Source organism: Pseudomonas cavernicola (genome assembly GCF_003596405.1).
Classification (GTDB): Bacteria; Pseudomonadota; Gammaproteobacteria; order Pseudomonadales; family Pseudomonadaceae; genus Aquipseudomonas; species Aquipseudomonas cavernicola.
In genome coordinates, this window is the sequence record NZ_QYUR01000006.1 from 229,783 (window position 1) to 286,542 (window position 56,760).

Here is a 56,760-nt window from a genome sequence, read left to right on the forward strand (position 1 = left end):
CCGAGCGCAACGTGGAGTTGATGTGGCTCACGGGGCGCCTGGCCCCGGACTTCAAAACCATTGCCGACTTTCGCAAGGACAACGGCAAGGCCATTCGTAACGTATGCCGTCAGTTTGTCGTGCTTTGCCGTAACCTCAATCTCTTCTCTCAGTCGATCATCGCCATCGACGGCAGCAAGTTCAAAGCCGTAAACAACCGCGACCGTAACTTCACCCAGGGCAAAGTGAAGGCACGCATGCAACAGATCGAACAAAGCATCGATCGCTATCTTGCGGCGATGGATTCGGCGGATCGGGCAACGCCGGAGGTAGCCGAAGCCAAGGCTGAGCGGCTGAAGGAAAAAGTAGAAACCCTGAAACAGCAGATGCAAAAACTCAAGGCCATCGAGGCGCAGTTGCGCGAAAGCCCAGACCAGCAAATCTCTCTCACCGATCCTGACTCGCGCTCAATGGCCACGAGCGGCCGAGGCACCGGCACGGTCGGCTACAACGTACAAACAGCGGTCGATGACAAGCATCACCTGATCATCGCCCATGAAGTCACCAACGTTGGGAATGATCGAGCGCAGCTCAGCAACATGGCGAATCAGGCGCGTGAGGAGGCCGGAGTCGAGACACTGATGGTTGTTGCCGACCGAGGCTATTACAAGGGCACGGAAATCGTCGCTTGCGAACAAGCCGGTATCGCCACCTTCGTTCCTAAACCGCTGACGTCCAGCAGCAAAGCTGAAGGTCGATTCGGCAAGCAGGACTTCATCTATGTTGCCGCTTCGGACGAGTATCGGTGCCCGGCGGGACAATCACTGATCAGGCGGTTTTCCTCGGTGGAAGATGGGATGTTGCTGCACTGTTATTGGTGCTCGGTCTGTCAGGCCTGCTCGATGAAAAAGCAATGCACGACGGGCAAAGAGCGTCGGGTAAAACGCTGGGAGCAGGAGTCGGTACTCGATGCGATGCAGCTTCGCCTGGAGCATGATCCCGGGAAAATGAAAGTCCGCCGGCAGACCGTCGAACATCCTTTTGGGACACTCAAATACTGGATGGGCGCCACCCATTTCCTGACCAAAACCCTGCCGAGGGTGAGCACTGAAATGAGCCTTCATGTGCTTGCCTATAACCTCAAGCGAATGATGAGTATCTTCGGCATCCAGGGATTACTTGAGGTGATTAAAGCGTGAAGCAAACCGCCGAATCATCAGCCTGCGGCTGACCAGAGCCCCTGAGTCGGCCCAGGCAGCCACATAGGGGGCTGAACGATCTGCGTAGACCAATCGGGTACTTCTTTTGCAAATTCCTCAGGTGAACTGCGCAAGCTTCAGTTTTTAACCTGCCCAGCGAGTTTTCACACAGCCTGGGTCAGGACTTGCCCTTGGTTACCTTGGCCTTGGCTTCGCCACCGTACGCTGGACCATTGAACCCAGGTCCAGTCCCATTGCGGTAAGCGTAGCTCTTCGCAGCTATCGTCGCGGCACTTAACGCTGTAATGCACAGGACGATTACCGACAGCGACCTGACCGTTGTCGTCCGCATAGGTGAACCGCTCAAAGCCTACCGAACCGTCAGTGGATCTGGCCCTCTCGAATGGGTTTTTGGGTTTCCCTTCGCAGGAGAGCACGTCTTAGGTCAGTTGATGTAAAAAAATACACCAAGTAGGGAAGGTCGCGACGAGCAGCCAGAAGCGCCGCCATGGCAAGCATAGCTGCGGGATTTTACTGAAGGGCTGTGTTCGGCCAGAAACGGGCACTCGACGACAACTGTTGAGCGCTGGTGTAACGCCTCTTGGGAGCCATAAAGTCGATAAGCGCTTTCACTGCATAACTGGCACACGTATCCGCAGCGAAAGGAATCGCAACCTGTACTCCTCCCAGCAACGAGTCGTCTCCCGCGCGTTGAGGCCAGGCTCGAAACCGCGACAGCCCGAGCCCGGGTCCTTCCTTCAGCGCCGTGGCAAGCGTCAGGCTCCGCTTTCCACCACCCGATAGCAGGGCACATAGGCCGCGCCGCCTGGCAGCTTCATGCGGTGCTGCTCGACGAACGCTTGTAGCAAGTGATCCAGCGGCTGCATCACGGCCGCATCGCCATGGATCTCGTAGCAGCCGTGCTGCTCGATCAGGCGGATGCCCTTGTCTTTCACATTGCCGGCGACGATGCCGGAAAAGGCGCGACGCAGATTGGCCGCTAGCTCGTGAGGAGGCAAGTCGTGGCTAAGCTGGAGGTTGGCCATGTTGGCATGGGTGGGGTCGAACGGGCGCTGAAAGCCTTCGTCTATTTTTAGCAGCCAGTTGAAATGAAAGGCGTCGTTGCGCTCTCGGCGGAACTGCTTGACCGCTTTTAATCCCAGGGCCATTTGCATTGCCACTTGAGCAGGATCATTGATGATGATCTGGTAAAAGCGCTGTGCGGCGTCCCCCAGAGTCGCGCCGACAAACGCGTGCAACTGCTGCAGGTAGCGCGCCGCACTCTTTGGCCCGGTCAGAATGACCGGGAACGGTAATTCTCGGTTATCCGGGTGCATCAGGATGCCAAGCAGGTAGAGGAACTCCTCGGCAGTGCCGGCACCACCGGGGAAAATGATGATGCCGTGGCCAACGCGTACGAAGGCCTCCAGGCGCTTCTCGATGTCCGGAAGGATCACCAACTCGTTAACGATCGGGTTAGGCGCCTCGGCAGCGATGATTCCAGGTTCCGTCAGCCCCAGGTAGCGGCCGCCGTTGATCCGTTGCTTGGCATGGCCGATGGTGGCGCCCTTCATCGGCCCTTTCATCACGCCAGGCCCGCAACCGGTGCAGACATCCAGTTTGCGCAGGCCCAGTTCGTGACCGACCTTCTTGGTGTACTTGTACTCTTCGGTGCTGATCGAATGGCCGCCCCAGCACACCACGATCTTTGGATCTACCCCGGGACGCAGGGTGCGGGCGTTACGCAGCAGATGGAAGACGTAGTCGGTGATGCCCTGGGAGCTGATCAAGTCGATGCGCTGGCTGTCCAGTTCGTTCTCGGTATAGACGATGTCACGCAGGGCGCTGAACAGCATCTCGCGGGTGCTGGCAATCATCTCGCCGTCGACGAAGGCATCCGCCGGCGCGTTGAGCAGTTCCAGGCGCACCCCTCGATCCTGCTGATGAATGCGAACCTCGAAGTCCCGGTAGGCATCAAGAATGGTCTTGGCGTTGTCAATGTGGGAGCCAGTGTTGAGGATCGCCAAGGCGCACTGGCGGAACAGCCTGTAGATGCTGCCCGATCCGGCTTCGCTCAGTTGCTGCACTTCGCGGTGGGACAGTGTTTCCAGGCTGCCCTTTGGGCTTACTTGAGCGTTGATTACTTGTCTTGGGGGCATTCTAGGTTCCATGAAAGCGATGCCAACGAACCAGGAAGGGGGCCATTGCATCAGGATAGTGGGCGCCGAACGCATTGGCGCGCCGCTTGTTACGACAGTAGTTCTCGTCTGGGCATGGCGATGTCACAAGCCGCGCTGTGGATCTTTGCTCCAGAGGATGTGGATCAGCGAAATAGCGAGATCCTTAGGGGCTGACAAGGAAATTCTGGAATCTGCTTTCAACGACTGAGTCGGACGCTGGCCACCATCTGATGTGCGCAAACATCCAGGCAACCATGGCGGGGTGACGCTGCAGATTTCTCCTGTCGATTGAGTATGACGGTTGCGGGCAGGACCGGTCACCCGGCAGAAGTAGAGCAGGTGCTGGATTCCGCCATCCAGCGATCTTGCCTTACGCAATGTCTACTTCTGGCCGATGTCAGCCTCTGCTCAACGGCCGCAATGGGTCCAGGCTCTGTGAAAACGTTTTGAGTGCCAAGCGCTGATCAATCAATGATCAAATTTGGTGCTCTCTCGCGGATTCTATGCAAGCTAGCTCGGATAACTTCTGCATATTTCGCGTAGCAACGCGAACCTCAGAATTGAGCGGGAGTTTTCACACAGCCTGGGTCGAAAGCAGCCGGTGCCGAGTTCTCGATTTCGCACGGGCTTACATCCGGATGTTGGTGGACAAAAAAAAGCATTCTCTATCCTATGGTCAGAAAAAGCTGTGGGCCTCAGGGTAACGAATGGTGGCCGCAGCAGTCCAACGCGTGGTTAGACAACGGGCGCGGCGATGCCCACAGTATCGCCTGCCGATCACCATTGCCTCTGGGAGAATCAATGCCAGCTGTTTTTTTGCGTCAATTCATCTGGTTAGCGGTACTGCTCTTTTCCTTCGGCACTTCGCTCCCTGTATCCGCCTGCCCTGCAGGGCAGTACAAAGTCTGCGTGGTCGCTTGTTTTTGTGCCCCAGGCTCCAAAGAGGAAATTGGGTCGATCTACGAAAACATGAGCCAAATGGCTGCCTCTGGATTACAGGAGTGGATAGTGCAATCCCGCAACAGCGCGGCAACTGGCGATACTCGGACAATCCCGCTGAATATCCGAGCCCAGCTCGAACCCTACTATGACATTCAAGTGCTCGATTCTGCTCGCTACAAAGTGGGCGATGATGTGGAGCTGAACGCCGCACACACCATGCTGCAGAATCCCGATGTGAATGCCGTCACCCTTGTGGACATCATCGTCTTCCGGAATTCGGATGACGCACTTAACAATGTCGCGCTCTGGGCGCATGAGTTGAAGCACGTGCAGCAGTACCTGCAATGGGGCGTTCGCGAGTTTGCCACTCGCTATACCCGTGACTACAACGCCGTCGAGGCGCCTGCCTACGAGATGCAAAGCCGGGTGGCTAGAACGCTGAGAAACAGCGTTGCCCAGTCCGAGCCTTCTCGGTAACCCTTGAGCTCAAAGGGTTAAACGTAGTCTGCCAATTGAAATAAGGGACACCCATTAGCCGGTCCCCTATTACTCTGCAAAACAACTACGCAACCCAACTACCGATGGGCGGCTAGCGTAGACCAGACATGTCATCGATCCCCTGAGCTGGTCTGGTCAAGCCCTGAGCGGAGAATTACGCCTCATAAGGCTGCGGTTCATCCTTGGTCAAACTCAACGCAAACAAGTGTTCAATTCTCGCAGCCACGCCCACAGGATGGGCTGGCGCAAATTCCGCCTGCCTACTGACAAATGAAGGGCGAAAAAAAGCCCGCAGTGTGAACGGGCTAAGGACTCTTCCAAAGGAGTCGAGGGCAATCGGGCTTGCTGCCTAACTACCGCGGTAGGTGGAGTAGCTGTAAGGCGAAATCAGCAGCGGTACGTGGTAGTGATCCTGCTCGGCGGAAATGCCGAAGCGCAGTACCACAACATCTAAAAAGGCTGGGTTGGGCAGCTCTACCCCTCGGGCACGGTAGTAGTCACCGGCGTGGAACTGCAGCTGGTAGACCCCGCTGACATAGTCATCGCCTTGCAGGATCGGCGCATCGCAGCGGCCATCGTGGTTGGTCTGCGCGGTTGCAATCAGCTCCAGCCGTTCGGCTTCGACCCGATACAACTCGACCTTGATCGCGCTGCCAGGGCAGCCGTGCGCGGCATCCAATACATGCGTCGTTAAACGTCCCATTGGTTCAGGGCATCTGCGCTCGCCGAGCGAACCTCGCAGACACCACGCCTCCTCTACTCAGTTGAATTCGGTACGCCGCACAGGCCCAAAGCCCCGGCGCGAGCCAAGCTTAACACGCCACTTAAAGAATATAAGACACTTTAATTGAAAATTGTACACAATAATTTCCGTCTACATCCTGCATGAATCCACGACCCAGCTTGTCTATGGCTGTTTAGTACGCTCAGCCATCTGGCCTTGAAGGCGGTAACGCCTGAGCACTCAGCTTATTGCTTTGCAAGCACACTGCAGCGAAAAACAGTGAAATTTTAGATTTACAAAACACCATTCACTTTGTATACAATCACCCCATCACGGTCGCCCACGCCCGAACCCTCAGGCACCCACAGCGATCGCAACATCTATAAGAAGGAAAACTGCAGTGAGCGCTGACTACCCTCGCGACCTGATCGGTTACGGCAACACCCCTCCCCATCCGCACTGGCCGGGCGACGCGCGCATCGCGATCTCCTTCGTGCTGAATTACGAGGAAGGCGGCGAGCGCAATATCCTCCACGGCGATAAAGAATCCGAAGCCTTCCTCTCCGAGATGGTTGCCGCCCAGCCGTTGCAAGGCGCGCGCAACATGAGCATGGAGTCGCTCTACGAATACGGTAGCCGTACCGGCGTCTGGCGCATCCTCAAACTGTTCAAGAAGTTCGATATCCCGCTGACCGTGTTCGCCGTGGCCATGGCTGCCCAGCGCCACCCGGATCTGATCCGCGCCATGGCCGCCGCCGGCCACGAGATCTGCAGCCACGGCTACCGCTGGATCGACTATCAGTACATGGACGAGGCCCAGGAACGCGAGCACATGCTCGAAGCCATCCGCATCCTCACCGAGATCACCGGCGAGCGTCCGCTGGGCTGGTACACCGGCCGCACCGGTCCGAATACCCGCCGCCTGGTGATGGAGGAAGGAGGCTTCCTCTATGACTCCGACACCTATGACGACGACCTGCCCTACTGGGAAACCAACAACCCGACCGGCAACGCGCACCTGGTGATTCCCTACACCCTGGACACCAATGACATGCGTTTCACCCAGGTGCAGGGTTTCAACTGCGGCGAGCAGTTCTTCCAGTACCTGAAAGACGCGTTCGACGTGCTGTACGAAGAAGGCGCCGAGGCGCCGAAGATGCTTTCCATCGGCCTGCACTGCCGCTTGATCGGCCGTCCGGCGCGCCTGGCGGCACTGCAACGCTTCATCGAATACGCCCAGGGCTTTGAGAAAGTCTGGTTCGCCCGTCGCGTCGATATCGCCCGCCACTGGCACGCAAACCATCCTTATCAAAAGCAGTCGTTCACACAGGAGAGCTCTAAATGAGCCGCTTCCAGACTCTGACGCCTTCGCAACTAACGCGCGAAGCATTCGTCGCGGCCTTCGCCGACATCTACGAACACTCGCCCTGGGTCGCCGAAAAGGCTTTTGATCTGGGCCTGGATACCAGCGTTGACGCTATCGACGGCCTGCACCAGCGCATGGCCGACATCCTGCTGAGCGCCGATAAAGCCGCCCAATTGGCCCTGATCAATGCTCACCCGGACCTTGCTGGCAAAGCTGCGGTGCGCGGTGAACTGACCCAGGCCAGCACATCGGAGCAATCCGGTGCAGGCATCCACGAATGCACGGCTGAAGAGTTTCAGCGCTTCACCGAGCTGAACGACGCCTACAAAGCGAAGTTCGCGTTTCCCTTCATCATGGCGGTTAAAGGCAGCAATCGGCACCAGATCCTGGCGGCATTCGAAGAGCGCATTCATAACTCGACGGACGCTGAGTTCACCCGGGCGCTCGCTGAGATCAACAAGATCGCGCTGTTCCGGCTGCAAACCCTGTAAGCCCAGGTGGCCTGTACGGCTAGTTGGTTAACTCAAGCTCGGATGCCTGAAGTTCCGAGACAAGGCGCCGAGATTGACTAATTTAACTAGCCACACAGGCCACTAACCGCCACCTCTCCCGCCCCTAAGTAAGGCAGACAACTAATGAAAGCTTACGCCGTACCCTTCGAGAAGTTCGTCAACCTGGCCGATGCTCGCCTCGGCACCAAAGCCATCTCCGTCACCGATGATTGGTTCGCCGACGTCAACCGCCTGTTCCAGCCGACCCCGGCAGTGTGGAAAGAAGGCGTGTTCGATGACAACGGTAAGTGGATGGATGGCTGGGAGTCGCGCCGCAAGCGCTTCGAAGGTTACGACAGCGCCGTGATCCGCCTGGGTGTGCCGGGCTCGATCAAGGGTGTGGATATCGACACCAGCTTCTTCACCGGTAACTTCCCGCCGTCCGCCTCCCTCGAAGCCTGCTTCGTGGTTGCAGGCGACCCGACCGAAGCGACCCAGTGGACTGAAGTGCTGAGCGCTGTCGAGCTGCAAGGCAACAGCCATCACTACCACGCGATCAGCAACGACCAGGCGTGGACTCACCTGCGCTTCAACATCTACCCGGACGGTGGTGTGGCCCGTCTGCGCGTATACGGCATCCCGTTCCGCGACTGGTCCTCGGTTGGCGACAATGAACAGCTCGACCTGGCCTCCGCCCTGAATGGCGGTCGCGCCCTGGCCTGCTCGGACGAACACTTCGGCCGCATGAGCAACATCCTCAACCCGGGCCGCGGCATCAACATGGGCGATGGCTGGGAAACCGCCCGCCGCCGTACGCCGGGTAACGATTGGGTGATCGTCGCCCTCGGTCACCCGGGCGAGATCGAGCGCATCGTGGTCGATACCCTGCACTTCAAAGGCAACTACCCGGACAGCTGCTCGATCCAGGCGGCCTTCGTCAAAGGCGGCACCGACAGCCAGATCGAGACCCAAAGCCTGTTCTGGCGCGAGCTGCTGCCGAACCAGAAGCTGCAGATGCACGCCGAGCATGAGTTCGCCGAGCAGATCAACGCCCTCGGCCCGGTGACGCATGTGCGCATCAACGTGTTCCCGGATGGTGGTATCAGCCGCCTGCGCCTGTTCGGCAAAGTGGCGAAGTAAGTTGTCTGTCCCCTCTCCCCTTTGGGGAGAGGGCTAGGGAGAGGGGTAACATTTCAACCCTCTCCCCCGGCCCCTCTCCCGCATGCGGGAGAGGGGAGTTAGAGCAAACCTGAACAAGCAGAACCAGTATGCGCAAACTAAAAATCGAGCCGTTGACCAAAGAAGCCTTCGCCCCATTCGGTGATGTCATCGAGACCGAAGGCAGCGATCACTTCATGATCAACAACGGCTCCACTCGCCGCTATCACAAACTGGCCACGGTCGAGACCGCGCAGCCGGAGGATAAGGCGATCATCAGCATCTTCAGCGCCCAAGCTCTGGAAATGCCGTTGACCATACGCATGCTGGAGCGTCATCCGCTGGGCAGCCAGGCGTTCATACCGCTGCTCGGCAACCCCTTTCTGATCGTGGTCGCGCCACTTGGCGATGCACCTGAATCAGAGTTAGTCCGAGCCTTCCGTAGTAATGGCAGGCAGGGCGTTAATTACCATCGCGGCGTCTGGCACCACCCGGTGCTGACGATCGAAAAGCGGGATGACTTCCTGGTGGTTGATCGCAGCGGTTCTGGCAACAACTGCGATGAGCATTTTTTTACCGAGGATGAGTGTTTGCTCCTCACCCCCCACCAATAAGAGAAGACCTGGAAGCCGACGTGTCGGTGACAGGTGAAAGAGGAAAAGACTGTGGAAGCACATCTGATTGAATGGCTGAATCTGAGCATTCGCTGGGTTCACATGATCACCGGCATCGCCTGGATCGGTGCCTCGTTCTATTTCGTCTGGTTGGAAAACAACCTGAATCGCGTCAACCCACGGGATGGGCTGGCCGGCGACCTGTGGGCGATCCACGGTGGCGGCATCTATCACCTGGAAAAGTACAAGCTGGCTCCGCCGAAAATGCCGGATAACCTGCATTGGTTCAAATGGGAAGCCTATTTCACCTGGATGTCCGGCGTCGCCCTGTTGATGGTCGTCTACTACCTCAACCCGGCGCTGTATCTGGTTGCACCGGGTAGCGACATGGCCCCCGGCGTCGCAGTCGCCATCGGTATCGCCTCGCTAATCGCCGGCTGGTTCATCTACGACGTCCTCTGTGACTCGCCGCTGGGCAAACAACCGGCCCTGCTCGGCCTGGTGCTGTTCGTGCTGCTGGTCGCCGCATCGTTTGGCCTGAGCCAAGTGTTCAGCGGTCGCGGTGCCTACATCCATGTCGGCGCCATCATCGGCACTATCATGGTCGGTAACGTCTTCCGTACCATCATGCCGGCCCAGCGCGCGCTGGTTAAAGCCATCGAAGAGAACCGCACGCCGGACCCGGCCCTGCCGGCCAAAGGTCTGCTGCGTTCGCGCCACAACAACTACTTCACCCTGCCGGTGCTGTTCATCATGATCAGCAACCACTTCCCGAGCACTTACGGTAGCCAGTACAACTGGCTGATCCTGGCTGGGATCTCGGTGCTGGCGGTGTTGGTGCGTCACTACTTCAACACCCGTCACGAAAGCAATAAGTTCGCCTGGACCCTGCCAGCCGGCGCGCTGGGCATGATCTGTCTGGCCTTCGTCACCGGCCCGAGCCTGAAGTCGACCAGCCCTACAGTCGCGAAAACCGAAGTCATCGAATACGCGCCAATTCCGGCAACTGCGATCAGCGGCGCCAAGCCCGCAGCGACAGCTCCTGCCGCACCGGCTAAGGAGCCTGCACCAGCCAGCGGCGCACCGACTCAAGCCGCCGCTGCTGGTTTCGACAAAGTGCATAGCGTGATTCAAGAGCGTTGCACCGTCTGTCACTCAGCCAAGCCGACCAGCCCGATGTTCAGCAGCGCACCTGCCGGAGTAATGTTCGATACTCCGCAACAGATCCAGCAGCTGGCGGCGAAGATTCAGGCCCAGGCTGTCGCCACGCAAACCATGCCGCTGGGCAATATCACCCAGATGACCCAGGAAGAGCGCGACCTGATCGGCGCCTGGATTGCACAAGGCGCCCAGACCAAGTGATCCACGTTTAGCCGCGCCCTTTGGGCGCGGTTTTTTTTTGGCTATGCCTGAGCCAACAGTTCAGGGCCCGCTTTTAGAAGCAGAAGCACGGTAGATACCGTCTCTCTAGTCCGTGAACAAGAGCCAGTCGAGCATCAAAAGGTTGCCCCGATTTGAGTACGCCGTGGGCGATATACAGTTGCGCAGGGTAGAAGATCCGCAAAGCGGTTTTCCACCATGGGGCGGCCATGCTGCGTCCCCGGTGGATAAAAGAGCGTTATCCCCCTACGTCGATTGATGATCCTGCTGCAGGTGCTGGGTAACAGCAAGCAGTAAACCGCCCCCGCCTCACTCCTCCTAGTCATGAGCTTGGCCACTGCAACGGTGGCCAAAGTGGCGCGCCTACCCACCGGCAGCGTGCTGATAAGCGCATTGGCGTGCCCGCAGCAGAGCATGCGCAAGCCTCCCCTCATCCCAACCAAGACAACAGCGCGGGCTTTCCTGTGTCGTTATGTGCCGACTCATTTCTGCGAAAATCCTGACTGTCAAGACAGGATTTAAATTTTGTATACAAATCACTAGCCAATCGTTGATTTAATTGTCTACAGTGCGAGCACAAAAAAAAAGCCAGAGGCTCTCCCCATGAAAACGTCCTTTGCTAGAACAACTCCAGAACAACGTCCTGAGGACGAGAAGCTGGGTGTTGGCGCCAACTTGGCCTACGGCCTGCAGCACGTCTTGACCATGTACGGCGGCATTGTCGCGGTGCCGCTGATCGTCGGTCAGGCGGCCGGGCTTTCACCCAGCGACATTGGCTTGCTGATTACCGCGTCGTTGTTCGTCGGCGGCTTGGCGACACTGTTGCAGACCATCGGCCTGCCCTTCTTCGGTTGCCAGCTGCCGCTGGTGCAAGGGGTGTCCTTCGCTGGCGTTGCCACGATGATCGCAATCGTCACCACCAGCAGCGGTGGCGGTGGCATTCCGGCGGTGCTTGGCGCGGTGATTGTCGCGGCGCTGATCGGACTTTTAATCACGCCGATCTTTTCCAAGATCACCAAATTCTTCCCGCCTCTGGTGTCGGGAATCGTAATCACCACCATTGGCCTGACGCTGATGCCGGTCGCGGCGCGCTGGGCCATGGGCGGCAACAGCCACGCGGAAGACTTTGGCAGCATGTCCAACATCGGCCTGGCCGCCATCACCCTGACCATCGTGCTGTTGCTGAGCAAGGTCGGTAGCGCGACGATTTCACGCCTGTCGATCCTGCTGGCAATGGTCATCGGCACCGTGATCGCCCTGTTCTTCGGCATGGCCGACTTCTCCAAAGTCACCTCCGGCCCGATTCTGGCCTTTCCGACACCGTTTCATTTCGGCATGCCGACCTTTGAAGTGGCGGCCATCATTTCCATGCTGATCGTGATCCTGGTGACCATGGTGGAAACCTCGGCGGATATCCTCGCGGTCGGTGACATCATTGAGACCAAGGTGGACTCCCGGCGCTTGGGCAACGGACTGCGCGCCGACATGATTTCCAGCATGTTGGCGCCGATCTTTGGCTCCTTCACCCAAAGCGCCTTCGCCCAGAACGTCGGCTTGGTTGCCGTCACCGGGGTCAAGAGCCGCTATGTGGTGGCTACTGGCGGTCTGATTCTGGTGAGCCTGGGCTTGCTGCCGGTGATGGGCCGCGTGATCGCCGCCGTGCCGACTTCGGTCCTGGGTGGCGCTGGTATCGTCCTGTTCGGCACCGTGGCCGCGAGCGGCATCCGTACCCTGTCCAAGGTCGACTACCGCAACAACATGAACCTGATCATCGTCGCGACCTCCATCGGCTTCGGCATGATTCCGATCGCCGCCCCGGCTTTCTATGATCATTTCCCCAGTTGGTTCGCCACTATCTTCCACTCCGGTATCAGCTCGGCGGCGATCATGGCGATCCTCTTGAACCTGTTGTTCAACCACTTCACCGCCGGCAACTCGGATCAACAGTCGGTATTCGTCGCTGGCACCGAACGCAGCCTGCGTTATCAGGATATTGCCGCGCTCAATGAAGGCGATTACTTCATTGACGGCAAGCTCTACGATGCCCTGGGCGAGGAAGTACCGGTAATCGCTGAAGATGACCACGCGCCGAAGCCCCATCGAACGGCGGCAGCAGTCCACTAGCACGCTGTAGCCAACGGCTCACGGGCTACAACTGCACAGGCATTGGTATCCACAACCGGCAGCCATCAGGGTGCCGGTTGTGGTTGGCGCGTTACTCGACGAAGCCCTGTGATGGTGGGCTTTAGCCCACCATCACAGGCATCCCGGTGGGGGCTGAAGCCCACCCTACGACTCTAAGCCTGACGATAACCCCGGGCCTGCAGCCAGCCGACTTCTTCGCCGCACTTCCCGCCTGGATGGAGCCCATCACCCACAGCGGTATTGCCATGTCGGCCAGCTGGGCCGTGCTGCTCAACCTGCTGTTCAACATCCTCGGTGAAAAGGAGCGCGCTCACCTGAGCGGCCACGCCGAGTCCGAGGCCGAGCAAGGCCTTTGCCAGTTTCCAGAAGAACAACAAGAAGGAAAACCAGCATGATCCGCTACCCAAGCCTGGCGCTCGGCGCCGCCCTTATCGCCGCCAGCCCGGCCAGCTTCGCCAGCGCGGACGAAGGAAAGATGTTCGAGTGGATGAACAACAGCGTCGGTTTCCGTTACGGTCAGCAGTTCACTAACCCGAACAATCCGGACAAGTTCGCCAAGCGCGCCTACAGCTTCACCCACGCCAGCGGCTACCGCTACGGCAGCAACTACCTCAACCTCGACGTATTCCTATCCGACAGCCGCGACCCGCGCAAGGGCACCGACCACGGTGGCAGCGAGGTGTACGGCGTGTATCGCCACCAGCTGTTCGCCTCGCGGGTGTTCGACCAGCCGCTGGGCACCGGGCTGATCAAGGACTACGCCTTCACCTTCGGCTTCGACGCCAACCGCAACAACAACAGAGCCTCGGCGCAGAAACGCGCCCTGGCGTTCGGCCCGACGCTGAAGTTCAACGGCCCCGGCGTGTTCGATCTGAGCCTGATGTACTACCGCGAGAAGAATCACTCGGGCATTCCCGGTGCGCGCCACCCGGATCACACCTTCGACGCCACCTACATGCTCAACCTGGCCTGGCTGCGGCCGTTCCAGCTCGGCGACCACGCGGCCAAGTTCCAGGGCTTCGTCAACCACGTCGGCGACAAGGGCGAGGACTTCAACGACAACGACACCGCCCCCGAGACACTGATGCGCACCGCGCTGATGGTGGCCACCCTGCCGGGCTGGAAGACCACTAACCTCTGGTTCGGCGTCGGCTATGAGTACTGGCACAACAAGTTCGGCGTGGACGGCGGCCGCGGCAGCCGCACCTCGACGCCAACGCTGAACATGGAGTTCAGCTTCTGATCAAGCCTGTCCTTCGGCAGGTTGGCTGTTGGCAGGACAAGTACGGCATCGACAGCGAAAACCGCCTCCCGCACTACCAAGCCCGCCGCAATGCGGGCTTTTTGTTGGCCCTTCGCGGATTGCCGAGGGATCTGGGCGTAGCGCTCACATGCAGGGGCGAATTCATTGGCTATGTGCCCACCCTACGCGACTCGATTTTTTGTACACAATTTTCAATTAAATTGTTATTTGTCATGTCCGCAGAGTGTTATAGTCGAAAACCTGACCTTACGATCAACTTATTGGCAGGTCAGCCCGCGGGCATCCCCGCGCCCCGTAAGCCCACGACCAAATAAAAACAATTGGCAGGCTAACCATGACCACACCCAATAGCTCTCACAGCAACAACCGCTCCGACCTTATCTACGGCCTGGAAGACAGACTGCACTTCAGTGCAGCGATCTTCGCCGCCCTGCAACACATGCTGGCGAGCTTCGTCGGCATCATCACCCCCGCCCCTGATAGTCGTGGGCGCCTTCGCGGCGATCCTGCTGAACATCTTCCTGCCGGAAAGATACGTAGAATTGGAAGAACACGAGTTCGACCCGGAAGCCTCGGTCCTCGAAGTGATGCAGAACCCCAGCGGCGAAGCCGATACCGCTATCAGCAACCCAAGCGAAGCGAACCCTCTAATCCGGCCAGCACAAGCTAGCCTATCGAGCTGAGAGACTGCGCGCCGGTTCCCCTCTTCAACCCTGGCGACGGCCAGCGCACTGAACTGAAACGCGCGTCAGTGCGGCGGCCAACGCTTGGGATGAGAAGCCCTGTAACCACTACAACAAGGAAAACCGCATGAACCTGAAGCACCTGCCACACTGCCTCGCCCTGTCAGTCGGTCTGTTTACCGGCAGCCAGGCAGCCACCGCCGGCGACCTGCTGCACTGGCAAGACAATAGCCTGACCTACCTGAATGGCAGCAACTTCGACCAGCTCAACTTCGACGCCGAAGAACAGCGCTCGCAAACCACCTATACCTTCGAGCACGCCAGCGGCTGGAACTGGGGCGACATCTTTGCCTTCTACGACTACATCGATGCGGACAACCTCCAGTTCGGCGGTAGCTTTGACCAAGGCACCTTCCACGCCAGTGAGAAGGACAACTTCTACTACATGGAGATTAATCCCCGGGTCAGCGGCAGCTGGCTGACCGGCCAAAGCCTCTCGGTCGGCCCGCTGAAGGACGTCCTGGCAGCCTTCGTGTATGAGAAAGGCAATGGCGGCCCCGGTACCGAAAACTACCTGTACGGTATTGGTCTGGACTGGAATGTGCCCGGCTTCGCCTTCCTGCAGACCAACCTGTATCGGGTCAAGATCAACGATCACGCGCTCTTCGCCGACACTAGCGGCCCAGGCTATGCCGAGCAATTGACCATCGCTGGCGCCTACCCCTTCGGCATCGGCAAGCAGAGCTTCGTCATCGACGGCTATATCGACTGGCGCAGCCCTTCCAAGGATGCCGGCACCCAGACCTCGCTCGGCTCCTCGATCCAGATCAAATGGGATGCGGGCAAGGCCCTGTTCGGCGAAGAGCGCACACTCTACGTCGGCACCGAGCTGAACATGTGGCACAACAAATACGGCTTGAAACCCGTCGACGGTTCCGAAGATGGTTTCGACCAGGCCGCCGTCCAGGCGCTGGTGAAATACCACTTCTAAAGCACTTGGCCGCTGCCGGGTAGGCGGCAACGGCTAATACCAAGGGGGATGGCGCCTGGCGTCATCCCCCTTTTCTATTCCTCACGATCAATAAAGGCGCACTTCTGATAGCCCGTTGGCGGCGACTGAGCCGGCGGCAAGCAAGCGCCTAAGACTCTTTGCGGCCATACAAGATACCGCTCGCTTGCACTATACGTTCAGCCGGCACCCGCAACTGCTCGAGTAAATACTGCGCAAACTCTGGCGAGTAAGGCTGCCGGGCGATGGCTCTTTGCATACACAGCAACCACGCATCACGCGCCCCCTCACCTATCGGCCAACGAGCATGGAACTGCGGAATATTGATCGACCCATAGTTCTCGGCATAAAGGCGCGGCCCACCAAGCCAACCACACAAAAAACTAGCTAGCTTATTGCGCGCCAGATCCAGGCTCTTGCCGTGCATTTGCCTGACGCTGGCGATGTCACTTGATTCATCCATGATTTGATAGAAATCGTCGACCAACCTGTTAATGCCTTCGATACCGCCGGCAGCCAAGAAAGACGCATCACCGACGCCGAAAACAGGGGGGGGTACTGGAGGACATGGATTGATACCTGATGATTAACCAATCGTTCCCACGCTCCAGCGTGGGAACGCAGCCCAAGACGCTCTGCGTCTGCTCAACCGACCGAGACCTCCATCGGACGCGGAGCGTCCGCTGCGGGGTTCCCACGCTGGAGCGTGGGAACCATCAAACCATCAATGAGTTCGCCGTTTTCAGCGCCGCCCGAACAACCGATCAATCGTCAAATCGATCGTTCCCACGCTCCAGCGTGGGAACGCAGCCCAAGACGCTCTGCGTCTGCTCAACCGACCGAGACCTCCATCGGACGCGGAGCGTCCGCTGCGGGGTTCCCACGCTGGAGCGTGGGAACCATCAATGAGTTCGCCGTTTTCAGCGCCGCCCGAACAACCGATCAATCGTCGTCATCGCGCTCGCACTTGACCTCTTTCTTGTACTCATCGCGCTTGGCTTCGATCTTGACCTTGCAGGCGCCGTCCCAGAACTCGTCTTTCCACTCGCCACGACGCCAGCGGGCGCCGCGGCCGTTTGGGCATTTGATCTCTTCCTTGTATTCATCGTCGTCGGACTCAAGCTTTACCTTGCACGGCCCATCCCAGAACTCATCCTTCCAATCGCCCCCCTCGCGTCCGTCTCGCCAGTGATCCGCTAACGCTGGAGTCAGCATGCCTGAACCAATCGCAGCCACTACCCACATGCCAAGCATGGGCTTCACGCTCATCTCACCACCTCTGTAATAAAAGACGCTGCAAGGCAGGCCGAGCTCGCCCCTCGCCCGCCTTTTCAGCGTTTTGATCACAACGGTAAGCCTGCCTAGCGATAGGACAACGATCTCGGGCTGGTTTATCCGCTCATGGGGAGGAAATCAGCCAGCCAGTTATCCGGGAGGTTCGCGAGCAGAGCTCGCCCCTACGGGTAGGCGCAAGCAGCGGTCAGAGGCCCGCGGCCTCTTTGGCTTTCTGCCGTTTGAGGAAGTCCACCTTCCACTGCTCCATGCCCATGAATTCCGAATCGAGATTGGCCTCGACTTGGTATTTGGCTTTTAGCGCAGCAATGTCGGCATGCTGCTCCACCAGGAATTGGTCAAAGCGCTGAATCAGTTCGGGGTGTTTGACCGTCGAGAGGTTAAAGGTGCTGCGGGTGTAGGGCAGTTTCGGGTCGAACACCAGTGCGCCAGGGCGAGCGCGGATGTTGTCGAGATAATAGGTGGCGACTACCACGTTGAAGTAGGCGCCGTCGGCGTCTTTCTTCAGGGCTTGTTTGATCATCTGTTGCAGGTCGGCGCTCTGGAACAGATGAATCTGCTGCGCGGCGATGCGCTCCTGATAACCCCAAGGTGTCCAGCCATTCACCACTGCCAGGCGTTGCAGCTTTTCCAGGCCGTGGCCTTGCTGTTGCGGGGCGACCAGCACCCCGTCGACGTAATTGACCACCCCCTGGCTGTAGCTCAAGCCCTTGCCGGCTTTTTGCGTCTGCGACCAGTTGGGGCTGTCCGGGTATTTGAAGTCCACCTCGCCTTGCAGCAGCGCGGGTAACAGGCGCTCGACCGACAGCGGCTTGTACTCCAGCTGCACGCCGCTTTTGGCCGCGAACAGGTCTAGCACTTCGCGGGCGAAACCCTCGTAATTACCCTGTTTATCGGTGCTGTAGTGCGGCAAGAAGGCCAGGTTTTCCACGCCAACCACATAGGTTTGCGCCTGGGCGCTGGTGGATAGCAGAACGGCTAACAGACTGCAGACGAGCTTAGGCTTCACAACAACCCTCCTGGTTAGCGGGCCGTTGAAAACGGTGCGCGCGAAGCCCGCAGTAGTTTTTCAACGGTCTGTAAGTGGCTTTGATCGATTCGAACAGAGACAAGTAGCCGCGCGCTTGCTTGGCCGAGGAATTTATCGATGCGGCTTAGCCGCCAGTCATGCTCATGAACCTCAATACCTGCACTTGCTCTTCAACCTGGAAGTGATGGCGCTCCGGCTTGAGTTGCAGGGCGTTTTGCAGGGCTTCGCGCAGGCGCTGGCTATCTCCCGGATAGGCGCGCAGCAGGGCTTTTAGATCGAGGGCGCCTTCATGGCCGAGGCAGAGCACCAGCTTGCCCTCGGCGGTCACCCGCACGCGGTTGCAGTCGCCGCAAAAGTTGTGACTGTGCGGGGAGATGAAACCGACCTGAGTATCGCTACCGACCACTTGCCAGTAGCGCGATGGCCCGCCCGTGACGCGGCTGCTGCGCACCAGTGCGTAGCGTTGCTCGATGCGCTCGCGCACTTCATCACTGGAACAGAAGGTCTCTTCGCGCTTGTGGCTGGAGATGCTGCCCAGCGGCATCTCTTCGATAAAGCTGATATCCAGCCCGCGCTCGACGGCGAACTCGACCAGATCGAGCACTTCGTCATCGTTGCGACCTTTCTGCACCACGCTGTTGAGTTTGATCCGGCTAAAACCTGCCGCCCTCGCCGCTTCGATGCCGACCAGTACTTGCTCGAGCTTGTCGCGCCGGGTGAAGGCTGCAAAACGTTCGCGCTGCAGGGAGTCGATGCTGATATTCAGGCGCTTGACGCCAGCGGCGCGCAGTTGCGGCGCCATCTCGTAAAGCTGCGAGCCGTTACTGGTGATCGCCAGGTCTTCCAGTTCAGGCCGTGCGCCCAAGCGCTCGAGCAGGCTGAGCAGCCCCTTGCGCACCAGCGGCTCACCGCCGGTAATGCGGATGCGTTTAACCCCAAGACCGATAAAGGCATCGGCCACGGCATAGAGCTCTTCCAGGCTGAGAATCTGTTCGCGAGGGGCGAAGACCATGTCTTCGCTCATGCAGTAGGTGCAGCGAAAGTCGCAGCGGTCGGTGACCGACAGACGCAGGTAGGTGATGCGCCGACCGAAAGGGTCGACCAATTGGGTGTTGTGCAAAGCGAGTCTCCTAGCGCTCAAGGAGCCGAGACGTTTTTGTTATTGACCGCAGGGTCAGGAATGTAACCAGAAACCCCACGGCGCGTATACAAAAATTTAGCTATGCAACGCTGGCATGGGGAGCAAGCTCGCTCCTACGGGTTTTGCGCATTCCAATTCAGGCCCAGCAACGTTGAGCCTCGCGCGAGGCCGGTGCTACCATGCCCGACCGCCCGTCCACCATCCTCTACGCGGTGTAAACAGCAAAAGAGTCTTTAAATGACCAGCATTCGCGAGCGCAATAAAGAGTTAATTCTGCGCGCGGCCAGTGAAGAGTTCGCCGACAAAGGCTTTGCCGCGACCAAGACCAGCGATATCGCCGCCAAGGCGGGCCTGCCCAAGCCCAACGTTTATTACTACTTCAAGTCGAAAGAAAACCTCTACCGCGAGGTGCTGGAAAGCATCATCGAGCCGCTACTGCAGGCCTCTGCGCCGTTCAACGAAGGCGGCCAACCGGCTGAGGTGCTGAAGGCCTATATCCGCTCGAAGATTCGCATCTCCCGCGATCTGGCTTACGCCTCCAAGGTGTTCGCCAGCGAGATCATGCACGGCGCGCCGCACCTGTCGGCAGACCAAACCGCACAGCTCAACGGGCAAGCCACGCATAACATCAGCTGCATCCAGGCGTGGATCGATCAAGGCTTGATGGCCAAAGTCGACCCCAACCATCTGCTGTTCAGCATCTGGGCGGCGACTCAGACCTACGCGGACTTCGATTGGCAAATCTCCACCGTCACCGGCAAAGCCAGCCTCGACGATGCCGATTACGAAGCGGCCGCCGAGACCATCATTCGCTTGGTGATCAAGGGCTGTGAGATCGCCGATAGCAGCGAAAAACCAGCAGTCAAAGTCGCCGGCTAACTCACCTTTCTGCATCGCTAAAAAAAAAACGCCTCTCCCATCGGGAAGAGGCGTTTTTTTACGGCAAGGGAATGTCACGCAAGCAAGCGCAGCTTTGTAGGGTGGGCTTCAGCCCACCACACACTCTGCCTCGGTGGGCTAAAGCCCACCCTACAGCCGCACTCGCAGCGGGCCGAGCGATAAGTTAGCCCGCATCCGCCACCAAGCCAACCGCCAGCACACCTTTGACTGCGCACTGCTCGTCGATGTCGGAGGTGTCGCCGCTGATGCCGATGGCGCCGATCACCGTATTTTCCGCATTGCGGATCAGCACGCCGCCCGGTGCCGGAATCAGATTGCCCTGCGCCAAGGTGTTGACCGCCGAGATAAAGCTCGGGCGCTGCTGTGCGTCATTGGCGATCAGCCGTGAAGCCTTGCCCAACGCCACGGCGCCCCAGGCTTTGCCGATGGCAATTTGCGGTCGCAGCATGCTCGCGCCGTCTTCGCGCAGCAGCGTAATCAGATGCCCGCCCGCATCCAGCACCGCAATGGTCAGTGGCGCGGCGGAGATGGCTCGACCGGCCGCCAACGCCTGGTTGGTGATGATAGTCGCGGTTTCCAGTGTTAAAGCGCTCATGTTCAGCCCTTCTTGTCGTAGTGAGAAATCAGAAAGAAACGCGCCCGTCCGTGCTGCTGAGCAGGGCAACTGCCACTGCACACGGCTGCCCAGAACAGCGGGGCGAGCCGAACGGACGCAATCAAAAGCTCGGAGTAAATATCTCACCGAAACCAAAAAACACAATAGATAGGTACAATCAGATAGAAATTTGTATACATTCTTTTTAGCCGCAGCCCAGGCACCTACTGCGCGCCCGCTCAAACGGCTGTTTTAAAAGATTTTTCGGTGCGGCGCTTTGCCACAGAAAAAATGTTGACCGCAAAGTCATGAGCTGAATAGAATCCAACACCGTAAGTTGTATACAATTTAAGAACAAAAGAGGCACAACAGCATGGCCAGAATGAGAGCAATCGAGGCTGCCGTCCTCGTAATGCGCCGCGAAGGCGTTGACACCGCGTTTGGTATCCCCGGCGCCGCTATCAACCCCTTGTATTCCTCGCTGAAAAAAGTCGGCGGCATCGACCACGTCCTGGCCCGTCACGTTGAAGGCGCCTCGCACATGGCTGAGGGTTACACCCGCACCAAGGCCGGCAATATCGGCGTGTGCATCGGGACCTCCGGCCCAGCCGGCACCGACATGGTCACCGGCCTGTACAGCGCCAGCGCCGACTCGATCCCAATCCTCTGCATCACCGGCCAGGCGCCGCGTGCGCGGATGCACAAGGAAGATTTCCAGGCGGTCGACATCACCAGCATTGTTAAGCCGGTGACCAAGTGGGCAACCACCGTCATGGAGCCGGGCCAAGTGCCTTACGCGTTCCAGAAGGCCTTCTACGAAATGCGCAGCGGCCGCCCGGGCCCGGTGCTGATCGACCTGCCGTTCGACGTGCAGATGGCCGAGATCGAATTCGATATCGACGCCTACGAGCCGTTGCCGCTGGCCAAGCCTGCCGCTAACCGTACCCAGATCGAAAAAGCCCTGACGATGCTCAACGAGGCCGAGCGCCCGTTGATCGTTTCCGGTGGTGGCGTGATCAACGCCGACGCCAGCGCCAAGCTGGTTGAGTTCGCTGAACTGGTCGGCGTGCCGGTAGTACCGACCCTGATGGGCTGGGGCTCCATCCCGGATGACCACACATTGATGGTCGGCATGGTTGGTCTGCAAACTTCGCATCGCTATGGCAACGCCACCATGCTGGAGTCCGACCTGGTACTCGGCATCGGCAACCGTTGGGCCAACCGCCACACCGGTTCGGTCGACGTTTACACCGCCGGCCGACGCTTTATCCACGTCGACATCGAGCCGACCCAGATTGGCCGCGTGTTCAACCCGGACCTGGGCATCGTTTCCGATGCCAGCGCCGCACTGGACATGTTCGTCACCGTCGCTCGCGAGTGGAAAGCCGCTGGCAAGCTGAAGAACCGCAGCGCCTGGGTAGACGCCTGCCAACAGCGCAAGCGGACCCTGCAGCGCAAGACCCACTTCGACAACGTGCCGGTCAAGCCGCAACGCGTCTACGAAGAGATGAACGAGGTGTTCGGCAAGGACACCTGCTACGTCAGCACCATCGGCTTGTCGCAGATTGCCGGCGCACAGTTCTTGCACGTCTACAAGCCGCGCCACTGGATCAACTGTGGTCAAGCTGGCCCGCTGGGCTGGACCATTCCGGCGGCGCTGGGTGTGGTCAAGGCTGATCCGACGCGCAACGTGGTGGCGTTGTCCGGCGACTACGACTTCCAGTTCATGATCGAAGAACTGGCCGTCGGCGCGCAGTTCAACCTGCCGTACATCCACGTGGTAGTGAACAACTCCTACCTCGGCCTGATCCGTCAGGCGCAGCGCGGTTTCGAGATGGATTACTGCGTACAGCTGGCGTTCGACAACATCAATGCTCCTGAGCTGAACGGCTATGGCGTGGATCACGTGGCCGTCGCAGAGGGTCTGGGTTGCAAGGCGATTCGCGTGTTCGAACCGAGCGAGATCCAGCCGGCTCTGCGCCAGGCTCAGGAACTGATGAAACAGCACCGGGTTCCGGTGATTGTGGAAATCATCCTGGAGCGCGTGACCAACATCTCCATGGGCACCGAAATCAATGCGGTCAACGAGTTCGAAGACCTGGCACTGACCGGTGCGGATGCGCCGACTGCGATCTCGTTGCTGGATTGATGCTGAACCATCCCCTCTCCCACTTGTGGGAGAGGGTTAGGGAGAGGGGCTTTTAGCTTTTACCCTCTCCCCCGGCCCCTCTCCCCCTCTACATAAAAGAAGGGCGGGAAAGGGGAGTTAACCGAGGAGAGTTCTTATGCCCCGTTTTGCTGCCAACCTGTCCATGCTGTTCACCGAAGTGGACTTCCTGGATCGTTTCGACGCCGCCGCCCAAGCTGGCTTCAACGGCGTTGAATACCTGTTCCCCTACGACTTCAGCGCCGAAGAAATCAAAGCGCGCCTGGACGCCAACAAACTCGAGCAGGTGCTGTTCAACCTGCCCGCCGGCGACTGGGCCAAGGGTGAGCGTGGCATCGCTTGCCACCCGGATCGCGTTGCCGAGTTCCGCGCCGGCGTCGATCAAGCTATCGCCTACGCCAAAGTGCTGGGCAACAAGCAGATCAACTGCCTGGCCGGTATTCGCCCGCAGGGCCTCGACTGCGCGAGCGTCGAACAAACCTTCGTCGACAACCTGAAATTCGCCGCCGACAAGCTGCAAGCCGCCGGCATCAAGCTGGTCATGGAAGCCATCAACACCCGCGACATTCCCGGCTTCTACCTGAACAACACCAAGCAGGCGCTGGCTATTCGCGAGAAGGTCGGCAGCAGCAACCTGTACCTGCAATACGACATCTACCACATGCAAATCATGGAGGGCGATCTGGCCCGCACCATGGAAGGCAACCTGGCAGCGATCAACCATGTACAGCTCGCCGACAACCCGGGCCGCAACGAGCCGGGCACTGGCGAGATCAACTACCGCTTCCTCTTCGAGCACCTGGACCGCATCGGCTACCAGGGCTGGATCGGCTGTGAATACAAGCCGGCTACCACCACCGTTGCTGGCCTCGGCTGGCTGAAAGCGTTCGTTTAGTTCTGAAAAAGTCCTCCTGACTTTTTCAGAAATGCCGAGTCCGGTACAAGCCCGGACTCGGCTCTCGCCAACCGATGGTTGGCGGGTGGCACATCCATGTACCACTGAAGACGCTGAAGTTTTCAGCGTCTCCACAACGCCATCTAAGGAGAATCCTCATGGCTAAAATCGGATTTATCGGCACCGGCATCATGGGCAAGCCCATGGCTCAGAACCTGCAAAAAGCCGGGCACACTCTGTTCTTCTCCGAACACTTCGACAAGGCGCCGGCTGACCTGCTAGGCGACAACGGTATTGGCCTGGCCACCCCGCGCGAAGTGGCGCAGGAAGCCGAGTTCATCATCATCATGGTGCCGGATACGCCGCAGGTTGAAGAAGTGCTGTTCCGCAAGGACGGCGTGGCTGAGGGCGTTGGCGCCGGCAAAGTAGTGATCGACATGAGCTCGATCTCGCCGACCGCGACCAAAGTCTTCGCCGAGAAGATCAAGGCCACCGGCGCCGCCTACCTCGACGCGCCGGTATCCGGTGGTGAAGTCGGTGCCAAAGCTGCGACCCTGAGCATCATGATCGGTGGTTGCCCGAATGCCTTCGAGCGCGCCCTGCCGCTGTTCCAAGCCATGGGCAAGAACATCACCCGCGTCGGTGGCAACGGTGACGGCCAGACCGCCAAGGTTGCCAACCAGATCATCGTGGCCCTGAACATTCAGGCCGTAGCCGAAGCGCTGCTGTTCGCCGCGAAGAACGGTGCAGACCCTGCCAAGGTGCGTGAAGCACTGATGGGCGGCTTCGCCGGCTCGAAGATTCTCGAAGTGCATGGCGAGCGTATGATCAAAGGCACCTTCGACCCGGGCTTCCGCATCAGCTTGCACCAGAAGGACCTCAACCTGGCGCTGGCCGGCGCACGCGAGTTGGGCCTGAACCTGCCTAACACCGCCAACGCCCAGCAAGTGTTCAGCACCTGCGCGGCCATCGGCGGCAGCAACTGGGATCACTCGGCGCTGATCAAAGGCTTGGAGCACATGGCCAACTTCTCGATCCGCGAGGACTGAAGAGCGCAGAGCTGAAGCAAATGGATCGTTCCCACGCTCTGCGTGGGAATGCCTCTAAGGACACTCCAGCGTCTGCTTTTGTGACGCGGAGCGTCACGGGCTGCATTCCCACGCTGGAGCGTGGGAACGATCAACATGCTCGGTGTTTCCCTCACCCCCAGCCCCTCTCCCAGAGGGAGAGGGGGGAGTAAAAATTTCGACCTCCTGGCAGGCGGAGTCACGGCCTACTTGCCAGGTTGGTCGATTCCAGTCCCGAACCGCTGTTACCTGCGCGGCGGCTCCGGACTGCAATCGGCCCAGCAGCACAACAAGAACTCAGGAGCCCTGCCATGTCTTTCGATCCGACTTTCAATCCAGCGTCTTTGCTACGTGAGCTGTTCACCACTGCCATCGACGCTGCCCACCCGCGTCAGGTGCTGGCCGACCATCTACCGGCCGACCGCACAGGTCGCGTCATCGTCATTGGCGCTGGTAAAGCAGCAGCGGCCATGGCCGAAGTGATCGAAGCGCAATGGCAGGGTGAGATTTCCGGCCTGGTGGTGACCCGCTACGGCCACGGCGCCAACTGCCAGAAAATCGAAGTGGTCGAGGCCGCGCACCCGGTACCGGATGCCGCCGGTCTTGCGGTCGCCCAGCGCGTGCTGCAATTGGTCAGCAACCTCAACGAAAGCGACCGGGTGATTTTCCTCCTCTCCGGTGGCGGCTCTTCCCTGCTCGCCCTGCCAGCAGCCGGCCTGACCCTGCAAGATAAACAGGCGATCAACAAAGCCTTGCTGAAATCCGGCGCCACCATCGGCGAGATGAACTGTGTGCGTAAGCATCTCTCGGCGATCAAGGGCGGGCGCTTGGCGAAGGCCAGTTGGCCGGCCAGCGTCTACACCTACGCGATTTCCGATGTGCCGGGCGATGAAGCCACGGTAATCGCTTCCGGCCCGACCGTAGCCGACCCGACCACCTCGGTCGAAGCCCTGGCGATCCTCAGCCGCTATGCCATCGAGATCCCAGCCAACGTTCGCGCCTGGCTGCAAGACCCACGTTCGGAGACGGTCAAACCCGGCGATCCGTGCCTGGCCCGCAGTCACTTCCAACTGATCGCCACGCCGCAACAGTCGCTCGACGCCGCCGCCACGAAAGCCCTGGAGGCCGGTCTTACGCCGCTGATCCTCGGCGATCTGGAAGGCGAATCCCGCGAAGTGGCCAAGGTCCACGCCGGTATCGCTCGGCAGATCGTCTTGCACGGTCAGCCGATCAAACCGCCATGCGTGATCCTCTCCGGCGGTGAAACCACCGTCACCGTGCGCGGCAAGGGTCGCGGCGGGCGCAATGCGGAGTTTCTGCTGAGCTTGACCGATAGCCTCAAAGGCCTGCCCGGCGTCTACGCATTGGCTGGCGACACCGACGGCATCGACGGCTCGGAAGACAACGCCGGCGCCCTGATGAGCCCCGACAGTTATGCCCGCGCCGCCCGCCAGGGTCTCAGTGCCAGTGACGAGCTGGACAACAACAACGGCTATGGCTACTTCGCCGCCCTCGGCGAGTTGATCGTCACCGGGCCGACCTGTACCAACGTCAACGACTTCCGCGCCATCTTGATTCTGGAGAGCCCTGCCAAATGACCCCCGATAAGAAAGTAAAAATCCTCGCCACCCTGGGCCCAGCCATCAAGGGCATCGACGATATTCGCCAGCTGGTGGAGTCGGGCGTCAACCTGTTCCGCCTGAACTTCAGCCACGGCGAACACGCCGACCACGCCGAGCGCTTCAACTGGGTGCGCGAAGTGGAACGCCAACTGAACTATCCGATCGGCATCCTGATGGATCTGCAAGGGCCGAAACTGCGCGTCGGCCGCTTCGCCGAAGGCAAGGTCAATCTGGAACGCGGTCAGGCCTTCCGCCTCGACCTCGACCCGACACCCGGCACCGCGCAGCGCGCCAACCTGCCGCACCCGGAAATCATCGCCGCCTTGCAGCCCGGGATGAACCTGCTGCTGGACGACGGCAAGCTGCGCCTGCAAGTGACCGCCAAACATAGCGATGCCATCGATACCCAGGTACTCGCCGGTGGAGAACTGTCCGACCGCAAAGGCGTCAACGTGCCTGAAGCGGTGCTGGAACTCAGCCCGCTGACCGCGAAAGACCGCCGCGACCTGGATTTCGGCCTGGAGCTTGGGGTGGATTGGGTCGCGCTGTCGTTCGTCCAGCGCCCGCAAGACATCATCGAAGCGCGCGAGTTGATCGGTGACCGCGCCTTCCTGATGGCCAAGATCGAGAAGCCCTCGGCCGTCGAACAGCTCGAAGCCATCGCCAAGCTCTGCGATGCGATCATGGTCGCCCGTGGTGACCTGGGCGTGGAAGTGCCGGCGGAAAACGTGCCGCGCATCCAGAAAGACATCATCCGCACGTGCCGCCAACTCGGTAAGCCGGTGGTGGTCGCCACGCAGATGCTCGAATCCATGCGTTTCTCGCCGGCGCCGACCCGCGCCGAGGTCACAGACGTCGCCAACGCCGTGGCCGAAGGTACCGACGCGGTGATGTTGTCGGCGGAAACCGCCTCCGGTGATTACCCGCTGGAAGCCGTGAGCATGATGAGCAAGATCATCCGCCAGGTGGAAAATGGCCCTGACTTCCAGGCTCAGCTCGACGTCAGCCGCCCGCAAGCCGAGGCTACCGCCTCCGATGCAATCAGCTGCGCGATCCGTCGTATCAGCGGCATTCTGCCGGTGGCTGCGTTGATCAACTACACCGAGTCCGGCAGCTCCAGCTTGCGCGCTTCGCGTGAGCGACCGAAGGCGCCGATCTTGAGCCTGACGCCGAACATCCACACCGCCCGTCGTTTGACCGTGGCCTGGGGCATCTACTCGGTCGTCAATGCTCGCTTGAGCAAGGTCGAAGAGATCACCAGCACCGCTTTGGAAATCGCCCAGGCGCAGAACATGGCGCAGCGCGGCGACACCGTGGTGATCACCGCCGGCGTGCCGTTTGGTCAACCGGGGACGACCAATACACTGCGGATTGAGACATTGATCTGAGAACCTGCTCAATATCTGCTGCGCTTGGTCATGCTGCGTTGAAAATAGGCTCGGAATGCTCATTTACCACTCGTAAACTGCGCTTCCTCGCCTATTTTCGCCTTACCTGACCTGCGCTCGCGACGATCTTGAACAGGATCTGAAATAGCGCCCTCGCCCTTTCCGGGCGCGGGAACTGATTAGCTGATCCCATCTGGCTTTGCCAGTTTCCAGGCGTCCGGTGTTCCCTCACCTGACGCCTCTTTTTTATTCAACAACTGCCGACAACGACTGCCGACATGCGCCACCCGTCACTGCCCACGCGCACCTTGTCCCAATCCAAAGCCCTGCTCAATGGCTGTAGCCAGATCTTCCTGCAACAGCACCCGCTATGCGGGCTGCTCTGTCTACTGGCCATCGCCGTGGCGGCGCCGCAGCTGCTCGGCGGCGCCTTGCTCGGTGGCTTTGCCGGAGGGCTGACGGCACGCCAACGGCGCTATGCCGAGGCCGATATCGAGGCCGGGCTGTACAGCTACAACGGCGTGCTGCTGGGTCTGTTGCTCTGCTACACGTTCGCCTGGTCGCCGCTGCTGCCGCTGTTGATCATCGCTAGCGGCGGGATTTCCGCCATGCTGCTAAACCCGCTGTTGCAGCGCTCGCGTCAGCGCCAATGGCTACCCGCCTACACCTCACCCTTTGTCGTGCTCAGCTGGTTGCTGCTGGTAATCGCCGCCCCCCTGCAATTGGCGCCCGCCGTTGCAGTCAACAGCCCGGTACTGAGTGTCGACTGGCTGAACCTCTGCGCCGCGGTCGCTCGCGGCCTGGGCCAGGTGATCTTTCTCGACCAGCCGTTGGCCGGTCTGATTCTGTTCGCCGGCTTGCTCGTGGCCAGCCGCCGGGCCGCTTGTTGGGCGCTGTTCGGCTCCGCTGCGGGGCTGGGCTTGGCGTTGTTGCTGGGCTGGCCAACGCCAACTGCCTTGGCCGGGCTGTATGGCTACAACGCCGCCTTGGCCGCCCTCGCCCTTAGCCAAAACCACCGGCAGCCTTGGGCTCCCTTGCTCGGCATCGTGCTGGCCTTGCTCCTGCAACCGGGCTTTGCAGCCTTGGGGCTGCCAGCGCTGACCGCACCGTTTATCCTCGCTTGCTGGCTGGTGCAGGCCGCTCGGCGCTCAGCGCGGCGGACTGCCGTCGAGTAAAAACCCGTTCAGCCCTTGCGCCGGTTATAAAAAAGTCTCTAGTCTGGGCCGATCAGTTATTCAGGATCGCAGCGGTGCCCAGCGCCCCTGGGCCTGAACTTCGCCGCGCATCTGTTCTGGCCAGAGGGTTTCACCGCACAGCCGTGTTGGAGCGCGATGCTGATCGGCGCAGTGGCGTTAGTCCTCTTGGTACGCTACGACTGGGGAGTGTTGCGGCTGATCAGCGTGGCCGCTTTGACCGACCTGCAGGCCGGGCTTCTAATGTGCGGGATCGAGCAACGGGAGTCGCGGAGCGACTCCTTGTTGGGCATCACTGCGTTCAGCACCAACCTACGGATATTGCCGGCTCAAACCCGGCGGCACACCGCTGCTGTCGGTGGGTTGCCAAGGCCCTTGTGGATTGCTGGCCCAACTCCAGCCATTGTTCCAGCGGTAGTAAGTGCGCTGGCGGTAGTAGATGCCTTCAGCCCCCTCCAGCACGTAGACCCCCAGCTTGCTATCCCAATAACTGCTCGCCCCTGGCGGCGGGGCAAAGTGCGGGTGGGCCTTCATCCGGGTGCTGGGCTGCGGCTGCGGCGGGATCGGCTGGCTCGGTTGCTGCGTGCTGCGTGGTTTTGTGCTGGGTGCTGGTGTGCTGGGTGGTTGTTGGGTGCCACGTGGTTCTTGCGGAATCGGCTGCTGCACAACAGGTACCGCACAACCCGCCAAACCCAGCACTAGGCTCGCTAAACCGAGACGAATAATAGTTTTCATTGCGCCGGGCCATCCGCCGTATCGATAGTCAATTGTTGCTGATCCGCCGTGTTGCTAGCCAAGGGCTGACTGCGGCCAATCCACTCACCCGCCTTGGCATTCCCCGCGCGCGACACGCGGGCTACCAGTAAGACCTGAGGGAAGTTGGAGAGTTTCAGCTGCGGCATCATCGCGTCGCTATCCGACAGGCTGACTTCCGCCGGCAGATCAGCCACGGTCAGACGTTTGACCGCCAGCGGCATCGGCGGGCCGGAGGCGGCGCGGGCAAAGACGAATACCGTGTCGGTTGGCTGGACTTTGCCTTTCAGCTCCGGTGCCAGCTCCACCCGTACTTTGAGCGCAGGAACTGCGGCCAGCGCCGCTGGCTCAGGCACGGAGTCGCCCGGCGCGAGTCGTTCGCGCGCGCGCTCGATACCACCCTGGATCGCGCTACGCGACGGATCATCCGCTGGCAGCAACGTCGCCAAACGCTCCCAGAAGCCAATCGCATCCTTGAAGCGCTTGTCCTCAAACGCCGCAATACCCAGCAGGCCAAGGCTGGTGACCTCCTCTGGATTAGCCTTCAGCGCTTCATCGGTCAGCGCTTGCAGCTCAGCCGACCACTTCTTACCGTTGGCGAAATACAACGCCTGGGCCAGTTGGCCCAACAATTCAGGCTGACGCCCGGCCAGGCCGGTGGCCCGCTCAAATGCTTTCGCCGCGTCGGCGGCGCGATCTTGTGCCATATAGGTGCGACCGAGGAAGTACCAAGCCTCGGCGGAATCCGGTTGGGCTTTGACGGCCTGCTCCAGGCGCGCGGTCATTTCTTCGACCGAGCGTGGCTGCTGGGCGAACTCACGGGCCAGTTCGACTTTGTCGCTGGCGCCCCAGTGCAGGTAAAGGCCAACAGCAAGCAGCGGCACCAGCACGGCAGCCAATAACGGGGTCAGCTTACCCAGGCGCGAACTGCGCTCTTGCTCCGTGCCTTCGGTATCGGCCAGCAACTCACGGGCCTCTTCGACGCGACCAGCTTCCAATTGCTCACTGCTGAGCACGCCAGCCTGCTGCTGTGCTTCCAGCTCGGCCAGACGCTCCTGATAGAGGGCCACGTTAAGGGCGGTACGATCTTCCTCGGCCTGGGCACGGCGGCCACGCAACACGGGGATCAGCAGAAAAGCCAAGGCCACCAGCAACAGCAGGCCGGCGGCGAGCCAGAAATCAATCATTGGTCTTTTTTATCCGCATGCTCTGAGTTTAAAAGTGCGTCGAGGCGCGAACGCTCTTCGGCGGAAAGAGTGGCGACACCCGCGGCGGCTTCCTTGCGACGGCGCAGCACGAGCACGCCCATCACCAGCACGCCGCCGATCAGCAAGCCCGCCGGGCCGAACCAGAGCAGCCAGGTACGGGCATTCACGGCCGGCTTGTAGCGGACGAATTCGCCGTAGCGATCAACCATGAACTCGACGATCTGCTCGTTGCTCTTGCCCTCACCGAGCATGCGAACGATTTCCCGGCGCAGGTCAGTGGCAATCGGCGCGTTAGAGTCGGCGATGTCCTGGTTCTGGCATTTGGGGCAACGCAGCTCCTGGGTCAGCTCGCGAAAACGTGCGCGCTCGGCCTCATTGGCGAACTCGTAGGTATCGATAGCCGCCTGCGCGACACCGATCAGGCTCAGGCCCAATACGGCTGTGACAGCGGCTGCGGCAAACCAGCGCTTCATTGGCCCGCCTCGTCGACCAGGCCCTGATAGAGCGGCGCCAGTTGTTCGCGCCAGACGCGTTCATCGATCACGCCGACGAATTTGTGGCGGATGGTGCCTTTGCTGTCGATCAGGAAGGTCTCCGGCGCGCCGTAGACACCCAGGTTCAGACCCAGGCTGCCTTGCTCGTCGCGGATATTCAGCTGATAGGGGTTGTGGAACTCCTTCAGCCATTTCAGCGCGGCGGCGTTGTCGTCCTTGTAGTTGACCCCATAGATGCGCACGCCCTGCTGGGCCAGCTTGTTCAACACCGGATGCTCGACCCGGCAGGCCACGCACCAGGTCGCCCAGACGTTGAGCAACGCCGGCTTGCCGAGCAGGTCGGCCTGGGTCAGGACCTTCTCACCCTCCACCGCGGGCAGGGAAAACGCCGGCACGGGTTTGCCGATCAAGGCCGAAGGCAGCTCGGACGGATCGAGGAACAGACCACGATAGAGAAAGACCGCGCCAATCAGGAAAACCGCCAGCGGCAACAGCAAGATCACCCGCTTCATGCTTGCGCTCCAGTCAGGCCCAAGGCTTCACGCACACGGGTTTTCACTTTCACCCGGTAGCGCCGATCGAACGCCGCCAGCAAGCCGCCAAAACCAGTCAGCAGACCACCGAACCAGATCCAGCGCACATAGGGTTTGACGTGAACTCGCACGGCCCAGGCGCCATTTTCCAACGGCTCACCAAGGGCGACGTACAGGTCGCGGGTGAAACCAGCGTCGATGCCGGCTTCGGTCATCACCGAGTTCTGCACGGTGTAAAGGCGTTTTTCCGGATGCAGCACGGTGACTTCCTTGCCGTCCTCGATCACCCGTATCGTGCCTTTATCCGAGGTGAAGTTCGGGCCTTCAAAGTGCTCCGCGCCCTCAAAGAGGAAACGATAGCCACCCAGCTCCATCGACTCGCCCGGTTCCAGGCGCAGATCGCGCTCGGCACTGTTCTGGCTGGAGAGCACTACCCCGAGGGCGCAGACGGCGATGCCGATGTGCGCCACCTGCATGCCCCAATAGCTGCGAGTCATGCCACGGATACCGTTGAGCAGGCCGGTGTGGCGAGTCTTGTCGAGCAGATCGCGCACGCCAGCCAACACCACCCAGGCCGCCAGCAGGCAGGCCGCCAGCACCGCCCAATGGAAATCCGCCACCAGCAGGGACGCCACGCCGCCCAACACCACGCTAGCCAGCAGTACCGGACTGAGCATGCCGAACAGCCACTTCAGCGGCGTGTCCTTCCAGCGCACGATCACCCCCACCGCCATCACCAGCATGAGGAGGCTCATCAGCGGCACGAACAGCGCATTGAAATACGGCGGGCCAACCGACAGCTTGGCCCCGGTCAAAGCGTCCAATACCAAGGGATAGAGGGTGCCGAGCAGGATCATCGAGGCAGCGACCACCAGCACCAGGTTGTTACCCAGCAGCAGCATCTCCCGCGACCACAGGCCGAAACCAACGTGGCTCTTGACCACTGGCGCGCGCAGGGCGAACAGCGTCAGCGAGCCTCCGACCACCAGCAACAGGAAGGCCAGGATAAATACGCCGCGCTCAGGATCGGAGGCGAAAGCATGCACCGAAGTTAACACCCCGGAGCGCACCAGGAAGGTGCCGAGCAGGCTCAGCGAGAACGCCGCAATCGCCAACAGCACGGTCCAGCTTTTGAACACGCCACGCTTTTCGGTCACCGCAAGCGAGTGGATCAGCGCGGTGCCGACCAGCCAGGGCATGAAGGAGGCATTTTCCACCGGGTCCCAGAACCACCAGCCGCCCCAGCCCAACTCGTAATAGGCCCACCAGGAGCCCAGGGTGATGCCGATACCGAGGAAGGCCCAGGCGACGATGGTCCACGGCCGCGACCAGCGCGCCCAAGCCGCATCCAGACGACCGCCGAGCAAGGCGGCGATAGCGAAGGCGAAGGCGACCGAGAAGCCGACATAGCCCATGTAGAGCATGGGCGGATGGACGATCAGGCCAATGTCCTGCAGCAGCGGATTGAGGTCGCGGCCGTCCATCGGGCTTTGTGGCAGGAGGCGCGCGAACGGGTTGGAGGTGACGATCAGGAACAGCAGAAAGCCGATGCTGATCATCCCCATCACCCCCAGCACGCGGGCCAGCATCACGTCCGGCAATTGCCGGGAGAAAATCGACACCGCGAAGGTCCAGCCACCGAGGATCAGCGCCCAAAGCAGCAAGGAACCTTCGTGGGCGCCCCACACGGCGCTGAACTTGTAGTACCAGGGCAACGCACTGTTGGAGTTGCTGGCGACATAGGCGACTGAGAAGTCGTCGACCATGAAGGAATAGGTCAGGCAGGCAAAGGCAAACAGCAGAAAGGCGAACTGCCCCCACGCCGCAGGCTGCGCCAGTCTCATCCACTGGTGATCGCCACGCCAGGCACCGATCATCGGCAGCGTGGCCTGCACTAGCGCCATGCACAGGGCCAGAATCATCGCCAGATGGCCCAGCTCGGGAACGATCAAGCCAGACATCATTGTGCCCCCTCTTTCGACTGCATGGACTGATACTGGCCGCTGTCCTTAAGGGCCTTGGTCACTTCCGGTGGCATGTATTTTTCGTCGTGCTTGGCCAGCACTTCGTCGGCGATCAGCACGCCGTCGGCATTCAGCTTGCCCAAAGCGACTATGCCCTGCCCTTCGCGGAACAGGTCGGGCAGGATGCCGCGGTATTGGATGGTGACGTTCTTGGCGAAATCGGTGACCACGAACTGCACATCCAGCGAGTCGCCGAAACGCTTCAAGGAGCCCTTTTCGACCATGCCACCCGCGCGAATCCGGGTGTCATGTGGCACTTCGCCATTGGCGATCTGCGTCGGGGTGTAAAACAGATTGATGTTCTGCTGCAGGGCGCTGAGCGCGAGTGCGACGGCAACCCCGACGCCGGCCAAGATGCCAAGGATGATAAACAGACGCTTCTTACGCAGCGGATTCACTTCTGACTCTCCCGGCGCAAACGGCGCGCCTCTTCTTGCAGGTAACGGCGACGCGCCAGAATCGGCATCGCAACGTTGATCGCTAACACCGTCAGGCTGATGCCATAGGCCGACCAGACATACAAAGCGTGCTGGCCCATGGCGAGGAAATCGCTGAAGGAGGTAAAACTCATCGTACGCCCTCCAGCCCCACTTGTTTCGCCACTTCGGCCTTCACCCAACTGCTGCGCGACTCGCGCTTGAGCACTTCCAATCGCATGCGCAGCAACAACACTGCGCCGAAGAAACAGTAAAAACCGAGCACCATGAGCAACAGCGGCAGCCACATTTCCGCTGGCATCGCCGGCCTTTCGGTGAGCGTGAAAGTGGCGCCCTGGTGCAGGGTGTTCCACCACTCCACCGAGTATTTGATGATCGGGATGTTGATCACCCCGACTATGGCCAACACGGCGCACGCTTTCGCCGCGCTGTCGCGATTGCTAATGGCATGACCGAGGGCGATCACGCCGAAATACAGAAACAGCAGGATCAACATCGAGGTCAACCGCGCATCCCAGACCCACCAGGAGCCCCAGGTCGGTTTGCCCCAGATGGCGCCAGTCAGCAGCGCAATAACGGTCATCCAGGCGCCGAGCGGGGCGGCAGCCTGCAACGCCACATCCGCCAGCTTCATCTTCCACACCAACCCCACCACACCCGCCACTGCCAGCATGATGTAGCAGGATTGGGCGAGGATAGCCGCCGGCACATGGATGTAGATGATCCGGAAGCTATTGCCCTGCTGGTAGTCCGGCGGAGCAAAAGCCAGCCCCCAAACCAGGCCAACGCCGATCAGCAACACGGCGGCCACCGTCAGCCACGGCAGCCAGCGACCGCTGACGTCGTAGAACCATTTGGGCGAGCCCCATTTGTGAAACCAAGTCCAATTCATCACGGTAACCAATTCATTTTTATTCGCCGACGCTAATAGACAGGCCGGCAGCTGTCGCAAAAGGAGTCAGTGTGACCGCTAAAGCAGTGAGACTGCCCATCCACAGTAAGTAACCGACAACCGGCAGTCCTTGCAGGGCCGCCTGCAACGCCCCACTGCCGAGAATCAGCACCGGGATGTACAGCGGCAGAATCAGCAGCGCCAGCAACAAGCCGCCACGCTTGAGACCTACGGTCAACGCCGCACCCACTGCGCCGAGCAAGCTCAACACTGGCGTACCCAGCAATAGCGTCAGTAGCAAAACCGGCAGGCAGCGCGACGGCAGGCCAAGCATCAGCGCCAGCAAAGGTGCGAGCAATACCAATGCCAAACCGGAAAACAACCAGTGTGCCAGCACTTTAGCCAACACCAGAAGAGCTAAGGGGTGCGACGAAAGGACCCACTGCTCCAGCGAGCCGTCTTCGAAATCACTGCGAAACAAGCCATCCAGCGACAGCAGCACCGCCAGTAGCGCAGCAACCCAGATCAAACCGGGCGACAGGGTTTGCAGCAACTGTGTTTCCGGCCCGACGGCGAGCGGGAACAGGGCGATTACGATGGCGAAAAACACCAACGGGTTAGCCAGCTCCGCGGGGCGGCGAAACAGCAGGCGCGCCTCACGGGCGACGAGCAAGGTAAAGACATTGCTCATAGATTGTGCAGCCCCAAATCGAGATCGCGATAGCCCGCGGGTTTTACCGCCAGCGTGTGGTGGGTAGTCAACACCACCATGCCACCTTGTTCGCAATGACGGGCCAGATGACTTTCCAGTTGAGCCACGCCTTGCTTGTCGAGAGCGGTGAACGGCTCATCAAGAATCCACAGCGGCGGTGCATCCAGATACAGCCGAGCCAGGGCGACCCGACGCTGTTGACCAGCCGACAAGGTATGGCAGGGAACATCCTCAAAACCGCGCAGCCCGACAGCTTCAAGCGCCTGCCAGATCGCGACCCGCTCGGCGGGGCGATGCAGCGCGCACAGCCAGACGAGGTTTTCCTCGGCGGTCAGCAAGCCTTTGATCCCGGCGGCATGGCCAATCCACAGCAAATTGCGGGTTAACTCATCACGCTGCCGAGTCAGCGCCTGACTATTCAGGCGCACCTCACCGGCGGTGGGCTGCATCAATCCAGCAAGCAAACGCAGCAGGCTGGTCTTGCCGCTGCCATTGGGGCCGGATACCTGCAACATTTCACCGGCAGCCAGGCGCAGCTCGAGCCGCTCGAAGAGCATGCGCCAGTCCCGCTCGCAGGCGAGCGCCACAGCTTCGAGTAAAGGGCTAATCACGGTATGGCGACCTTTCGGGTATACATGCTTCTGGCTATCAAGTCCGAGCAGGCTTGGCCGCTATACTGACGCAAGCTAAATGCGCGGCCGGCCCGGACGGGGCGGCATTATACATGTCATGCCCCGCCCCCCGCAGCGGGCATTTTCGACAGGTTGTAAGGGCGTGTTAACCGTTATTGGCCGGTTGCGACGGAGCCCCATTTTGCGCAGGGCAAGAAATGAGGAGAGAGGTTTGGTTATTCCAAATGAACGACGAATGACGCCGCACTGCGCAAAATGGGGCCCGTCCCTTCGGGTTGCGTCCCAAATTGGGCCACGCAGCGTTCCCGTCCTTGGTAAGGGGGTGGCCATTACCTGCGGACGGCGCCTTGCCTGGCCCAATTTGGGACGGCAACGCAATCCGGCAAATAACTGTTAGCACGCCCTCATATGCGCGAAATCAGCAGCCCTCGCCCGCTTCCGCCGACTGCGCCAACTCCGCGCCCGAGCGCGGCCGCAACCGACCTTGCGCTCAAGTTGCTGCAACCGCTGGAAGGCCTACTGGCTAAAGGCGAGACCGCCAAGGCCGAAGTGATTGCCCTCAAGGAAACCGCACAAAGCTTCCAAGTGCTGCTCAAACTGACCCTGGACAGTGGTCGCCAGGCCACCGTACAAGCCAGCAGTTCCTTGCCACTGGCGCAAGGCACTGCGCTATCCGTCACCGCGCTCTCGGAAACACGCCTGGCCATGTTGCTGCAGACGGGTGGCGACAAGCCCTTGACCAGCCTGGATCTGGACCTGCTGCCAACCGGCACGCTGATCCAAGGCAAGGTCATCGCCAGCGAGCAGATCGCTCAAACCAAAGCGCAACAAGTGCTCTACAAAGTACTGGTCAACCTGCTCAACACCCCACTGGCCGGCAGTAAGCTGGCGCTTGAAACGCCGCTAGCCCTCCCCCTCGGCAGCCTGCTGACCGCCCAAGTTCAGGGCAGTCAGGCGCTGAGTTTCCTACCCCTGAGTGGCCGCCTGGATCAACTGGAACTGGGCCAGCAACTGACCACCCAGCAGAACCGCCAAGGTTCGCTGGCGGGACTGTTCAAAGCCCTGCAAGGCCTGGGCGAGCAGGATGGTTTGCCCGAGGGCCTGCGCACCAGTATCGACAATCTCCTTGGCACCACCTCTGATATCAGTCAGCTCGGCGATGCCAAAGGGCTGGCACAAGCGTTGGAAAAGAGCGGCCTGTTTCTCGAGGCCAAACTGCTGGGTGGGCATACCGCCGCTCTACCACAGGATTTGAAAGCCAATCTGCTCCGCTTGATAGCTCAGCTCTTGCCCGCTCTGCCGGCGGGCACACCACTCAGTCCGGCGAACGCCGGCACGGCTCTAGCGCAAGCGTTACCGGCCTTTGTGCGCAACACCTTGGGCTCTCTCGGCCAAGCGGGTTCACGCCAGCAAACATTGAGCTTTCCGCTACCCGCCAAGCTGCTGCAAGCCATGGAGGGCGAGTCCGATCTGGAAACCTTGCTAAAACTGGCCGCAGCCGCCGTCTCGCGCCTGCAAACGCATCAGTTGTCGAGCCTGGCGCAAACCCAGCTAACCCCGGAGGGCAATTTGTTGAGCACCTGGCAGTTGGAACTCCCTATGCGTAATCAGCAAGAACTGGTGCCACTGCAGCTCAAACTGCAGCGCGAGGAACAGTCCAAACAGGGGAAAAAGGAACAGCAGGAAATACTCTGGCGGGTCGAACTAGCCTTCGACCTTGCCCCGCTCGGCCCGCTGCAGGTCCAGGCGCAGTTGAACCGCGGCAACCTGGCCAGCCAGCTCTGGGCCGAGCGAGCCAGCACTGCCAATCTGATCGATGCCGAGCTTGGCCACCTGCGCGAGCGCCTGACTGCGACCGGCCTCAACGTCGGCGAACTGGCCTGTCGCCAAGGCACGCCGCCACAAGGCCAACGCACAACCCTCGAACAGCGCTGGGTCGACGAAACCGCATGAAACACCAAGCCCCACGCCAAGCCATCGCCCTCAGCTATGACGGGCTGAGCGCGCCGAATCTCACCGCCAAAGGTGATGCCGAATTGGCAGAAGCCATCCTGGCGATCGCCCGCGAATACGAAGTGCCTATCTACGAAAACGCCGAACTGGTGCGCCTGCTAGCACGCCTGGAGCTGGGTGATGCGATTCCTGAAGCGCTCTATCGCAGCATCGCCGAAATCATCGCCTTCGCCTGGTACCTGAAAGGCAAATGCCCGGCCGGCTTTGAACAAGACAGCGATATAACCCCGCCGCTACCGCTGCTCAATGGCCCGGCTCGCTAAAAGCCAAAACCTCACCCGCCGCACCTTTCCCTAACGGAAAGTCGAACAACTGCCAGGCGAAGTAGCCGCTGCGAAAGTAGAACACCTGTCGGTAGCCCCAGCTCACGGCCAACTGCGCCGCCGCGGCCGCACTCGAACAGACTTCACTGTCGCAATACAGCACCAACGGCACATTACGCGGCAAGTGCGTCATCGCCAGGCTGCTGAAACGATCAGCCAAGTCCAGATGCACCGCGCCATACACATGACCCCAACTCCATTCGCGCGCAGCACGCACGTCGACAAACAGAACGCCGTAGTCATACAGACGCTTGGCCTCCAGTGCATCCACGGTCCTCGCCCCCACCACTTGCAGCGGCGCCTCCTCAGCCTGAACCTGAGCAAAGGCCGTCAACCAGAGCAGCAAAAGCAGCAAGTAACGGCGCATAGCACACCCTCCCCAGGCTAGAAGGCCATAAATTTCAGCTTAGGCAGGCCGAGAGCTAGAGCTAGGAACTAATTGGTTAATAGCCAGGCAAGACTAAGAACCCACGAGACTAATGGCGGGCAGGGAAAGCTATGGTGAGAGGTGGACTACCCCCACTACCGCAGACATTTCCCGACCTCACAATGAGGCGAGTTCAAACGCCTCGGGACTGACGCCACCCAGATGACTGTGGCGACGGGTTGGTCGCGCGCCGCTTTATCACCTACAAACGGAACTTGAATGCAGAATTCACAACTTTTGCCCCTCCAGCCCAGATCCGTGGCCATTTTGGATTCAGGGCATGGGCACCGACGCACGCCGCCGAAACAGGTCTTTGCTGTAGGAAACATCCGAAAATGTAAAGACGCACTAGCTGTTCGCCGTAACTCTGATTCAATTCCGACCCATCAAGCTAATCGTGGGTTGACGCTGGATTGTCCGAGGGGGGCTTTGGCATCCTGCAAGCGGGTTTCAGCCTCATTCAAGAAAGGAAGGCTGATGCCCGACAGGTGAGGCCTCTTTTCCTCACTTGGCGCTCACTATTTTGACTAGGGAAGCGCTCTATGCGTCAAAGGGATTTGAGGTTCACCTTCTCCGTGCTTTCCGGCCGGATGGAGTTCGAGGTCGTCGAGTTCACCCTGGAGGAGGCTCTTTGCGAGCCTTATCGGCTGACGCTCGAACTGGCCAGTTACAACCCCAATATTGATTTTGGTCAGGTCCTCGATCAGCCGGCATTGCTCACGATTTGGCAAGGCACCACGGCTGTCCGCCATGTCCATGGCATGGTCTCCAGCTTCACCCAGGGCAAAACCGGGTTCCGCCGTACACGTTACCGCGTCGTGGTCGAGCCGCAGCTCGCCCGGCTTGCCCTGAGCTCAAACTGGCGCATATTCCAACAGAAAAGCGTGCCCGAAATACTCAAGTCCGTGCTGAACGAGCATGGCATCCTGGACTATCAACAACACATCAGCACCGAGCATCTGCCTCGCGAATACTGCGGCCAGGCCGGGGATACCGACCTTTATTTGTTCGACAGGCTTTCCACGGAGGAAGGCCTCTTCTATTTCTTCAAATCCGACGCAACCTCTCACACGCTCATCCAGGGCGACAAGCTCTATGTCCAGGAGCGCATCCAAGGTGGTCCGGTGCTGTACACCACGCAGCCTGCCGCAGACGCCACGCAGCCGGTGCTCTATGCGTTCAGCTACACGGAAAACGTCCGGACGGTCGAGCAGACCCAGCGTGATTACACCTTCAAGCGTCCCACTTTCGACCAGCAACAGCATACCGTCGGCGAAGATCTGGAGCACCAGGCCCCGCACTATGAGCGCTACGATTATCCGGGTCGTTACAAGGTCAGTACCGCTGGCAAATCCTTCACGCAAAATCGCCTGCGAGGTCATCGCCGTGATGCTCAGGTCGCGGTGGTCGAAGGTGACGATCCGCGCCTGATTCCCGGCCTGTCCTTCCAACTCACCGGTCACCCTAGGGAAGACTTCAACCGCTGGTGGCGGTCGGTACGAATCACGCACAAAGGTGTGCAGCACGCCAGCCAGCAAGAAGAGTCCGCCGACGCCGAAATGGGCGTGAGCTACGACTTCATCGCCGAGATCATTCCTGAGCAAATGGAGTGGCGCCCTGCGCCCCTGCCTAAACCCCGTATTGACGGGCCGCAGGTCGCGAGTGTGGTGGGCCCCCTAGGAGAGGAGATACACACTGACGAATTTGGCCGGGTAAAGGTTCAATTCCCATGGGACCGGGAAGGCAAGAACAACGACTTCAGCTCCTGCTGGATCCGGGTGTCGCAGAATTGGGCCGGTGCGGACTGGGGCCACATGGCGATCCCGCGCATTGGTCAGGAAGTCATCGTCGACTACTTTGACGGGGATTGTGATCAGCCAATTATCACGGGTCGTACCTACCGTGCAACTAATCGCCCCCCGTACCAACTTCCTGATCACAAAATTCTCAGCACCATCAAAAGTAAGGAATACAAAGGCACTGAATCGCCCCGGGTTTCGTGGAGGCCTCAACTCTTGAGAAGATGAGGCCATGAGAAAGACCACGACCTACTCCCCCGAAGTCCGTGAACGTGCTGTACGCATGGTTCTGGAGCACCTGAACGACTATCCGTCCGAGTGGGCGGCCATCGAGTCCATCGCCCCCAAGATTGGCTGTGCAGCGCAAACCCTACATGGCTGGGTGCGTCGTTATCAGACCAACACCGGGCAGCGGCCCGGTCAAACCACGGAAGAGCATGAGCGCATCAAGACGCTGGAGCGAGAAGTGCGAGAGCTGCGCAAGGCCAACGAGATCCTGCGCCTGGCCAGTGCGTATTTTGCCCAGGCGGAGCTCGACCGCCGCACCAAGTCCTGAGGGCGTTTGTTGACCAGCATCGTGACCGTCTTGGGGTCGAGTCGATCTGCCGCGTCTTGCGGATCGCCCCATCCGGTTACCGGAAGCATGCAGCCCGGCTTCGTAACCCCGCACTGCGCTCCTGTCGTGCTCGGCGTGACGAGGTGTTGATCGCGGAAATCCAGCGAGTGTGGAATGCCAACATGCAGTGCTATGGCGCGATGAAGGTCTGGAAGCAACTCAGGCGAGAGCGCGTCGATGTGGCCAGGTGCACCGTGGAGCGTTTGATGCGTCAGGTCGGATTACAGGGCATACGGCGTGGTCAGGTCGTGCGGACAACGGTATCGGGCGACCAAACCGTATGCCCGCTGGATCGTGTCCAGCGTCAGTTCCATGCCGACCGGCCTAACCAGCTGTGGGTGTCGGACTTCACCTACATTTCGACCTGGCAGGGATGGTTGTATGTGGCCTTCGTGATCGACGTATTTGCACGCCGTATCGTCGGCTGGCGAGTCAGTACCAGCATGAAGACCGACTTCGTACTGGATGCCTTGGACCAGGCCCTGTATGACCGCCAGTCCAGTCGTACGGGCGGCCTGATCCATCACAGCGACCGCGGCAGCCAGTACGTCTCGATTCGCTACACCGAACGCCTGGCCGAGGCCGGCATCGAGCCCTCGGTCGGCAGCAAAGGCGATAGCTATGACAATGCCCTGGCCGAAACCATCAACGGGCTGTACAAGGCAGAGCTGATTCACCGGCAATCATGGAAGAGCCGCGAGGCTGTCGAGCTGGCCACCCTGAAGTGGGTGCACTGGTACAACCACCAGCGTCTGCTGGGCTCAATCGGCTATATCCCGCCGGCGGAGGCTGAGACAAACTTCTACCGGCAACAAGCCAGTCAGGCCATTGCGGCCTGACTTAAACGAAACGGCCTCCACAATAGCCGGGGCGATTCAGGCTTTGGCTCGTCTTAATTCATTTTATGAATAGAACCTTTGTTCTTACTGAATGCCGGATTTTTCTTTTTGACCTTTTGAAACGTCTACCGGTAGATGTGGGTACTCCCTGATGCCAAAACTCCCCTCTCTTCCCATTCCCGGACACGGTGATCTGCCCGACTACGATGTGTGTCTTCCGGTGAACCTGCGCCCTGGCACTGACCGCTTACTCCGCCACCTGCACGACTTGCCACATCGGCGTGTGCGGTACTGCCCCTGGTGTGGCAATTCAAACGTGAACCTCTCATTCGAAGGTGCGCGTCGTTTTTCAAGGTGGTTGTCGCGTCGACCGTATTTTTATGCCGCGTGTTGCTGCGGCGGTTGTTCTCGTTCCGGGTTGAGCATGACGGCCCCGATGGGCTCCCAGTTGCGCGTGTTACCTGACCAACGCCCCGGGTGGTGAGCGCGGGCTTGCTGATACAGCGTATGCCGGCGAGCCAACACCTGATGATCCAGACCGCGATGACGCTCGGCTGGAGTCACGAAGCGGATGCGGCTGTGCCGATGTTCATGGTTGTACCAGCGCATGAAGTCCCTAAACCAAGGGGTCTGAGCGTGAGTGTTGATGGAGAAAAACCAGTAGATCCGCTTGCGTCGATTCGGCATTTGTTGCCGGACATCGATTCGGAAGAAGCTTGGCTTGGGGAAAATTACCGGGGCTGGCAAAGCTTTGCCAATGCGCTGAAAATCGCGAGCGAAGACTACGACTGTGAAATCGTCTGTCGGCCTGAACAAGGCTTCTTGAGAGTTGATTGCGCTTTCGCACCACCGCACATCAAAAATCTCGGTTACGCCATTGAAGTTGCCACGAGTCAGATTTGTCAGCGATGCGGTGAGTACCCTGCTGGCAAAGAAGTCATCGATGGCTGGATCTGGAAGCTCTGCAAGCGGTGCGTCAAGAGGGGAAAATCTCGCTGATTTCTTACGCCCTAGGGACGTAACGCTGCGTCCGTTTTCAGAGTGCGAAAAATGCGAAATGAGCCAGTCGTGAGTGGATTTTCAGGAACAATTTGAGAGCACTTGCCGGCATGTGTACGCAATATTGCTCCAAGCGTGAAAAGCCCGTTCTGGACGGGCCTTGAGTCACTCGCTTTTAAATCCAGTCAGGCCCTGGGCTGCTCGCCATTGCTTGACAGTCTGGGTAACGCCTTCAGCAGAATTATCTTCTCCTGGTTCCGGATAGAAAATGAGATCAGTGCCATCTGGGTGGCCGGTGAGTGCCCTGAATTGTGCAAGCAACTCGCCAAGCTCTTCGTCTGAGCCCCCCTTGTTAGCCGCACGGATCTTTTGAATGAAGCCGATGAACTCTGCTTCGGTGTAATCAGAAATGTTTGCCATGGCGAGCCTACGTCTTCCTGTGCTGATTGATATGGTTCTTCGGGGTGTTCACTCGTAAATTATCTACGTCGTAGACGGCGCCACCATCAGTAATGCGTTCGACGTGGTGAATCTCAAATACACCGCGTGTTCCTACAGCCTCTCTATCACGAACAGCTGGGGCGTTACCGGACATCAAACGGTCTTGAGCGTCCTCATTGAATTGACTGAAAAGCTCTGGATCATTTCTTACAGCTGTCCAGAAGGCGGATCTGAAAGTGTTGAAGTTTTTAAACTCGCGCCCTCGCAGTGCGTCCGCAATCCGTGTTGGGATTGGTGCCCCCAGGCCTGTATTTGCCCCAGAAAGCCAGATGCCCGATACGTCTTGACCTTGACCCGTTACAAGACCCGGTTGATAGCGAGCGCTGATGACAATGTACAGTGGTTGCACGCCGGAACCAGCCGGGAATACAAGAATGAAGTCTTTGTACGCGTCCGGGTAGATCGGGCTAACAATGATGTTGTCAGCCTTTTCGGTAGGCGGGTAAATCCAGATGTGAGGGGCTTGTGGAGCGGCTTCGAGCGGGGGAATTCCAGATGTGCTGGAAGGGTCAACGGCAGGCGTCCATATCAGTGTTATCCCGTCGCCGAAGTCAGCTACCTGCTGAGAGCCTTGAGCAACGAACTGGACTACGGGAATCATTTCCGAGTCATTGCGCTTTTGTGTGTTGTACCCGTACCCCTTCAGTGTGCCATCAGCCTGTTGTTCAACATGCAGTCGGACGCGAGTACGGGCTTGCTTGAGTGATTGAAGCTGCTCCTCTGTGTACAAGGAGCTATCACCCAGACTCGAAGGCCATAGCAGTGCGACCACCCCCGCCAACGCACCAGCAGCAACTCCAGCAGAAACCGCACCTGCACCAGCCCCCCCCGTTGCAGCAGTCCCAGAGCCAGCAACTCCTCCAGCAACAGCAGCCCCAGCAGTGCAGAGGCCGCCACAGGACACGCTAGCAGCAGTGGCAGCCCCGCCTAATAGGAGTGTTCCAAGAGCAGTCGGCAGGGAGCTACCACCGATCTTTTTGAGGGGAATGTTTCCGTCTGCGTCCGTTTCACGACCACCAAGAATGGCGAACTCGCCGTAGTTGGCCACTTTCTCGACAGGGATAAACCCGGCTGTTGTTTTGTGGTCAATCACACCGTCAGGCAGGTCACAGCTCTTTGCGAAGACACAGCCCACGCTGTTTGGCTTAGCGTCTTTCTTGGGTGGAAGGTCTTTGTATTCGGCCCAACGCTGGGCATTGATATCTACAGGTTCTACGCCCCTATTGCGGTAGCCCTTGGGCGGGTTTGGTACGTATCCGCTCACGTTGAGCTTTCCTTATTCGTCCTTGGGGAATCCCAGCCTGAGGCTGGGGCAGAGTGACGTTACCGGAAGTCACTGGCGAAAACAGTAGGAAAAGTCCTAAATGTCATGCTCCGTATTCCGGCTTTCCATGTCTGAATACAGGATAACTTCTCTCGCGCTAACTTTTGAATAGTGGCGATTGGCCTCTAGCTAGAGATTAGAAATCTCGCCAGCCAGAAGCCTCAATCGGAATTACCCAATCACTCAGTGATGCGTTTTTTGATCTCGGTAAATATGTCCACACCTTCGTCAGCAGCATTCCTACCGTCAAATGTTCCCAGAATCTTGTAGCCGATACCTCTCAAATCCGTGGCACATCCCAAGGCTGAGAAAGCTGCACGAATATCAAGAGCCTGATCGAAGGTGTAGATGTCAGTTCCCTTTTTTCCAGACAACTGAATGAAGCGCAGAATCTTCTCTGCTAAATCGATCATGGCTTCTGATATCGATTCCGGAGTCATCTCTTCAGCCAGGGTGCGGGTGCCCTCAGCAGGCCTCGGCGTGAATTTTTGACCGCTCATTGTACCCTTGATCAATCCAGTCTGCACTTCTATGAACGGCTCAATAACGCCGCTGAATTCGCCGACCTTGGCAGTTTGGTCACCGAAGGCTGTCCGAGTTTTTAGGACAGGCGTGCCGCCCAATTTGCCGATAGCTGCGGCGTCGATGAATGCTTTATGGATGCGATTAATCTGAAGGGTTCTCCAGGGTGCGGCACAGCGTCCCGACCTTTCGCTGCGGCTCCTGTCGCAAGAGCTGCAACAGTTTGAGCGAGTCGCCCTTTTCAAGTTTGAGAAGGATGCACCTGTGGTCAACGTTTGCGGTGTATCTGCTGGCCGGTTGGTCCAGCCCCAAGGTTGCGTCACGTTTGAAGATCAACCACAAAGCCTATTTTAGCTGGGGGCAGGCAGTCAGAGAGGTGATGGCGGACGAGTTTCCCGATCTGCACCAGTGGTGGACGACACACCATGACCGTGAAAACTTGCAGCCGGCTGAGCATATTGCGGCACAACAGCAGGCGGTCATCACCTGGATCGAGACGACGCTGAGCGCGCAGCACGCGACGTGTCCGAAGTGTGGTGGTACGCCGACTTATCGTTTCAAGGGCGCTCGGCCGAAGTTTAAGTGCCAGCGTTGTATAACCAGCTTTTCCCTTCTGGCGGGTACACCGTTATCAGGGATGCTCCATCCCGAACTCTGGGTCGATTTTGTTGAAGGGGTGATGGATGGCCAAAGTATCCCGGACCTTAAGCGACGCTCAGGGCTTGGCATGGGGGCCAGTACGCGCTGGCGTGGGCAATTTTTGTTATTAATCGAAGAGCAAGGACACCTTGAACGTAAGCGATCCACAGACCTCACATTCAAAATCGCCAACTGAATCCCGATGCTGAGCTCCCGATCTCTTTCTGGAGCCAGCCCCTCATGATGCGTCCCGACGCCAAAGTCGAAAAAGTCTACCTCTACCCCAAGCCGGTGGATTTCCGAAAATCCATCGATGGCCTGACCGCCCTGGTCGAACTGGATATCAAGGCGGCCGTGTTCGATCCGGTGTTGTTTGTCTTCCTCAACAAGTCCCGAAATCGAGTGAAGATTTTGTATTGGGAGCGTAACGGCTTTTGTCTTTGGCTCAAGCGCCTGGAGTCCGAACGTTTCAAAACATCGCCCGAGCCCAGCGAGGAAGCCATCGTGCTCACGGCTCAGGAATTGAATTGGTTATTGGATGGTTTCGACCTGTGGCGCAACCGTCCGCATCAGGTTTTGACACCGAGATTTGTCGCGTAGCTGGGTATAATCCGGGCATGAAATTGATGCCCGAAAACCTCCCCGATGACCCCTCAATGCTCAAGCAAATGCTGCTTGAAGCACTTGGCCGTCAGGAAGAAGTTGCTCAGGCTTTTCAAGTTCAAATCGTCGATCTGAAAGAGCAGATCAAGTTGCTTCGCCAGCGCTTGTTCGGTCGCAAATCCGAACAGTCAGTTGAACCAGGCACTCCGCAGTTGGCCCTTTTCAACGAAGCGGAGAGTGTTGCCATCCCGGCCACTGACGAGACTGGCGAAGAGGAAGTTGTTGCCCCGACCAAACGCCGTGGCAAGCGCAAACCACTGCCTGCCGATCTGCCCCGCATCGAAGTCATCCACCAATTGCCCGAGCATGAACTGACCTGCACCTGTGGTTGCCGCAAGCACGCCATTGGCGAAGAAGTCAGCGAACAGCTCGAAATCGTGCCGATGCAGATCCGCGTGATCAAACACATCCGCAAGGTTTATGCCTGCCGCGACTGCGAAACTGCACCGGTGACTGCCGACAAACCGGCGCAATTAATTGAAAAAAGTATGGCCAGTCCGAGTGTCTTGGCGATGCTACTGACCACCAAATACGTCGACGGGTTACCGCTGCACCGGTTCGAAAAAGTGCTGAGTCGACATGGGGTCGATATTCCGAGACAAACCCTGGCACGCTGGGTGATCCAATGTGGCGAACACCTGCAACCGCTGCTTAATCTGATGCGCGATCAGTTGCTGGAAAGCCCGGTGATCCACTGCGATGAAACCCGGGTTCAGGTGCTTAAAGAGCCGGATCGAGACCCGACCAGTCAATCCTGGATGTGGGTGCAAGCCAGTGGCCCGCCGGAACGTCCGGTGATCCTTTTTGACTACTCGACCAGCCGAGCGCAGGCGGTACCGTCGCGCCTGCTCGAAGGTTATCGCGGCTATTTAATGACCGACGATTACGCTGGCTATAACACGCTGGGCGCACAACCGGGTATAGAGCGTTTGGGCTGCTGGGCTCACGCTCGCCGCAAGTTTGTCGACGCGCAGAAAGTGCAGCCCAAGGGCAAGACCGGCCGGGCCGATATCGCGCTGAACCTGATCAACAAGTTGTACGGCATCGAACGCGACCTCAAGGAGGTCAGTGACGAACAGCGCTTGGCCGGTCGTCAGCAACACAGCCTACCGGTCCTGGAGCAACTGAAAAGCTGGCTGGAGAAAACCCAGCCGCAGGTCACGACGCAAAATGCCTTGGGCAAAGCCGTGGGTTATCTGGCCAGCAACTGGAGCAAACTTGAGCGCTACGTTGAGGCCGGCTTCCTGCCCATAGACAATAACGCTGCCGAGCGGGCCATACGGCCCTTCGTCATTGGGCGTAAAAACTGGCTGTTCAGCGACACGCCCAAGGGCGCGACGGCCAGCGCTCAACTTTACAGCCTGGTCGAAACCGCCAAAGCCAACGGTCAAGAGCCGTATACGTGGCTGCGCCACGTACTTGAACGCTTGCCGCAGGCTTCGTCGCTAGAAGACTTCGAAGCTCTGCTGCCGTGGAACTGCACGCCAGAGATGCCACGGTAAACATAAAACCCTCCTTCTAAAAGGTAGGGTTTATGGAGCGGTTACCCTTGAACTGCTTCAATGGATCGACTGGATGCGCAGCCGTCGTAACAAGGAGGCGGTGAATTTTGTGCGCCAAGGTGGTCACCTGGACAAGGCTACGCGCTCTATCTATGCGCAAGGGGCGCGTAAAGGTAGTTTTGGTGCTCGCATGTGCAAGTGACGCAACTGCTGTCCAGTGGGAATGCAATTGGGTGTTCATGTCCGATGCAATTGAGTGTTCAAGTCCGTGCAATTGCACAGATTAACTCGCCGTTGAAAAAAGTAGCGAGCGACGGCTAGGGCCGCACCCGTTCCCTACGGGTAGCGACATTCCCCACGTCCATGTGGGTCACAAGGTGCAACGTAGCGAAGCGGAGTAACAGCCGGCGACTGGCCCGCACGGCGAGCGTAGCAAGTCAATCAGCCGAAAAAGCGCACGACTGCATGGTTGCAGGAGTTGGAGCGAAGCAGGATGCCCGAGCCGACTTTACCAGCTGTAAATGAGCATTTTATTCGCTTCGCTCACTCCTTTTTGGCCGCGTTGAAACGCGTTCAACGCTTCGCTTTTGTGAGGCTGACTTCAACGTTGCATAGCCAAACGCAGTAGTTTTTTAACGGCCTGTTAAGTAGAACTGCTAGCGCTTGGATTGATGCAACTTGCTGACCAACTCGGCTTCCGCCCTGCTCAGCCCACAGGACTGCGTCAGGTCATCGACGCTGGCCCCCAAACCGACCAACCGGGCAGCCTGGGTGAAAGACAGACTGCTGGGGTCGCGCTGCTCCATCTGAGTCAACTTGTCCGGTAGCGGCGCCACGATGCGGCGCAACTCGTGCAGCTCTTCGCCCATGCGGATGCTACCGGTCAGGTAAGCATCCAGGCGCTTGCTCAGCTCCTTGATGCGCTGATCCCGCCCGGCATCGCGCTCGGCTTGCAGCAGCGCCTGCCTGGCGTACTCGCGCTGTTTGCCAGCCAAACGAAAGCAGGCACCAGCAAGCGCCACACAGACAAGGGCCAGCACAATCAGCGCGATTTCCAGCATGAGTCAGATACTCTCCAGCTCGGACCATTCTTCCTCGGACATCATCTTGTCCAGCTCAACCAGAATCAGCAGTTCGCCGTTCTTGTTGCAGACGCCCTGAATGAACTTGGCCGACTCGTCGTTACCGACGTTAGGCGCAGTTTCCACCTCGGACTGACGCAGATACACCACTTCGGCAACGCTATCGACCATGATGCCGACCACTTGCTTATCCGCCTCGATAATGACGATGCGGGTGTTATCGGTCACCGCCGCAGAGTCCAGACCAAAACGCTGACGGGTATCGATCACCGTCACTACATTGCCACGCAGGTTGATGATACCCAGCACATAGCTCGGCGCGCCCGGTACCGGAGCAATCTCGGTGTAGCGCAGCACTTCCTGGACCTGCATCACGTTGATGCCATAAGTCTCGTTATCCAGACGGAAGGTCACCCACTGCAGAATGGGATCTTCGGAACCTTGTGCAGACGTTTTCTTCATATCCCCAGCCTCGTCAGAACCGCTCGTCGCGGCGCGCGGGTGTACCCCGCTGTCGTTTCTCTAAAGCCCCGCACGCGGCGAGACTACTCCATCGTTTAATTAATGCACTTGTCCATTGGCCATGCGCTTGGTGGCGCCACTGGCAATCAACTCGGCGAGCACCGAGACATCCAGCAACGCGCACATATGCTCGATCACCGTACCGGCCAACCAAGGCCGCTGGCTACGCTGACTGCGCCATTTGATCTCGTCCGGATCAAGACGGATCGAGCGGCTGACTTGATGCACGGCCAACCCCCATTCATAGCCCTGCACCGAGATTACGTACTGCAAGCCCTGCCGGAAATCGTCACGGTAGCGATCCGGCATCACCCAGCGGGCGGTATCCAGCACCTTCAGGTTGCCAGCCTGGCACGGCAGTATGCCGAGAAACCAATCCGGCTGACCGAATAAAGGTGTCAACTCTTGGCCAGCCAGAGGGTAGATCGACCCCAGACACACCAACGGCACCGCCAAGGTCAGACCTGCGACATCAAACAGCAGGCATTCGAACGGCTCCTCGGCCCAGCTCGGGCGCCCGTCAAGTTGCAACGCTGTCGGCGCATTTTTGACCGGTTCAGGTAGATGCACCTCGACCACCGGTTCAATCAGCAGCGCTGGCGTTGCCACCGGCTGTGGCACGATAGCAGACGGCAGCTGTGGCGGCCGCTCAGCCAGGGCTACCGGCGGTGAAGGCGGAACCTGACGCGCATCGCGCACTTGCTCTTCGAGCACCGCGGCCTCGAACTCGTCGAGGCTGACCGCGTCAGCCAATTCGACAGCCGCTTCCTGCAGCAAGCTATCCAGATAGGACTGCAAAGCCAGTTGGGGACGCGTAGCGGTAGCGACGGAACGGCTCATAGAGGGAACCCGCATAAGTAATCTGTACAAGCTATCGGCCGACCTAGCGGCAGACTTGAGCGACGCTCGTCAGCAAAAACCTGCATCTCAGGCTACCTGCGCCGCTGGCTGCTGGGCCAGCAGGTGCTTGAGCAAGGCCCGGTAAGCCAACACGCCACGGCTCTTGTCGTCGAACTGCGACGGCGTCAGCCCGGCACGACTGGCATCGCGCAGGCGCGTATCCACCGGGATATAAGCCGGCCAGAGGTGCTCAGGGTAGGCATTGCGCAAGGCTCGCAGGGTACTCAGCGAGGCCTGGGTACGCCGATCAAACAGGGTCGGCACGATGCTATAAGGCAACTCCTGTTTGCGCGAACGGTTGATCATCGCCAAGGTACTCACCATCCGCTCCAAGCCCTTTACCGCGAGGAACTCGGTCTGCACCGGAATGGCCAACTGGTGACTGGCGGCCAGCGCATTCACCATCAGCACACCGAGCAGCGGCGGGCTGTCGATTATCGCGTAATCAAACTCCTGCCCCAGTTGCGCCAGACTCTTGGCTATCACCAAGCCCAAACCACTTTGGCCTGGTGACTGACGCTCCAGCGTCGCCAGCGCGGTACTTGAAGGCAGCAGCGCAATAGCCTGGTTGCTGGTCGGCAGCAGCAACTGCCCGGGCAAGCCTTGCGGCACATTGCCCTGATGCAGGAATAGATCGAAAGCACTGTGCTCCAGGGTATCGGGGTCATGCCCAAAATAACTGGTCATCGAACCATGGGGGTCGAGATCGACCACCAACACCCGCTTGCCGGCATCCGCCAACAGACCTGCCAGTGCGATGCTGGTGGTGGTTTTACCGACGCCACCTTTTTGATTGGCTACTGCCCAGACTTTCATGTTCTTCGTCCTCCCGGCACAACTCGAGGCTTGCCGAGAACTAGCGCCGCCCTTTTTATAGAGCTGGCGACGGGGAATTGACGGCACCCGCTGCGGAAACCTGTGCTGCAGGCGTCGGTGCAGGTTGCATGCCAGCCCGCTGCAGAGCGCTATCTGGTTTGGCATGGGCACTGCCCACCGCACTGACGCTGCGGCGCACATCGAGGTTGCGCGAGATCACCAGCACCACTCGACGGTTACGGGCACGCCCATCCGCCGAGGCATTGTCCGCAATCGGCTGGAACTCACCATAACCCACTGCCGCTAAACGCGCGGGATTGAGTCCATCCATCGCCAGCATCCGCACGATGCTGGCCGCCCGCGCCGATGACAGCTCCCAGTTGGTCGGAAACTGCGCGGTTTTAATCGGCAGATTGTCCGTGAACCCTTCGACGTGTACGGGGTTTTCATAGGGCGCCAGAATTTTGGAAACCTTCTCGATGAGGGTGAACGCCGCGTCGTTGGGAATGGCATCCCCGCTGGTGAACAACAAACTGGAATTCAGCTCGATCTCAACCCACAACTCATTCCCGCGCACCGTCAGCTGTTCGGCCTTGATCAACTCGCCGAAGGCGGCACGCACGCTGTCAGTGATTTCTTGCAGCGCCTTGCTGGGATCCTGGTCACGCGCATTGTCTTCGTCCTGCATACGCTCGGGCTCGGTGGTCAACGGCCGCTCCTCGCCCACCGGGATGGGCTTGATGGCACGATCGGGCTGATTGAACACCCCAACCAGGGTATCGGAGAGGATCTTGTACTTGCCTTCATTGATCGAAGAGATCGAGTACATCACCACAAAAAAGGCGAACAGCAACGTGATGAAATCGGCGTAGGAAACCAGCCAACGCTCGTGATTTTCATGCTCTTCATGATGACGCCGACGGGTCATATTAGGCAGAGCCTTCAGTCCATGAAGCCTTGCAGCTTCAGTTCAATGGAGCGCGGGTTCTCACCTTCGGCGATCGAGAGAATCCCCTCCAGGAGCATTTCGCGGTAACGCGATTGGCGCAGGGCGATGGCTTTGAGCTTGTTGCCAATCGGCAACAACAGCAGGTTAGCGAAACCCACACCGTAGATGGTGGCGACGAAAGCCACGGCGATACCACTGCCGAGCATGCTCGGGTCGGCCAGGTTACCCATGACATGAATCAGACCCATCACCGCGCCGATGATACCGATGGTGGGAGCGTAACCACCCATGCTCTCGAACACCTTGGCGGCTTGAATATCCCGTCCTTCCTGAGTGTAAAGATCGACTTCGAGAATGCTGCGAATAGCCTCCGGCTCAGCCCCATCGACCAGCAGTTGCAGGCCTTTGCGCGCGTAAGGATCGGGCTCTGCATCCGCCACAGCCTCAAGCCCAAGCAGACCCTCTTTACGCGCCGTCATGCTCCAACCCACCACCCGGTTGATGCCACCAGCCAAGTCCACGCGCGGCGGAAAAAAGATCCAGCGCAGCACTACCAGCGCACGCTTGAACACGCTCATCGGAGCCTGGAGAAATGCCGCACCCAAGGTGCCGCCAATCACGATCAAAGCCGCCGGACCGTTCAACAGGGCACCGACATGCCCGCCCTCGAGGTAATTGCCACCAAGAATGGCGACAAACGCCAGAATGACCCCGATAAGGCTCAATACATCCATTACAGGCAGCCCCACATTACAAACAGGCCTCGACCAAATGCCGGCCAATATCGTCGAGACCGTAAATGGCGTCCGCCAGATCGGCCTTCACGATCGCCATGGGCATGCCGTAAATCACGCAACTCGCTTCGTCCTGCGCCCACACCTGACTGCCACCTTGCTTCAGCAAGCGCGCGCCTTCCCGGCCATCCGCCCCCATGCCGGTGAGCACCACGGCCAGCACCTTGTCATGAAACGATTTAGCCGCCGAACCGAAGGTGATGTCCACGCAGGGCCGGTAGTTCAGACGCTCATCGCCCGGCAGAATTTTTACCGCGCCACGCCCGTCGATCATCATCTGCTTGCCGCCAGGCGCCAACAGGGCCAGGCCGGGGCGCAACAAATCGCCATCCTCGGCTTCTTTGACGTTGATGCGGCAGAGCTTATCCAGGCGCTCGGCAAAAGCTTTAGTGAACGCGGCCGGCATGTGCTGGATGAGAACTATCGGAGCCGGAAAGTTGGCCGGCAGCTGCGTCAGCACCCGCTGCAATGCCACTGGCCCCCCTGTCGAAGTGCCAATAGCCAGAAGTTTATAGGCTTTGCGCTTGGGTGCAGCGCTGGCCACCGATGCACTGCTGGAGGCCGCCGGCACGGCAGCACGCGCCAGGCTATCGGGGCGAATGGCAGGCACCGTTGCAGGGTTTGGCGCCGATGACGCTACGGACGACGCCGTGTAATTGCTGTAACGGCGGTTACTGCGGGCGATGCTGTGCACCTTCTCGCAGAGCAATTGCTTAACCTTCTCCGGGTTGCGCGAAATATCTTCAAAATTCTTCGGCAGAAAATCCACGGCCCCGGCATCCAGCGCATCCAGCGTCACGCGAGCGCCTTCGTGGGTCAGCGAGGAGAACATCAACACCGGCGTCGGGCAGCGCTGCATGATGTGCCGCACCGCAGTGATGCCGTCCATCATCGGCATCTCGTAGTCCATGGTGATGACGTCCGGCTTCAGCGCGAGCGCCTGGTCGATCGCCTCACGGCCATTGGTGGCAGTGCCGATCACCTGGATATTCGGGTCGGCGGAAAGAATCTCCGAGACACGCCGGCGGAAGAAACCCGAGTCGTCCACCACCAGGACCTTAACTACCATAACCACTCCTAACAAGCGCCGAGCCAAACCGGCCAGACCAGCAAAAAATCACATGCGCCGCGCATAACGCTTGAGCATGCTGGGTACGTCAAGAATCAGCGCAATCCGCCCGTCACCGGTAATGGTCGCGCCGGACATGCCAGGAGTGCCTTGCAGCATTTTGCCGAGCGGCTTGATCACCACTTCTTCCTGACCGACCAACTGGTCGACGACAAAACCGATGCGTTGGGTGCCCACCGAGAGAATCACCACGTGCCCCTCGCGCTGCTCCTCGTGAACCGCCCCACTGATCAGCCAGCGCTTGAGGTAGAACAGCGGCAGTGCCTTGTCGCGGACGATCACCACTTCCTGCCCATCCACCACATTGGTGCGCGACAGGTCGAGATGGAAGATCTCGTTGACGTTGACCAGCGGGAAGGCAAAGGCCTGGTTGCCCAGCATCACCATCAGCGTCGGCATGATCGCCAAGGTCAGCGGCACCTTGATGACTATCTTGGTGCCCTGGCCTTTGGCCGAGTAGATACTGATGATGCCGTTGAGCTGGGAAATCTTGGTTTTCACCACATCCATGCCAACGCCACGGCCGGACACATCGGAAATCTCAGTCTTGGTCGAGAAGCCCGGCGCGAAGATCAAGTTGTAGCACTCGGCCTCACTCAGGCGCTCCGCGGCATCTTTGTCCAGCACACCCTTTTCAACCGCCTTGGCGCGCAGTACATCCGGGTCCATGCCATTGCCATCGTCGGAGATCGACAACAGGATATGGTCGCCTTCCTGCTGGGCCGCCAACACGATTTTGCCGCCACGACTCTTGCCATTGACCTCACGTTGCTCGGGTGACTCGATGCCATGGTCGACGGAGTTGCGCACCAAGTGCACCAGCGGATCAGCCAGCGCCTCGACCAGATTCTTGTCGAGGTCGGTTTCCTCACCCACCAGTTCCAAGTTGATTTCTTTCTTCAGGCTGCGGGCCAAATCGCGCACCAGACGTGGGAAACGCCCGAAGACTTTCTTGATTGGCTGCATCCGCGTCTTCATCACTGCGGTCTGCAAATCGGCAGTCACCACGTCGAGATTGGACACAGCCTTGGCCATGTTTTCATCGCCGCTGTTCAACCCCAGGCGTACTAGCCGGTTACGCACCAGTACCAGTTCGCCGACCATATTCATGATCTCGTCCAGGCGTGCGGTATCCACTCGCACCGTGGTTTCCGCTTCACTGGCCGGTGTAGCTTTCTCGGCAGCAACCGCCGCAGCGGCTTTGTCGGGTTCAGCCTTAACTGCGGCTTTCACCGCGGGCTTGCTCGGCGCTACCGGTTTGGCTGGGGTGAGCGGAGCTACAGGTGTATGTGCGGCGGGCTCAACGAATTTGCCTTGGCCGTGCAACTGATCCAGCAAGGCTTCAAATTCGTCGTCCGTAATAGTGTCGCCAGCACCCGCGGCTGGAGTGGCGACCGGCTCGGCTGGTGCGCTAGCAGTATTGGCCTTGCTGGCCGGCTCAACGAACTTGCCTTTGCCATGCAACTGATCGAGCAGCGCTTCGAATTCGTCGTCGGTAATCTCGTCACCGGCGCCGGCAGCGACTGCAACTTTGGCCGCGGCTACTGCGCTAGGCGCTTCTACAACTGCGGTAGCCGGCACAGCTGCGAATTGGCCCTTGCCATGCAACTGGTCGAGCAGCGACTCGAATTCGTCATCGGTAATTTCATCGACAGCACCAGCGGCTACAGCAGCGCCATGGGTTTGCGGCTCTTCATTGAGAGCATCCAGCAGCTGCTCGAACTCACTGTCGGTGATGTCTCCAGACGCCGACGCGACGGCAACGACCTTCGCAGCAACTCCGACCGTCGCAA

The 56,760-nt window shown here is 59.4% G+C and carries 55 protein-coding genes, 2 pseudogenes and 1 other annotated feature (2 of these 58 cut by a window edge); of the genes and pseudogenes, 27 read left to right on the forward strand and 30 right to left on the reverse strand.

All coding sequences use genetic code 11. The features are described from left to right. Window positions 1–1,178 carry the 3' portion of an IS1182 family transposase gene (locus D3879_RS17105; protein WP_119955474.1) on the forward strand. Its footprint begins 259 nt before the window's first position, so the window shows 1,178 of its 1,437 coding nt (coding positions 260–1,437); the start codon falls outside the window, past its left edge; it ends in the stop codon at window positions 1,176–1,178. Window positions 1,179–1,954: 776 nt separating this feature from the next. On the opposite strand, the gene ppnN is transcribed toward D3879_RS17105, so the two are convergent. Continuing rightward, window positions 1,955–3,337, reverse strand: coding sequence for a nucleotide 5'-monophosphate nucleosidase PpnN (gene ppnN / locus D3879_RS17110; protein ID WP_119955475.1), 1,383 nt, complete (start codon window positions 3,335–3,337; stop codon window positions 1,955–1,957). Between the two features lie 822 nt (window positions 3,338–4,159). On the opposite strand from ppnN, the gene D3879_RS17115 reads away from it, so the two are divergent. Then, the gene (locus D3879_RS17115) at window positions 4,160–4,777 is read left to right on the forward strand and encodes an eCIS core domain-containing protein (RefSeq protein WP_238474277.1); all 618 of its coding nucleotides are present in this window, start codon (window positions 4,160–4,162) and stop codon (window positions 4,775–4,777) included. A gap of 370 nt (window positions 4,778–5,147) precedes the next feature. Here D3879_RS17115 and uraH read toward each other — a convergent pair whose 3' ends face one another. Beyond that, window positions 5,148–5,501 carry a hydroxyisourate hydrolase gene (gene uraH / locus D3879_RS17120; RefSeq protein WP_119955476.1) on the reverse strand — a complete coding sequence of 118 codons (354 nt, stop codon included), beginning with the start codon at window positions 5,499–5,501 and terminating at the stop codon, window positions 5,148–5,150. Between the two features lie 421 nt (window positions 5,502–5,922). On the opposite strand from uraH, the gene puuE reads away from it, so the two are divergent. The 9 genes from puuE (at window position 5,923) to D3879_RS17170 (ending at window position 15,614) form a co-directional block, all read left to right on the forward strand. Next, a complete protein-coding gene (gene puuE, locus D3879_RS17125) occupies window positions 5,923–6,867 on the forward strand; it encodes an allantoinase PuuE (protein WP_119955477.1) in 945 nt (314 codons plus the stop codon). After that, the gene (gene uraD, locus D3879_RS17130; RefSeq protein WP_119955478.1) at window positions 6,864–7,379 is read left to right on the forward strand and encodes a 2-oxo-4-hydroxy-4-carboxy-5-ureidoimidazoline decarboxylase; all 516 of its coding nucleotides are present in this window, start codon (window positions 6,864–6,866) and stop codon (window positions 7,377–7,379) included. Before puuE ends, uraD begins: the two co-directional genes overlap by 4 nt. Window positions 7,380–7,523: 144 nt before the next feature. After that, entirely contained in the window at window positions 7,524–8,519 is a 996-nt protein-coding gene (gene alc / locus D3879_RS17135; protein WP_119955479.1) for an allantoicase, read from the forward strand. 128 nt (window positions 8,520–8,647) lie between these two features. Beyond that, window positions 8,648–9,151, forward strand: a complete 504-nt coding sequence (locus tag D3879_RS17140) for an ureidoglycolate lyase (protein WP_119955480.1) — start codon at window positions 8,648–8,650, stop codon at window positions 9,149–9,151. Window positions 9,152–9,202: 51 nt separating this feature from the next. Next, window positions 9,203–10,513, forward strand: coding sequence for a urate hydroxylase PuuD (locus D3879_RS17145; protein ID WP_119955481.1), 1,311 nt, complete (start codon window positions 9,203–9,205; stop codon window positions 10,511–10,513). Window positions 10,514–11,134: 621 nt separating this feature from the next. Next, window positions 11,135–12,655 (forward strand): nucleobase:cation symporter-2 family protein, encoded by a 1,521-nt coding sequence (locus D3879_RS17150; RefSeq protein ID WP_158592099.1) that lies wholly within the window; start codon window positions 11,135–11,137, stop codon window positions 12,653–12,655. Window positions 12,656–12,801: 146 nt separating this feature from the next. Continuing rightward, window positions 12,802–13,071, forward strand: a complete 270-nt coding sequence (locus D3879_RS26710; protein WP_177412451.1) for a hypothetical protein — start codon at window positions 12,802–12,804, stop codon at window positions 13,069–13,071. Then, entirely contained in the window at window positions 13,068–13,919 is an 852-nt protein-coding gene (locus D3879_RS17160; protein ID WP_119955483.1) for a nucleoside-binding protein, read from the forward strand. Before D3879_RS26710 ends, D3879_RS17160 begins: the two co-directional genes overlap by 4 nt. 831 nt (window positions 13,920–14,750) lie before the next feature. Next, window positions 14,751–15,614: an outer membrane protein OmpK gene (locus D3879_RS17170; protein WP_119955484.1), complete on the forward strand. Its 864-nt coding sequence runs from the start codon at window positions 14,751–14,753 to the stop codon at window positions 15,612–15,614. 148 nt (window positions 15,615–15,762) lie between these two features. On the opposite strand, the gene D3879_RS17175 is transcribed toward D3879_RS17170, so the two are convergent. From D3879_RS17175 to moaA, 4 genes are all read right to left on the reverse strand, one after another. After that, window positions 15,763–16,152, reverse strand: a complete 390-nt coding sequence (locus D3879_RS17175) for a group II truncated hemoglobin (protein WP_338014890.1) — start codon at window positions 16,150–16,152, stop codon at window positions 15,763–15,765. Between the two features lie 422 nt (window positions 16,153–16,574). After that, entirely contained in the window at window positions 16,575–16,901 is a 327-nt protein-coding gene (locus tag D3879_RS17180) for a hypothetical protein (RefSeq protein WP_119955486.1), read from the reverse strand. Window positions 16,902–17,112: 211 nt separating this feature from the next. Beyond that, on the reverse strand, window positions 17,113–17,934 hold the full coding sequence (locus D3879_RS17185) for a substrate-binding periplasmic protein (RefSeq protein WP_119955487.1): 822 nt from the start codon (window positions 17,932–17,934) through the stop codon (window positions 17,113–17,115). A gap of 145 nt (window positions 17,935–18,079) precedes the next feature. Next, a complete protein-coding gene (gene moaA, locus D3879_RS17190) occupies window positions 18,080–19,075 on the reverse strand; it encodes a GTP 3',8-cyclase MoaA (RefSeq protein ID WP_119955488.1) in 996 nt (331 codons plus the stop codon). 258 nt (window positions 19,076–19,333) lie between these two features. On the opposite strand from moaA, the gene D3879_RS17195 reads away from it, so the two are divergent. Continuing rightward, the gene (locus D3879_RS17195) at window positions 19,334–19,975 is read left to right on the forward strand and encodes a TetR/AcrR family transcriptional regulator (RefSeq protein ID WP_119955489.1); all 642 of its coding nucleotides are present in this window, start codon (window positions 19,334–19,336) and stop codon (window positions 19,973–19,975) included. Between the two features lie 184 nt (window positions 19,976–20,159). Here D3879_RS17195 and D3879_RS17200 read toward each other — a convergent pair whose 3' ends face one another. Then, window positions 20,160–20,591: a GlcG/HbpS family heme-binding protein gene (locus tag D3879_RS17200; protein ID WP_119955490.1), complete on the reverse strand. Its 432-nt coding sequence runs from the start codon at window positions 20,589–20,591 to the stop codon at window positions 20,160–20,162. A 373-nt stretch (window positions 20,592–20,964) separates the two neighbouring features. Here D3879_RS17200 and gcl point away from each other — a divergent pair, with 373 nt between their 5' ends. From gcl to D3879_RS17235, 6 genes are all read left to right on the forward strand, one after another. After that, the gene (gcl, locus tag D3879_RS17205; RefSeq protein WP_119955491.1) at window positions 20,965–22,740 is read left to right on the forward strand and encodes a glyoxylate carboligase; all 1,776 of its coding nucleotides are present in this window, start codon (window positions 20,965–20,967) and stop codon (window positions 22,738–22,740) included. Between the two features lie 136 nt (window positions 22,741–22,876). After that, the gene (gene hyi, locus D3879_RS17210; RefSeq protein ID WP_119955492.1) at window positions 22,877–23,653 is read left to right on the forward strand and encodes a hydroxypyruvate isomerase; all 777 of its coding nucleotides are present in this window, start codon (window positions 22,877–22,879) and stop codon (window positions 23,651–23,653) included. Between the two features lie 158 nt (window positions 23,654–23,811). Next, window positions 23,812–24,702 (forward strand): 2-hydroxy-3-oxopropionate reductase, encoded by an 891-nt coding sequence (locus D3879_RS17215; RefSeq protein WP_119955493.1) that lies wholly within the window; start codon window positions 23,812–23,814, stop codon window positions 24,700–24,702. A 329-nt stretch (window positions 24,703–25,031) separates the two neighbouring features. Then, window positions 25,032–26,318, forward strand: coding sequence for a glycerate kinase type-2 family protein (locus D3879_RS17225; protein WP_119955495.1), 1,287 nt, complete (start codon window positions 25,032–25,034; stop codon window positions 26,316–26,318). Continuing rightward, a complete protein-coding gene (pyk, locus tag D3879_RS17230) occupies window positions 26,315–27,730 on the forward strand; it encodes a pyruvate kinase (protein ID WP_119955496.1) in 1,416 nt (471 codons plus the stop codon). Before D3879_RS17225 ends, pyk begins: the two co-directional genes overlap by 4 nt. A 278-nt stretch (window positions 27,731–28,008) precedes the next feature. Next, window positions 28,009–28,905 (forward strand): urea transporter, encoded by an 897-nt coding sequence (locus D3879_RS17235; RefSeq protein WP_119955497.1) that lies wholly within the window; start codon window positions 28,009–28,011, stop codon window positions 28,903–28,905. Window positions 28,906–29,235: 330 nt separating this feature from the next. On the opposite strand, the gene D3879_RS17240 is transcribed toward D3879_RS17235, so the two are convergent. The 10 genes from D3879_RS17240 to ccmA are packed head-to-tail and all read right to left on the reverse strand — an operon-like array spanning window position 29,236 to window position 36,587. After that, window positions 29,236–29,658, reverse strand: a complete 423-nt coding sequence (locus D3879_RS17240) for a hypothetical protein (protein ID WP_119955498.1) — start codon at window positions 29,656–29,658, stop codon at window positions 29,236–29,238. After that, window positions 29,655–30,863 (reverse strand): c-type cytochrome biogenesis protein CcmI, encoded by a 1,209-nt coding sequence (ccmI, locus tag D3879_RS17245; protein ID WP_119955499.1) that lies wholly within the window; start codon window positions 30,861–30,863, stop codon window positions 29,655–29,657. Before ccmI ends, D3879_RS17240 begins: the two co-directional genes overlap by 4 nt. After that, complete coding sequence (locus D3879_RS17250) at window positions 30,860–31,357, reverse strand: cytochrome c-type biogenesis protein (protein ID WP_119955500.1); 498 nt, start codon at window positions 31,355–31,357, stop codon at window positions 30,860–30,862. Before D3879_RS17250 ends, ccmI begins: the two co-directional genes overlap by 4 nt. Beyond that, complete coding sequence (locus tag D3879_RS17255; RefSeq protein WP_119955501.1) at window positions 31,354–31,890, reverse strand: DsbE family thiol:disulfide interchange protein; 537 nt, start codon at window positions 31,888–31,890, stop codon at window positions 31,354–31,356. The genes D3879_RS17250 and D3879_RS17255 overlap by 4 nt, the downstream gene beginning before the upstream one ends. Next, window positions 31,887–33,860 carry a heme lyase CcmF/NrfE family subunit gene (locus D3879_RS17260; protein ID WP_177412468.1) on the reverse strand — a complete coding sequence of 658 codons (1,974 nt, stop codon included), beginning with the start codon at window positions 33,858–33,860 and terminating at the stop codon, window positions 31,887–31,889. The genes D3879_RS17255 and D3879_RS17260 overlap by 4 nt, the downstream gene beginning before the upstream one ends. Before the next feature lie 11 nt (window positions 33,861–33,871). Continuing rightward, entirely contained in the window at window positions 33,872–34,333 is a 462-nt protein-coding gene (ccmE, locus tag D3879_RS17265; protein WP_119955503.1) for a cytochrome c maturation protein CcmE, read from the reverse strand. Next, complete coding sequence (gene ccmD / locus D3879_RS17270) at window positions 34,330–34,506, reverse strand: heme exporter protein CcmD (protein WP_119955504.1); 177 nt, start codon at window positions 34,504–34,506, stop codon at window positions 34,330–34,332. The genes ccmE and ccmD overlap by 4 nt, the downstream gene beginning before the upstream one ends. Continuing rightward, a complete protein-coding gene (locus D3879_RS17275; protein ID WP_177412452.1) occupies window positions 34,503–35,267 on the reverse strand; it encodes a heme ABC transporter permease in 765 nt (254 codons plus the stop codon). Before D3879_RS17275 ends, ccmD begins: the two co-directional genes overlap by 4 nt. Before the next feature lie 16 nt (window positions 35,268–35,283). Continuing rightward, a complete protein-coding gene (ccmB, locus tag D3879_RS17280) occupies window positions 35,284–35,955 on the reverse strand; it encodes a heme exporter protein CcmB (protein WP_119955506.1) in 672 nt (223 codons plus the stop codon). Further along, entirely contained in the window at window positions 35,952–36,587 is a 636-nt protein-coding gene (gene ccmA, locus D3879_RS17285) for a cytochrome c biogenesis heme-transporting ATPase CcmA (RefSeq protein ID WP_119955507.1), read from the reverse strand. Before ccmA ends, ccmB begins: the two co-directional genes overlap by 4 nt. A gap of 429 nt (window positions 36,588–37,016) precedes the next feature. Between ccmA and fliK the strand changes: the two genes are divergently transcribed. Next, entirely contained in the window at window positions 37,017–38,561 is a 1,545-nt protein-coding gene (gene fliK / locus D3879_RS17295) for a flagellar hook-length control protein FliK (protein ID WP_119955508.1), read from the forward strand. Beyond that, window positions 38,558–38,884, forward strand: coding sequence for an EscU/YscU/HrcU family type III secretion system export apparatus switch protein (locus D3879_RS17300; RefSeq protein ID WP_119955509.1), 327 nt, complete (start codon window positions 38,558–38,560; stop codon window positions 38,882–38,884). The genes fliK and D3879_RS17300 overlap by 4 nt, the downstream gene beginning before the upstream one ends. Here the strand turns inward: D3879_RS17300 and D3879_RS17305 are convergent. Then, window positions 38,865–39,311, reverse strand: a complete 447-nt coding sequence (locus D3879_RS17305; protein WP_119955510.1) for a rhodanese-like domain-containing protein — start codon at window positions 39,309–39,311, stop codon at window positions 38,865–38,867. The two genes, D3879_RS17300 and D3879_RS17305, sit on opposite strands and share 20 nt — an antisense overlap. 602 nt (window positions 39,312–39,913) lie before the next feature. On the opposite strand from D3879_RS17305, the pseudogene tssI reads away from it, so the two are divergent. Together tssI and D3879_RS17315 are read left to right on the forward strand one after the other, a co-directional pair. Next, window positions 39,914–41,359 (forward strand): annotated as a pseudogene (gene tssI / locus D3879_RS17310) (type VI secretion system tip protein TssI/VgrG); the annotation flags it as partial. Between the two features lie 43 nt (window positions 41,360–41,402). Next, window positions 41,403–42,625 (forward strand): IS3 family transposase gene (locus tag D3879_RS17315; protein ID WP_119953679.1). Its coding sequence is split into 2 segments (ribosomal slippage): window positions 41,403–41,688 and window positions 41,688–42,625, totalling 1,224 coding nucleotides; the frame shifts between segments, so codons are not numbered across the junction. After that, window positions 41,681–41,797 (forward strand) — a sequence feature (AL1L pseudoknot). It overlaps the preceding gene by 117 nt. Before the next feature lie 378 nt (window positions 42,626–43,003). Here D3879_RS17315 and D3879_RS17320 read toward each other — a convergent pair. Next, a pseudogene (locus D3879_RS17320) lies at window positions 43,004–43,249 on the reverse strand (IS3 family transposase); the annotation flags it as partial. Here D3879_RS17320 and D3879_RS17325 point away from each other — a divergent pair. Next, window positions 43,154–43,624 carry a hypothetical protein gene (locus D3879_RS17325; RefSeq protein ID WP_177412445.1) on the forward strand — a complete coding sequence of 157 codons (471 nt, stop codon included), beginning with the start codon at window positions 43,154–43,156 and terminating at the stop codon, window positions 43,622–43,624. The pseudogene D3879_RS17320 and the gene D3879_RS17325 sit on opposite strands and share 96 nt — an antisense overlap. A gap of 165 nt (window positions 43,625–43,789) precedes the next feature. On the opposite strand, the gene D3879_RS17330 is transcribed toward D3879_RS17325, so the two are convergent. The 3 genes from D3879_RS17330 to D3879_RS17340 all read right to left on the reverse strand — a co-directional run bounded on the left by D3879_RS17330 (window position 43,790) and on the right by D3879_RS17340 (window position 46,294). Then, window positions 43,790–44,044 carry a bacteriocin immunity protein gene (locus D3879_RS17330; protein WP_119955512.1) on the reverse strand — a complete coding sequence of 85 codons (255 nt, stop codon included), beginning with the start codon at window positions 44,042–44,044 and terminating at the stop codon, window positions 43,790–43,792. 7 nt (window positions 44,045–44,051) lie between these two features. Beyond that, window positions 44,052–45,389 (reverse strand): S-type pyocin domain-containing protein, encoded by a 1,338-nt coding sequence (locus tag D3879_RS17335; protein WP_119955513.1) that lies wholly within the window; start codon window positions 45,387–45,389, stop codon window positions 44,052–44,054. 239 nt (window positions 45,390–45,628) lie between these two features. After that, window positions 45,629–46,294, reverse strand: a complete 666-nt coding sequence (locus D3879_RS17340) for a hypothetical protein (RefSeq protein WP_147411180.1) — start codon at window positions 46,292–46,294, stop codon at window positions 45,629–45,631. Window positions 46,295–46,296: 2 nt separating this feature from the next. Between D3879_RS17340 and D3879_RS17345 the strand changes: the two genes are divergently transcribed. From D3879_RS17345 to D3879_RS27540, 4 genes are all read left to right on the forward strand, one after another. Further along, window positions 46,297–46,806, forward strand: a complete 510-nt coding sequence (locus tag D3879_RS17345) for an IS1 family transposase (RefSeq protein WP_147411182.1) — start codon at window positions 46,297–46,299, stop codon at window positions 46,804–46,806. 44 nt (window positions 46,807–46,850) lie between these two features. After that, window positions 46,851–47,210 (forward strand): IS66 family insertion sequence element accessory protein TnpB, encoded by a 360-nt coding sequence (tnpB, locus tag D3879_RS17350; RefSeq protein WP_238474278.1) that lies wholly within the window; start codon window positions 46,851–46,853, stop codon window positions 47,208–47,210. 17 nt (window positions 47,211–47,227) lie between these two features. Continuing rightward, the gene (gene tnpC, locus D3879_RS17355) at window positions 47,228–48,775 is read left to right on the forward strand and encodes an IS66 family transposase (protein WP_119955516.1); all 1,548 of its coding nucleotides are present in this window, start codon (window positions 47,228–47,230) and stop codon (window positions 48,773–48,775) included. A gap of 73 nt (window positions 48,776–48,848) precedes the next feature. Next, the gene (locus D3879_RS27540) at window positions 48,849–48,977 is read left to right on the forward strand and encodes a hypothetical protein (protein WP_274381391.1); all 129 of its coding nucleotides are present in this window, start codon (window positions 48,849–48,851) and stop codon (window positions 48,975–48,977) included. Between the two features lie 454 nt (window positions 48,978–49,431). Here D3879_RS27540 and D3879_RS17360 read toward each other — a convergent pair whose 3' ends face one another. From D3879_RS17360 to D3879_RS17395, 8 genes are all read right to left on the reverse strand, one after another. Continuing rightward, complete coding sequence (locus D3879_RS17360; RefSeq protein WP_119955517.1) at window positions 49,432–49,836, reverse strand: DUF2802 domain-containing protein; 405 nt, start codon at window positions 49,834–49,836, stop codon at window positions 49,432–49,434. 3 nt (window positions 49,837–49,839) lie between these two features. Further along, on the reverse strand, window positions 49,840–50,319 hold the full coding sequence (locus tag D3879_RS17365) for a chemotaxis protein CheW (RefSeq protein WP_119955518.1): 480 nt from the start codon (window positions 50,317–50,319) through the stop codon (window positions 49,840–49,842). Window positions 50,320–50,418: 99 nt separating this feature from the next. Beyond that, window positions 50,419–51,219: a CheW domain-containing protein gene (locus D3879_RS17370; protein WP_119955519.1), complete on the reverse strand. Its 801-nt coding sequence runs from the start codon at window positions 51,217–51,219 to the stop codon at window positions 50,419–50,421. Window positions 51,220–51,306: 87 nt separating this feature from the next. After that, entirely contained in the window at window positions 51,307–52,095 is a 789-nt protein-coding gene (locus D3879_RS17375; RefSeq protein ID WP_119955520.1) for a ParA family protein, read from the reverse strand. 55 nt (window positions 52,096–52,150) lie between these two features. Next, on the reverse strand, window positions 52,151–53,023 hold the full coding sequence (motD, locus tag D3879_RS17380; RefSeq protein WP_119955521.1) for a flagellar motor protein MotD: 873 nt from the start codon (window positions 53,021–53,023) through the stop codon (window positions 52,151–52,153). Window positions 53,024–53,037: 14 nt separating this feature from the next. Next, window positions 53,038–53,778: a flagellar motor protein gene (locus D3879_RS17385; protein ID WP_119955522.1), complete on the reverse strand. Its 741-nt coding sequence runs from the start codon at window positions 53,776–53,778 to the stop codon at window positions 53,038–53,040. A gap of 16 nt (window positions 53,779–53,794) precedes the next feature. Further along, window positions 53,795–54,907, reverse strand: a complete 1,113-nt coding sequence (locus tag D3879_RS17390; protein WP_119955523.1) for a protein-glutamate methylesterase/protein-glutamine glutaminase — start codon at window positions 54,905–54,907, stop codon at window positions 53,795–53,797. A gap of 48 nt (window positions 54,908–54,955) precedes the next feature. Next, window positions 54,956–56,760 carry the 3' portion of a chemotaxis protein CheA gene (locus tag D3879_RS17395; RefSeq protein ID WP_119955524.1) on the reverse strand. It continues 403 nt past the right edge of the window, so only the last 1,805 of its 2,208 coding nucleotides appear in the window; the start codon falls outside the window, past its right edge — the gene reads right to left on this strand; it ends in the stop codon at window positions 54,956–54,958.

What these genes read in the sequence shown, in the direction of transcription:
- ppnN (WP_119955475.1), bottom strand. Translation starts at nt 3,337, where the DNA reads ATGCCCCCAAGACAAGTAATCAACGCTCAAGTAAGCCCAAAGGGCAGC.
- D3879_RS17115 (WP_238474277.1), top strand. Translation starts at nt 4,160, where the DNA reads ATGCCAGCTGTTTTTTTGCGTCAATTCATCTGGTTAGCGGTACTGCTC.
- uraH (WP_119955476.1), bottom strand. Translation starts at nt 5,501, where the DNA reads ATGGGACGTTTAACGACGCATGTATTGGATGCCGCGCACGGCTGCCCT.
- uraD (WP_119955478.1), top strand. Translation starts at nt 6,864, where the DNA reads ATGAGCCGCTTCCAGACTCTGACGCCTTCGCAACTAACGCGCGAAGCA.
- alc (WP_119955479.1), top strand. Translation starts at nt 7,524, where the DNA reads ATGAAAGCTTACGCCGTACCCTTCGAGAAGTTCGTCAACCTGGCCGAT.
- D3879_RS17140 (WP_119955480.1), top strand. Translation starts at nt 8,648, where the DNA reads ATGCGCAAACTAAAAATCGAGCCGTTGACCAAAGAAGCCTTCGCCCCA.
- D3879_RS17150 (WP_158592099.1), top strand. Translation starts at nt 11,135, where the DNA reads ATGAAAACGTCCTTTGCTAGAACAACTCCAGAACAACGTCCTGAGGAC.
- D3879_RS17160 (WP_119955483.1), top strand. Translation starts at nt 13,068, where the DNA reads ATGATCCGCTACCCAAGCCTGGCGCTCGGCGCCGCCCTTATCGCCGCC.
- D3879_RS17170 (WP_119955484.1), top strand. Translation starts at nt 14,751, where the DNA reads ATGAACCTGAAGCACCTGCCACACTGCCTCGCCCTGTCAGTCGGTCTG.
- D3879_RS17180 (WP_119955486.1), bottom strand. Translation starts at nt 16,901, where the DNA reads ATGAGCGTGAAGCCCATGCTTGGCATGTGGGTAGTGGCTGCGATTGGT.
- D3879_RS17195 (WP_119955489.1), top strand. Translation starts at nt 19,334, where the DNA reads ATGACCAGCATTCGCGAGCGCAATAAAGAGTTAATTCTGCGCGCGGCC.
- D3879_RS17200 (WP_119955490.1), bottom strand. Translation starts at nt 20,591, where the DNA reads ATGAGCGCTTTAACACTGGAAACCGCGACTATCATCACCAACCAGGCG.
- gcl (WP_119955491.1), top strand. Translation starts at nt 20,965, where the DNA reads ATGGCCAGAATGAGAGCAATCGAGGCTGCCGTCCTCGTAATGCGCCGC.
- hyi (WP_119955492.1), top strand. Translation starts at nt 22,877, where the DNA reads ATGCCCCGTTTTGCTGCCAACCTGTCCATGCTGTTCACCGAAGTGGAC.
- D3879_RS17215 (WP_119955493.1), top strand. Translation starts at nt 23,812, where the DNA reads ATGGCTAAAATCGGATTTATCGGCACCGGCATCATGGGCAAGCCCATG.
- D3879_RS17225 (WP_119955495.1), top strand. Translation starts at nt 25,032, where the DNA reads ATGTCTTTCGATCCGACTTTCAATCCAGCGTCTTTGCTACGTGAGCTG.
- pyk (WP_119955496.1), top strand. Translation starts at nt 26,315, where the DNA reads ATGACCCCCGATAAGAAAGTAAAAATCCTCGCCACCCTGGGCCCAGCC.
- D3879_RS17235 (WP_119955497.1), top strand. Translation starts at nt 28,009, where the DNA reads ATGCGCCACCCGTCACTGCCCACGCGCACCTTGTCCCAATCCAAAGCC.
- D3879_RS17240 (WP_119955498.1), bottom strand. Translation starts at nt 29,658, where the DNA reads ATGAAAACTATTATTCGTCTCGGTTTAGCGAGCCTAGTGCTGGGTTTG.
- ccmI (WP_119955499.1), bottom strand. Translation starts at nt 30,863, where the DNA reads ATGATTGATTTCTGGCTCGCCGCCGGCCTGCTGTTGCTGGTGGCCTTG.
- D3879_RS17250 (WP_119955500.1), bottom strand. Translation starts at nt 31,357, where the DNA reads ATGAAGCGCTGGTTTGCCGCAGCCGCTGTCACAGCCGTATTGGGCCTG.
- D3879_RS17255 (WP_119955501.1), bottom strand. Translation starts at nt 31,890, where the DNA reads ATGAAGCGGGTGATCTTGCTGTTGCCGCTGGCGGTTTTCCTGATTGGC.
- ccmD (WP_119955504.1), bottom strand. Translation starts at nt 34,506, where the DNA reads ATGAGTTTTACCTCCTTCAGCGATTTCCTCGCCATGGGCCAGCACGCT.
- ccmB (WP_119955506.1), bottom strand. Translation starts at nt 35,955, where the DNA reads ATGAGCAATGTCTTTACCTTGCTCGTCGCCCGTGAGGCGCGCCTGCTG.
- fliK (WP_119955508.1), top strand. Translation starts at nt 37,017, where the DNA reads ATGCGCGAAATCAGCAGCCCTCGCCCGCTTCCGCCGACTGCGCCAACT.
- D3879_RS17300 (WP_119955509.1), top strand. Translation starts at nt 38,558, where the DNA reads ATGAAACACCAAGCCCCACGCCAAGCCATCGCCCTCAGCTATGACGGG.
- D3879_RS17305 (WP_119955510.1), bottom strand. Translation starts at nt 39,311, where the DNA reads ATGCGCCGTTACTTGCTGCTTTTGCTGCTCTGGTTGACGGCCTTTGCT.
- D3879_RS17325 (WP_177412445.1), top strand. Translation starts at nt 43,154, where the DNA reads ATGATCCAGACCGCGATGACGCTCGGCTGGAGTCACGAAGCGGATGCG.
- D3879_RS17330 (WP_119955512.1), bottom strand. Translation starts at nt 44,044, where the DNA reads ATGGCAAACATTTCTGATTACACCGAAGCAGAGTTCATCGGCTTCATT.
- tnpB (WP_238474278.1), top strand. Translation starts at nt 46,851, where the DNA reads ATGATGCGTCCCGACGCCAAAGTCGAAAAAGTCTACCTCTACCCCAAG.
- tnpC (WP_119955516.1), top strand. Translation starts at nt 47,228, where the DNA reads ATGAAATTGATGCCCGAAAACCTCCCCGATGACCCCTCAATGCTCAAG.
- D3879_RS27540 (WP_274381391.1), top strand. Translation starts at nt 48,849, where the DNA reads ATGCGCAGCCGTCGTAACAAGGAGGCGGTGAATTTTGTGCGCCAAGGT.
- D3879_RS17360 (WP_119955517.1), bottom strand. Translation starts at nt 49,836, where the DNA reads ATGCTGGAAATCGCGCTGATTGTGCTGGCCCTTGTCTGTGTGGCGCTT.
- D3879_RS17365 (WP_119955518.1), bottom strand. Translation starts at nt 50,319, where the DNA reads ATGAAGAAAACGTCTGCACAAGGTTCCGAAGATCCCATTCTGCAGTGG.
- D3879_RS17370 (WP_119955519.1), bottom strand. Translation starts at nt 51,219, where the DNA reads ATGAGCCGTTCCGTCGCTACCGCTACGCGTCCCCAACTGGCTTTGCAG.
- D3879_RS17375 (WP_119955520.1), bottom strand. Translation starts at nt 52,095, where the DNA reads ATGAAAGTCTGGGCAGTAGCCAATCAAAAAGGTGGCGTCGGTAAAACC.
- motD (WP_119955521.1), bottom strand. Translation starts at nt 53,023, where the DNA reads ATGACCCGTCGGCGTCATCATGAAGAGCATGAAAATCACGAGCGTTGG.
- D3879_RS17385 (WP_119955522.1), bottom strand. Translation starts at nt 53,778, where the DNA reads ATGGATGTATTGAGCCTTATCGGGGTCATTCTGGCGTTTGTCGCCATT.
- D3879_RS17390 (WP_119955523.1), bottom strand. Translation starts at nt 54,907, where the DNA reads ATGGTAGTTAAGGTCCTGGTGGTGGACGACTCGGGTTTCTTCCGCCGG.